This window comes from Neoroseomonas terrae (assembly GCF_018129025.1).
Taxonomy (GTDB): domain Bacteria; phylum Pseudomonadota; class Alphaproteobacteria; order Acetobacterales; family Acetobacteraceae; genus Neoroseomonas; species Neoroseomonas terrae.
Window position 1 is genome coordinate 56,016 of sequence record NZ_JAAEDI010000001.1, and the last position, 55,052, is coordinate 111,067.

The 55,052-nt window shown below is 68.7% G+C and carries 56 protein-coding genes and 1 tRNA gene (2 of these 57 cut by a window edge); 28 read left to right on the forward strand and 29 right to left on the reverse strand.

Translation table 11 applies throughout. The features are described 5' to 3' along the window. The 3 genes from aroB to GXW78_RS00290 all read left to right on the forward strand — a co-directional run. Positions 1–1,518 carry the 3' portion of a 3-dehydroquinate synthase gene (aroB, locus tag GXW78_RS00280; protein ID WP_211864991.1) on the forward strand. 264 nt of this gene lie to the left of the window's left edge, so only the last 1,518 of its 1,782 coding nucleotides appear in the window; the start codon falls outside the window, past its left edge; its stop codon occupies positions 1,516–1,518. 7 nt (positions 1,519–1,525) lie between these two features. Further along, complete coding sequence (locus tag GXW78_RS00285; RefSeq protein WP_211864992.1) at positions 1,526–2,323, forward strand: sulfotransferase family 2 domain-containing protein; 798 nt, start codon at positions 1,526–1,528, stop codon at positions 2,321–2,323. Between the two features lie 74 nt (positions 2,324–2,397). Beyond that, positions 2,398–3,531: a CaiB/BaiF CoA transferase family protein gene (locus GXW78_RS00290; protein ID WP_211864993.1), complete on the forward strand. Its 1,134-nt coding sequence runs from the start codon at positions 2,398–2,400 to the stop codon at positions 3,529–3,531. 183 nt (positions 3,532–3,714) lie between these two features. On the opposite strand, the gene GXW78_RS00295 is transcribed toward GXW78_RS00290, so the two are convergent. Beyond that, positions 3,715–4,107 (reverse strand): metallopeptidase family protein, encoded by a 393-nt coding sequence (locus GXW78_RS00295; RefSeq protein ID WP_211864994.1) that lies wholly within the window; start codon positions 4,105–4,107, stop codon positions 3,715–3,717. Positions 4,108–4,156: 49 nt separating this feature from the next. Between GXW78_RS00295 and GXW78_RS00300 the strand changes: the two genes are divergently transcribed. Then, complete coding sequence (locus GXW78_RS00300) at positions 4,157–4,453, forward strand: 4a-hydroxytetrahydrobiopterin dehydratase (RefSeq protein ID WP_211865376.1); 297 nt, start codon at positions 4,157–4,159, stop codon at positions 4,451–4,453. On the opposite strand, the gene purD is transcribed toward GXW78_RS00300, so the two are convergent. Further along, entirely contained in the window at positions 4,454–5,722 is a 1,269-nt protein-coding gene (gene purD / locus GXW78_RS00305) for a phosphoribosylamine--glycine ligase (protein ID WP_211864995.1), read from the reverse strand. It lies immediately after the preceding gene. Between the two features lie 50 nt (positions 5,723–5,772). On the opposite strand from purD, the gene xseA reads away from it, so the two are divergent. The 3 genes from xseA (at position 5,773) to GXW78_RS00320 (ending at position 8,935) form a co-directional block, all read left to right on the forward strand. After that, positions 5,773–7,224, forward strand: coding sequence for an exodeoxyribonuclease VII large subunit (xseA, locus tag GXW78_RS00310; protein WP_211864996.1), 1,452 nt, complete (start codon positions 5,773–5,775; stop codon positions 7,222–7,224). Positions 7,225–7,499: 275 nt separating this feature from the next. Further along, on the forward strand, positions 7,500–8,330 hold the full coding sequence (locus tag GXW78_RS00315) for a M23 family metallopeptidase (protein ID WP_338147645.1): 831 nt from the start codon (positions 7,500–7,502) through the stop codon (positions 8,328–8,330). Further along, positions 8,327–8,935, forward strand: a complete 609-nt coding sequence (locus GXW78_RS00320) for a class I SAM-dependent methyltransferase (protein ID WP_211864998.1) — start codon at positions 8,327–8,329, stop codon at positions 8,933–8,935. Before GXW78_RS00315 ends, GXW78_RS00320 begins: the two co-directional genes overlap by 4 nt. Here the strand turns inward: GXW78_RS00320 and GXW78_RS00325 are convergent. Beyond that, the gene (locus GXW78_RS00325; protein WP_211864999.1) at positions 8,932–9,276 is read right to left on the reverse strand and encodes a phage holin family protein; all 345 of its coding nucleotides are present in this window, start codon (positions 9,274–9,276) and stop codon (positions 8,932–8,934) included. The two genes, GXW78_RS00320 and GXW78_RS00325, sit on opposite strands and share 4 nt — an antisense overlap. Positions 9,277–9,351: 75 nt before the next feature. Here GXW78_RS00325 and yddG point away from each other — a divergent pair, with 75 nt between their 5' ends. The 4 genes from yddG (at position 9,352) to GXW78_RS00345 (ending at position 12,703) form a co-directional block, all read left to right on the forward strand. Further along, positions 9,352–10,194 (forward strand): aromatic amino acid exporter YddG, encoded by an 843-nt coding sequence (gene yddG, locus GXW78_RS00330; protein WP_211865001.1) that lies wholly within the window; start codon positions 9,352–9,354, stop codon positions 10,192–10,194. An 86-nt stretch (positions 10,195–10,280) separates the two neighbouring features. Then, positions 10,281–11,252, forward strand: coding sequence for a Bug family tripartite tricarboxylate transporter substrate binding protein (locus tag GXW78_RS00335; protein WP_211865003.1), 972 nt, complete (start codon positions 10,281–10,283; stop codon positions 11,250–11,252). A gap of 3 nt (positions 11,253–11,255) precedes the next feature. Further along, on the forward strand, positions 11,256–11,930 hold the full coding sequence (locus tag GXW78_RS00340; protein WP_211865005.1) for a cyclase family protein: 675 nt from the start codon (positions 11,256–11,258) through the stop codon (positions 11,928–11,930). Then, positions 11,927–12,703 carry an SDR family NAD(P)-dependent oxidoreductase gene (locus GXW78_RS00345; protein ID WP_211865007.1) on the forward strand — a complete coding sequence of 259 codons (777 nt, stop codon included), beginning with the start codon at positions 11,927–11,929 and terminating at the stop codon, positions 12,701–12,703. Before GXW78_RS00340 ends, GXW78_RS00345 begins: the two co-directional genes overlap by 4 nt. 135 nt (positions 12,704–12,838) lie before the next feature. Here the strand turns inward: GXW78_RS00345 and GXW78_RS00350 are convergent, their stop codons facing one another. The 3 genes from GXW78_RS00350 to GXW78_RS00360 are packed head-to-tail and all read right to left on the reverse strand — an operon-like array spanning position 12,839 to position 15,758. Continuing rightward, on the reverse strand, positions 12,839–13,528 hold the full coding sequence (locus tag GXW78_RS00350) for an ABC transporter ATP-binding protein (RefSeq protein ID WP_211865011.1): 690 nt from the start codon (positions 13,526–13,528) through the stop codon (positions 12,839–12,841). Further along, positions 13,525–14,769, reverse strand: a complete 1,245-nt coding sequence (locus tag GXW78_RS00355) for an ABC transporter permease (RefSeq protein ID WP_211865014.1) — start codon at positions 14,767–14,769, stop codon at positions 13,525–13,527. The genes GXW78_RS00350 and GXW78_RS00355 overlap by 4 nt, the downstream gene beginning before the upstream one ends. After that, positions 14,766–15,758 carry an efflux RND transporter periplasmic adaptor subunit gene (locus GXW78_RS00360; protein WP_211865017.1) on the reverse strand — a complete coding sequence of 331 codons (993 nt, stop codon included), beginning with the start codon at positions 15,756–15,758 and terminating at the stop codon, positions 14,766–14,768. Before GXW78_RS00360 ends, GXW78_RS00355 begins: the two co-directional genes overlap by 4 nt. 124 nt (positions 15,759–15,882) lie before the next feature. Here GXW78_RS00360 and GXW78_RS00365 point away from each other — a divergent pair. After that, positions 15,883–15,957, forward strand: a tRNA-Thr gene (locus tag GXW78_RS00365). Between the two features lie 11 nt (positions 15,958–15,968). On the opposite strand, the gene GXW78_RS00370 is transcribed toward GXW78_RS00365, so the two are convergent. From GXW78_RS00370 to GXW78_RS00390, 5 genes are all read right to left on the reverse strand, one after another. After that, positions 15,969–17,084, reverse strand: coding sequence for a tyrosine-type recombinase/integrase (locus tag GXW78_RS00370; RefSeq protein ID WP_211865019.1), 1,116 nt, complete (start codon positions 17,082–17,084; stop codon positions 15,969–15,971). A 6-nt stretch (positions 17,085–17,090) separates the two neighbouring features. Beyond that, on the reverse strand, positions 17,091–17,351 hold the full coding sequence (locus tag GXW78_RS00375; RefSeq protein WP_211865021.1) for a hypothetical protein: 261 nt from the start codon (positions 17,349–17,351) through the stop codon (positions 17,091–17,093). Continuing rightward, on the reverse strand, positions 17,344–17,532 hold the full coding sequence (locus GXW78_RS00380) for a hypothetical protein (RefSeq protein ID WP_211865023.1): 189 nt from the start codon (positions 17,530–17,532) through the stop codon (positions 17,344–17,346). The genes GXW78_RS00375 and GXW78_RS00380 overlap by 8 nt, the downstream gene beginning before the upstream one ends. After that, positions 17,529–17,822 carry a hypothetical protein gene (locus GXW78_RS00385; protein WP_211865025.1) on the reverse strand — a complete coding sequence of 98 codons (294 nt, stop codon included), beginning with the start codon at positions 17,820–17,822 and terminating at the stop codon, positions 17,529–17,531. The genes GXW78_RS00380 and GXW78_RS00385 overlap by 4 nt, the downstream gene beginning before the upstream one ends. A 330-nt stretch (positions 17,823–18,152) precedes the next feature. Next, positions 18,153–18,593 (reverse strand): hypothetical protein, encoded by a 441-nt coding sequence (locus tag GXW78_RS00390; RefSeq protein ID WP_211865028.1) that lies wholly within the window; start codon positions 18,591–18,593, stop codon positions 18,153–18,155. A gap of 1,281 nt (positions 18,594–19,874) precedes the next feature. On the opposite strand from GXW78_RS00390, the gene GXW78_RS00395 reads away from it, so the two are divergent. After that, on the forward strand, positions 19,875–20,099 hold the full coding sequence (locus tag GXW78_RS00395; protein ID WP_211865030.1) for a hypothetical protein: 225 nt from the start codon (positions 19,875–19,877) through the stop codon (positions 20,097–20,099). A gap of 401 nt (positions 20,100–20,500) precedes the next feature. On the opposite strand, the gene GXW78_RS00400 is transcribed toward GXW78_RS00395, so the two are convergent. The 5 genes from GXW78_RS00400 to GXW78_RS00420 are packed head-to-tail and all read right to left on the reverse strand — an operon-like array spanning position 20,501 to position 26,634. Beyond that, positions 20,501–22,531, reverse strand: a complete 2,031-nt coding sequence (locus tag GXW78_RS00400) for an ABC transporter substrate-binding protein (RefSeq protein WP_211865032.1) — start codon at positions 22,529–22,531, stop codon at positions 20,501–20,503. Positions 22,532–22,552: 21 nt separating this feature from the next. Next, complete coding sequence (locus GXW78_RS00405) at positions 22,553–23,548, reverse strand: ABC transporter ATP-binding protein (protein ID WP_211865035.1); 996 nt, start codon at positions 23,546–23,548, stop codon at positions 22,553–22,555. After that, the gene (locus GXW78_RS00410) at positions 23,545–24,543 is read right to left on the reverse strand and encodes an ABC transporter ATP-binding protein (RefSeq protein ID WP_211865037.1); all 999 of its coding nucleotides are present in this window, start codon (positions 24,541–24,543) and stop codon (positions 23,545–23,547) included. The genes GXW78_RS00405 and GXW78_RS00410 overlap by 4 nt, the downstream gene beginning before the upstream one ends. Continuing rightward, positions 24,536–25,645, reverse strand: coding sequence for an ABC transporter permease (locus tag GXW78_RS00415; protein WP_211865039.1), 1,110 nt, complete (start codon positions 25,643–25,645; stop codon positions 24,536–24,538). Before GXW78_RS00415 ends, GXW78_RS00410 begins: the two co-directional genes overlap by 8 nt. Beyond that, positions 25,642–26,634, reverse strand: coding sequence for an ABC transporter permease (locus GXW78_RS00420; RefSeq protein ID WP_211865041.1), 993 nt, complete (start codon positions 26,632–26,634; stop codon positions 25,642–25,644). Before GXW78_RS00420 ends, GXW78_RS00415 begins: the two co-directional genes overlap by 4 nt. 205 nt (positions 26,635–26,839) lie before the next feature. On the opposite strand from GXW78_RS00420, the gene GXW78_RS00425 reads away from it, so the two are divergent. Continuing rightward, entirely contained in the window at positions 26,840–27,268 is a 429-nt protein-coding gene (locus tag GXW78_RS00425) for an SOS response-associated peptidase family protein (protein WP_211865043.1), read from the forward strand. Positions 27,269–27,350: 82 nt separating this feature from the next. Here the strand turns inward: GXW78_RS00425 and GXW78_RS00430 are convergent, their stop codons facing one another. The 4 genes from GXW78_RS00430 to GXW78_RS00445 all read right to left on the reverse strand — a co-directional run bounded on the left by GXW78_RS00430 (position 27,351) and on the right by GXW78_RS00445 (position 32,913). Continuing rightward, the gene (locus GXW78_RS00430; protein ID WP_211865045.1) at positions 27,351–27,572 is read right to left on the reverse strand and encodes a site-specific integrase; all 222 of its coding nucleotides are present in this window, start codon (positions 27,570–27,572) and stop codon (positions 27,351–27,353) included. A gap of 96 nt (positions 27,573–27,668) precedes the next feature. After that, a complete protein-coding gene (locus tag GXW78_RS00435; RefSeq protein ID WP_211865047.1) occupies positions 27,669–28,283 on the reverse strand; it encodes a hypothetical protein in 615 nt (204 codons plus the stop codon). A 179-nt stretch (positions 28,284–28,462) separates the two neighbouring features. Further along, on the reverse strand, positions 28,463–29,683 hold the full coding sequence (locus GXW78_RS00440; protein ID WP_211865049.1) for a Gfo/Idh/MocA family protein: 1,221 nt from the start codon (positions 29,681–29,683) through the stop codon (positions 28,463–28,465). A gap of 380 nt (positions 29,684–30,063) precedes the next feature. Beyond that, entirely contained in the window at positions 30,064–32,913 is a 2,850-nt protein-coding gene (locus GXW78_RS00445) for an ATP-binding protein (protein ID WP_211865051.1), read from the reverse strand. A 120-nt stretch (positions 32,914–33,033) separates the two neighbouring features. Here GXW78_RS00445 and GXW78_RS00450 point away from each other — a divergent pair, with 120 nt between their 5' ends. From GXW78_RS00450 to GXW78_RS00465, 4 genes are read left to right on the forward strand one after another with little or no spacing between them, the layout of a single operon-like run. Beyond that, entirely contained in the window at positions 33,034–33,606 is a 573-nt protein-coding gene (locus GXW78_RS00450) for an ester cyclase (protein ID WP_211865053.1), read from the forward strand. A gap of 46 nt (positions 33,607–33,652) precedes the next feature. Beyond that, positions 33,653–36,244: a S8 family serine peptidase gene (locus GXW78_RS00455; protein ID WP_211865054.1), complete on the forward strand. Its 2,592-nt coding sequence runs from the start codon at positions 33,653–33,655 to the stop codon at positions 36,242–36,244. 41 nt (positions 36,245–36,285) lie between these two features. Further along, positions 36,286–36,654 (forward strand): hypothetical protein, encoded by a 369-nt coding sequence (locus GXW78_RS00460; RefSeq protein ID WP_211865057.1) that lies wholly within the window; start codon positions 36,286–36,288, stop codon positions 36,652–36,654. A gap of 5 nt (positions 36,655–36,659) precedes the next feature. Further along, positions 36,660–37,415, forward strand: a complete 756-nt coding sequence (locus tag GXW78_RS00465) for a Crp/Fnr family transcriptional regulator (protein ID WP_211865059.1) — start codon at positions 36,660–36,662, stop codon at positions 37,413–37,415. 117 nt (positions 37,416–37,532) lie between these two features. Here GXW78_RS00465 and GXW78_RS00470 read toward each other — a convergent pair whose 3' ends face one another. Together GXW78_RS00470 and nikR are read right to left on the reverse strand one after the other, a co-directional pair. After that, entirely contained in the window at positions 37,533–37,898 is a 366-nt protein-coding gene (locus tag GXW78_RS00470; RefSeq protein ID WP_211865061.1) for a hypothetical protein, read from the reverse strand. Between the two features lie 193 nt (positions 37,899–38,091). After that, on the reverse strand, positions 38,092–38,568 hold the full coding sequence (gene nikR, locus GXW78_RS00475; protein ID WP_211865063.1) for a nickel-responsive transcriptional regulator NikR: 477 nt from the start codon (positions 38,566–38,568) through the stop codon (positions 38,092–38,094). Positions 38,569–38,727: 159 nt separating this feature from the next. On the opposite strand from nikR, the gene nikA reads away from it, so the two are divergent. The 5 genes from nikA to GXW78_RS00500 are packed head-to-tail and all read left to right on the forward strand — an operon-like array spanning position 38,728 to position 43,596. After that, positions 38,728–40,287, forward strand: a complete 1,560-nt coding sequence (nikA, locus tag GXW78_RS00480; RefSeq protein WP_211865065.1) for a nickel ABC transporter substrate-binding protein — start codon at positions 38,728–38,730, stop codon at positions 40,285–40,287. Positions 40,288–40,293: 6 nt separating this feature from the next. After that, positions 40,294–41,232 (forward strand): nickel ABC transporter permease, encoded by a 939-nt coding sequence (gene nikB, locus GXW78_RS00485; RefSeq protein ID WP_211865066.1) that lies wholly within the window; start codon positions 40,294–40,296, stop codon positions 41,230–41,232. Beyond that, positions 41,229–42,044, forward strand: a complete 816-nt coding sequence (gene nikC, locus GXW78_RS00490) for a nickel ABC transporter permease subunit NikC (protein WP_211865067.1) — start codon at positions 41,229–41,231, stop codon at positions 42,042–42,044. The genes nikB and nikC overlap by 4 nt, the downstream gene beginning before the upstream one ends. Then, a complete protein-coding gene (locus tag GXW78_RS00495; protein WP_211865068.1) occupies positions 42,041–42,811 on the forward strand; it encodes an ATP-binding cassette domain-containing protein in 771 nt (256 codons plus the stop codon). The genes nikC and GXW78_RS00495 overlap by 4 nt, the downstream gene beginning before the upstream one ends. Next, the gene (locus GXW78_RS00500; protein ID WP_211865069.1) at positions 42,808–43,596 is read left to right on the forward strand and encodes an ABC transporter ATP-binding protein; all 789 of its coding nucleotides are present in this window, start codon (positions 42,808–42,810) and stop codon (positions 43,594–43,596) included. The genes GXW78_RS00495 and GXW78_RS00500 overlap by 4 nt, the downstream gene beginning before the upstream one ends. Here the strand turns inward: GXW78_RS00500 and GXW78_RS00505 are convergent. After that, positions 43,589–44,764: a threonine synthase gene (locus GXW78_RS00505; RefSeq protein WP_211865070.1), complete on the reverse strand. Its 1,176-nt coding sequence runs from the start codon at positions 44,762–44,764 to the stop codon at positions 43,589–43,591. The two genes, GXW78_RS00500 and GXW78_RS00505, sit on opposite strands and share 8 nt — an antisense overlap. 59 nt (positions 44,765–44,823) lie before the next feature. Continuing rightward, positions 44,824–45,480 carry a GntR family transcriptional regulator gene (locus GXW78_RS00510; protein ID WP_211865071.1) on the reverse strand — a complete coding sequence of 219 codons (657 nt, stop codon included), beginning with the start codon at positions 45,478–45,480 and terminating at the stop codon, positions 44,824–44,826. Between the two features lie 162 nt (positions 45,481–45,642). Here GXW78_RS00510 and GXW78_RS00515 point away from each other — a divergent pair, with 162 nt between their 5' ends. From GXW78_RS00515 to GXW78_RS00535, 5 genes are read left to right on the forward strand one after another with little or no spacing between them, the layout of a single operon-like run. Further along, on the forward strand, positions 45,643–46,797 hold the full coding sequence (locus tag GXW78_RS00515; RefSeq protein ID WP_211865072.1) for an ABC transporter substrate-binding protein: 1,155 nt from the start codon (positions 45,643–45,645) through the stop codon (positions 46,795–46,797). Between the two features lie 4 nt (positions 46,798–46,801). Then, on the forward strand, positions 46,802–48,526 hold the full coding sequence (locus tag GXW78_RS00520) for an ABC transporter permease (protein WP_211865073.1): 1,725 nt from the start codon (positions 46,802–46,804) through the stop codon (positions 48,524–48,526). Beyond that, positions 48,519–49,616, forward strand: coding sequence for an ABC transporter ATP-binding protein (locus GXW78_RS00525; RefSeq protein ID WP_211865074.1), 1,098 nt, complete (start codon positions 48,519–48,521; stop codon positions 49,614–49,616). The genes GXW78_RS00520 and GXW78_RS00525 overlap by 8 nt, the downstream gene beginning before the upstream one ends. Next, on the forward strand, positions 49,603–50,844 hold the full coding sequence (locus GXW78_RS00530; RefSeq protein WP_246521728.1) for a CaiB/BaiF CoA transferase family protein: 1,242 nt from the start codon (positions 49,603–49,605) through the stop codon (positions 50,842–50,844). The genes GXW78_RS00525 and GXW78_RS00530 overlap by 14 nt, the downstream gene beginning before the upstream one ends. Further along, on the forward strand, positions 50,844–51,755 hold the full coding sequence (locus GXW78_RS00535) for an HpcH/HpaI aldolase/citrate lyase family protein (protein ID WP_211865076.1): 912 nt from the start codon (positions 50,844–50,846) through the stop codon (positions 51,753–51,755). The genes GXW78_RS00530 and GXW78_RS00535 overlap by 1 nt, the downstream gene beginning before the upstream one ends. A gap of 62 nt (positions 51,756–51,817) precedes the next feature. On the opposite strand, the gene GXW78_RS00540 is transcribed toward GXW78_RS00535, so the two are convergent. From GXW78_RS00540 to GXW78_RS00560, 5 genes are all read right to left on the reverse strand, one after another. Continuing rightward, the gene (locus GXW78_RS00540) at positions 51,818–52,009 is read right to left on the reverse strand and encodes a hypothetical protein (protein WP_211865078.1); all 192 of its coding nucleotides are present in this window, start codon (positions 52,007–52,009) and stop codon (positions 51,818–51,820) included. Between the two features lie 62 nt (positions 52,010–52,071). Further along, positions 52,072–53,823: a sensor histidine kinase gene (locus GXW78_RS28395; RefSeq protein WP_211865086.1), complete on the reverse strand. Its 1,752-nt coding sequence runs from the start codon at positions 53,821–53,823 to the stop codon at positions 52,072–52,074. Next, positions 53,820–54,023, reverse strand: a complete 204-nt coding sequence (locus GXW78_RS00550; protein WP_211865401.1) for a hypothetical protein — start codon at positions 54,021–54,023, stop codon at positions 53,820–53,822. Before GXW78_RS00550 ends, GXW78_RS28395 begins: the two co-directional genes overlap by 4 nt. After that, the gene (locus GXW78_RS00555; protein WP_211865088.1) at positions 54,023–54,673 is read right to left on the reverse strand and encodes a sigma-70 family RNA polymerase sigma factor; all 651 of its coding nucleotides are present in this window, start codon (positions 54,671–54,673) and stop codon (positions 54,023–54,025) included. The genes GXW78_RS00550 and GXW78_RS00555 overlap by 1 nt, the downstream gene beginning before the upstream one ends. 187 nt (positions 54,674–54,860) lie before the next feature. Next, positions 54,861–55,052 carry the 3' portion of a sigma-70 family RNA polymerase sigma factor gene (locus GXW78_RS00560; RefSeq protein WP_211865089.1) on the reverse strand. It continues 303 nt past the right edge of the window, so 192 of the gene's 495 nt are visible here — the last part of the coding sequence; its start codon lies beyond the right edge, outside the window — the gene reads right to left on this strand; it ends in the stop codon at positions 54,861–54,863.

The following is a 55,052-nucleotide window of genomic DNA, read 5'->3' on the forward strand; positions in this document are numbered from 1 at the left end:
TCGGCCGCGGGGATGCCGATCACGGAAATTTTCGCCCGCTATGGCGAGCCGCATTTCCGGGATGGCGAGCGCCGCGTCATCACCCGCCTGCTCGCCGGCCCGCCGCTGGTGCTGGCGACCGGCGGCGGCGCCTTCGCCGACGCCGCGACGCGCGATGCGATCAAGCGGTCAGGCGCCGTCACTCTGTGGTTGCGGTGCGAGCTGGCGACCCTCCTGCGCCGCGTCGCCGGGCGCGAGCACCGGCCGATGTTCCTCAACGCCGATCCTGCCGAGGTGCTGCAGCGCCTGATGGCGGCGCGCCACCCGTTCTATGCCGAGGCCGATGTGACCGTTCAGTGCACTGACGAAAGCCCCGAAGTGACCACACGACGCGTGCAGGAGGCGGTGGAGCACGCGACGACGCCGCGCCGGCTGCCCGTCAGCTTAGGCGAGCACGGCTATGATGTCGTGGTCGGGCGCGGGCTGCTCGGCCGAGCTGGCGGCCTGATCGCGCCGGTACTGCCGGCGCGGCGCGTGGTGGTGGTCAGCGATGCCGCTGTGGCGGCGTTGCACCTGCCGGCGCTGCGGGCGGGGCTGGAAGCCGCCGAGATCAAGGTGCTGGCGGAGATCGCCGTTCCGCCTGGCGAGAGTTCCAAGGACTTCGCCCGCCTGCAGGATGTGCTGGAGCGCATGCTCGCCGCGGGCCTCGACCGTCGCACGACGGTCGTCGCCCTGGGCGGCGGCGTGGTCGGCGATCTGGCTGGCTTCGCGGCGGCAGTCGCCATGCGCGGCGTGCCTTTCGTGCAGGTGCCGACGACATTGCTCGCCCAGGTGGATTCCTCGGTCGGCGGCAAGACCGGCGTGAACCTCAAGGCCGGCAAGAACCTTGCGGGCGCGTTCCACCAGCCGCGCATCGTCCTGGCCGATACCGACACGCTGGCGACGCTGCCACCGCGTGAACTCCGCGCCGGCTATGCCGAGGTCGCCAAGCACGGGCTGTTGCAGGGCGCGCTGTGGGATTGGTGCGAGGCGCATGGCGGCGCCGCGGTCGCGGGTGACGGGGACGCGCTGACCCATGCCGTGCTGGAATCCTGCCGCCTGAAGGCGGCGGTGGTCGCGGCGGATGAGCGTGAGGAAAGTGCCGAGGGTGGCCGCGCGCTGCTGAACCTCGGCCACACCTTCGGCCATGCGCTGGAGGCCGAATGCGGCTTCGACGGCACGCTCCTGCATGGAGAGGCGGTGGCGGTCGGCCTTGGTCTCGCCGCGTCGCTTTCTGCGCGGCTCGGTCATTGCAGCCAGGAATGGCCGTCGCGGGTGATCGCGCATCTGGCGGCTTGCGGCCTGCCGGCGCGCATCGGCGATCTGCCGCACCGCTTCACGGTGGATGCGCTGATGGGCCGCATGGCGAAGGATAAGAAGAATCGCGACGGGCAGATGCGCTTCGTGCTGCTGCGCGGCCCCGGCGACGTCTTCACCAGCAGCGAGGTTCCGCGCGAGGCTGTGACGGCGCTGCTGCGGGACGAGGGCGCGGCGAGCTAGCGATCCGATGAACGAACCGGCATTCCCGCCCGCGGCTGGCCGCAAGCTGGTCTTCCTGCATCTGCCGAAGACCGGGGGCACGACGCTGCACCATCATTTCTCCGAGGCGTTCGCGCCGGAGGAGATCTGCCCCGTGCGCTTTTCCCAGCTCAACCAGATCCCCACGGCGACGCTGGCGACCTATCGCTTCTTCTCCGGACACTACACGTTCGAGCAGATCCGCCTGATCCCCGGCCGCAGCTTCGTCGTGACCGTGCTGCGCGATCCCGTCGAGCGCATCCTCTCGACCTACTACTTCTGGAAAAGGCATCGTGCCGCGGTGGTCGAGGAGCATAATCTGGCTGGCCCCGCTGCGGCGCGGTCCAACGACCTGCTCGGCTTTCTGCGCAGCCCGATCCCCGAGGTGCGCGATTCGATCGAGAACACCATGGTGCGCTACCTGGCGGGCGGCGTGAACATCGATGGCGAGGGCAAGTACATCTTCCGCAATTGCGGCATTCCGACCCGCCTCAGCGAAATGCAGCTGCTGCACCGCGCCACCGGCAACCTGCTGGCGACGGACGTTTTCGGCTTCACCTCGAATCTCGGCGAGGTCTACGCGAAGGTCAGCCTGGCCTTCGACATGAAGCGGCTGCAGCGGCTCGAGCGACTGAACACGCGCACCAGCGAGCGCGACATCCTCGAGCCGGCCGTCGAGGAGGAGATTACGCCGCCGATCCGTGCGGAGCTCAACCGGCTCACCTCATTGGACCGCGTTCTGTACCGGGTGGCGCGATCCCATCGGCAGGAGGAGCGGGAGCGGTAAAACCCGCCGCCCCTGGCCCTGTGACGACAAGCCCCTATGCTGGCGCCAATGCGCGTTGAGGGAGCGAAGCGCCGATGATCCTGCCGCTTGACGGTGTCCGCGTGATCGAGGTGGGGCAGGCTCTGGCCGGCCCGCTCGCAGGGGCGGTCATGGCCGATATGGGCGCTGACGTGATCAAGGTGGAGAAGCCCGATGGCGGCGACGATGCGCGTCTCTGGGGCCCGCCCTTCGGGCCGGACGGCGTCACCTCGCTGTACTTCCACGGACAGAACCGCAACAAGCGCTCGATCACGCTCGACCTCAAGGCGGCGGATGATGTCGAGGCGCTGCATCGCCTCTGTGAGACCGCCGATATCCTGATCCAGAATCTCCGCCCCGGCGTGGTGGAGGAGATCGGCATCGGGCCGGCGGCGATGCTCGAACGCCATCCGCGGTTGATCTACTGCTCGATCTGGGCGTTCGGCGCGACCGGTCCGATGAAGATGCGGCCTGGCTTCGACCCTCTGCTGCAGGCCTATGGCGGCATGATGAGCGTGACCGGGCGGCCGCAGGATCCGCCGACCTTCTGCGGCGCCTCGATCAACGACAAGGCGACCGGCATGTTCACCGTGATCGGTGCGCTGGGCGCGCTGCGGCGGCGCGACATCACGGGCAAGGGCTGCGTCGTCGATACCTCGCTGTTCGAGACGGCGGTGCACTGGGTGGAAGGGCAGGTGAACAACCACCTCGCGACCGGCGACGTGCCGCAGCGCCACGGCACGGGCGCCGCGGTGATCGTGCCGTACCAGGTGTTCGACTGCGCGGATCGGCCGATGTGCCTGGCTGCCGGGAACGACCGGCTGTGGGCGCGTTGTGCGCAGGTGCTGGGCCACCCCGAATGGGCGACCGACGAGCGCTTCGCCAGGAGCCGCGCGCGCGTGCACAACAAGCCAACGCTGGTGGCGCTGATCGCCGAAGTACTGAAGACCCGCCCGCGCGATGAATGGATTGCGGCGCTGGAAGCGGCCGGCGTGCCTTGCGCTGCGGTGAACGATATCGGCGAGGTCGCGGCCAGCGCGCAGTTCGCCGCGGTGGACATCGCGCAGGATTTGCCGGGCGGGCCGCGGGTGGTGGGGCTGCCGATCTCCTTCGACGGGGAGCGGCCGCGCTCCGCCCGCGGCGCGCCGGCGCTAGGCGAGCATAATGCGGAGGTGCTGGGTCGGCGCTAAGCCCAGGGCGCTACCGCTGCCCTTCGGCACGATGCCCTGCATCGGGCCTGGAGCCGGCGGCGCGACAGCGCCGGGACCGACAGTCGCGCCTAACGCGGCGATGCATGGCGCACGAGCGAAGGCGGCGCCCGGCGCTTGAGGGCAAACGGAGCACAGGGTGGCCGAGGGGATCGGCCGCCTTCATCAGTCGTCCTCTTCCAGCCGGTCGATATCGTCGTCCGACAGACCGAAATGGTGGCCGATCTCGTGGATCAGCACGTTGCGGACGAGGCTAAACAGGTCCTCGCCAGTCTCGATCCATTCCAGAAGGATGGGCTCGCGGTACAGCAGGATGCGGTCAGGTTCCCGCGGGACGTCGCCACCCGATTTCAGCGTGAGCGGCACGCCCTGGTACAGGCCGGTCAGTTCCCACGGGCTTTCAAGGCCCATTTCCCGCAAGGTGTCGTCATCCGGCACGTCCTCGACAAGGATTGCCGTGCCGCGCACGAGATCGCGCAGCGGCTCGGGGATGGCGGCGAGGGCGTGCTCCGCCATCTCTACCAGATCGTCGAGGCCGGGCGGGGTGGTGAAACGCATGGCGCGCGTCATGCGGGCCGCGCAGGGCTCGCGTCAAGCAATTGAGGAGATGGCCGTGGTCGAGAAGCTGGATCCCGAGAGCCGGGCCGCGCTGGGTCGGGAGGTCCCGCAGTGGCGCATGGCGGATGGCCGGGATGCCATCAGCCGGACGTTCAAATTTGCGGACTTCAACGAGGCGTGGGGCTTCATGGCCCGCGTCGCAATGCTGGCGGAAAAACAGGATCACCACCCGGAATGGACCAATGTGTGGAACAAGGTGGAGATTACCTTGTCCACGCATGACGCAGGGGGGCTGAGCGAACGGGATGTGGCGCTGGCGAAGGCGATCGACTCGCTGCTGAAGTGACTACAGCGCCCGCCACCCGATGTCCCGCCGGCAGAATCCCTCCGGCCAGTCGATCGCATCCACCGCGGCGTAGGCGGCCGCCTGCGCTTCGGCCAGTGTCGCACCCGTCGCCGTCACGCCGAGCACCCGCCCGCCCGTCGCGATGAGGGCGCCATCCCCCCGCCGCGCGGTGCCGGCGTGGAAGATCTGTACGCCGGGCATCTGGGCTGCCCGTTCCAGGCTGCGGATCTCCGTTCCCTTGGCGTAGCTGCCCGGATAGCCCCGCGCGGCCATGACGACGACGAGGGAGTGCAGTGGTTCCCAACGCAGGTCGAAGCGTGCCAACTCGCCATCGCAGGCGGCGAGCAGCGCGGGCAGCAGGTCGCTCCGCAGCCGTACCATCAGCGCCTGGCATTCGGGGTCGCCGAAGCGGACGTTGAACTCGATCAGGCGCGGGCCGTCGGCGGTGATCATCAGGCCGACGAAGAGGATGCCGCGGAAGGGCGTGCCGCGTTTCGTCATCTCGGCCAGGACCGGGTTCACGATGCGGGCCATGACGTCATCGCGCAGCGCATCGGTGAAGACGGGCGGTGGAGAATACGCGCCCATGCCCCCGGTGTTCGGCCCGGTATCGCCATCCCCGACGCGCTTGTGGTCCTGCGCGGCGCCGAGCGGCAGTGCCGTGGCGCCGTCGCACAGCGCGAAGAAGGAAACCTCCTGGCCGACCAGGCATTCCTCGATCAGCACGGTCGCGCCGGAGTCGCCATGCACGCGCGCTTCCATGATGTCGGCGATGGCCGCCTCGGCTTCCTCTACCGTCGCGGCGACGACCACGCCTTTGCCGGCGGCAAGGCCATCCGCCTTGACGACGATCGGCGCGCCTTGCTGCCGCACATAGGCCTTCGCCGCCGCCGGGTCGGTGAAGCGCTGCCACTGCGCACCGGGCGCACCGGCGGCGTCCGCGATCTCGCGCGTGAAGACCTTGCTGCCTTCAAGCTGCGCGGCCGCCCGGGATGGCCCGAAGCACCTGATCCCGGCCGCCTGGCAGGCATCGGCAAGCCCCGCGACCAGCGGCGGCTCGCCGCCCACCACGACGAGGTCGACGGCCCTGTCCTTCGCGAATGCCACCAGCCCCGGAATGTCGAGCGAATCGATCGGAACGCAGTCCGCGACCTCGGCGATGCCCGCGTTGCCCGGGGCGCACCACAATGTGTCGAGCAGCGGCGATGCCGCGATCGCCCAGCACAGCGCGTGTTCCCGCCCGCCGCCGCCGACCACCAGGACCTTCATCGCGACCACCCCCGCTTTGGACCGGCCGCGCCTTAGCATAGGGTGGCCCCATGGACACCCCGGCGGCCTCCAACATCCCGGAATATGCGGTCTCGGACCTCGCCGGCGCCATCCGCCGCACGCTGGAGGGTACCTTCGGCCGTGTGCGGGTGCGCGGCGAGATCACGGAGCTCAAGCGCTACCCCTCGGGCCATATCTATCTCTCGCTGAAGGACGCCGACGCGAAGATCGAGGCGGTGATCTGGAAATCCGCCGTCCGCAACCTCGGCACCATGCCCGAGAACGGCGTCGAGATGATCGCGACGGGCCGCATCTCCACCTACGTGGACCGGTCCAAGTACCAGCTTGTCATCGACCGGCTGGAATATGCCGGGGAGGGCGCGCTGCTCGCGCGCATCGAGGCGCTGCGCAAGCGGCTGCTGGAAGAAGGCCTGTTCGACGACGCGCGCAAGAAGCGCATCCCGCGCCTGCCGCAGGTGATCGGTGTCGTGACGTCCGAGAAGGGCGCCGTCATCCAGGACATCCGCACCACCATCGCGCGGCGCTTCCCGCGGCGGATCCTGCTCTGGCCGGTGGTGGTGCAGGGTCAGGGCGCGGCCGAGCAGGTCGCCGCCGCCATCCGCGGCTTCGATGCCATCGCGCCGGGCGGGCGCGTCCCGCGCCCCGACGTGCTGATCGTCGCCCGCGGCGGCGGATCGCTCGAGGACCTGATGGCGTTCAACGAGGAGATCGTCATCCGCGCCGTCGCTGCCTGCTCCATCCCGCTCATCAGCGCGGTGGGGCATGAGACGGATACGACGCTGATCGACTTCGCTTCCGACCGCCGCGCGCCGACACCGACGGCGGCGGCGGAACTCGCGGTGCCCGCGCGGGCCGAGATGGCGGCGGCGCTGGCGCAGACCGGTGCACGGCTGGCGCAGGCCGCGGCCGGGCTGCTGAACGCCGTGCGGCTGCGCCTGCTGCGCGCCGAGCGCCGCCTGCCGGACGTCCCGGCGCGGCTTGCTCAGTCCCGCCAGCGGGTGGACGATATCGGCGAACGCCTGCCGCGCGCGCTGGTGTCGCTGCTGGAACGGCGCCGGCAGTCGCTTGCCACCCTGCGCGTGCCGCATCCGCGGGAAGGAATTCTCGCCCGCCGCGCAGCCGTGCAGGGCCTTGCGCTGCGCCTGTCGGCCGCCTGGGCGCGCCAGCGCGACGCCCGCGCGACGGCCCGTGCCCTGACCCGGCTTTCACCGGCACCCGTGCAGGCACTGATCCGCCAACGGCGCACGGTGCTCGAAGGGCTGTCCGCACGCCTTGAAAGCGCGTCCTACCAATCCGTCCTCGCACGCGGCTTCGCGCTGGTGCGGGATGCGGAAGGCCATGCGGTCACGGCGGCGAAGCGCGTGACGGCCGGGCAGGCGCTACGACTGACCTTCGCGGACGGCGAAGTGCGCGCGCAGGCGGAAGGCGGGGCACCGCGGGGCCGGAAGGGCCAGGCACCGGAACAAGGGTCGTTGCTGTGAGTTCGGCACGCGACCGGAGTGGTGCGGAGGGCTCCCCGGAAAGGGGCTTTGTCCTTCTCCGGACCTCACCCCAGCAAAGGCCGAAGGGCCTTTGCAAACCTCAACCTGGTGCCGGGCCCGACGGGACGGTTTCACGGCAGAGCGGCCCTCGCGCGCCCCGTTTGGGAGAATCCTCGGCGATGAGCACAGGCATGGCCGCTACTCTGCCGTTGCAGCCGCTGCGCCCGACACCAGCTCGAGGTTTCCAAAGGCCTTTCGGCCTTTGGCGGAGTGGCGTGGAGGGGCAGAGCCCCTCCACCTGCACCCGTCGCGCCCTGCTCGCCCTCCCCGCACTGCTGCTCGCCCGTCCCGCCGCAGCCGCCTTCACGCTTTCCGACCGCGGCCTCACCCAGGGCGGCTTCGTCGTCGGCCATGCTCCGCCGGGGTCGCGCGCGGCGCTTGATGGCCGGGCGCTGCGCGTCACGGCGGACGGCACCTTCGCCTTTGGCTTCGGGCGCGACCACGGCACGGCGGCGGTGCTCACCGTCATCGGACCGGACAACCGGCGGGAGGAACGCCGCCTCCCCATCGCGCGGCGACGCTGGCAGGAACAACGGATCAACGGCCTGCCGCCCGCGCAGGTGACCCCCGATGAGGAAACGCTCCAGCGCATCTTGCGGGAGCGCGAGAAGCTTGCCGCTGCCCGCGCGGTCGACAGCCCGCTGACGGGGTTTTCGCAGGGGTTCATCGCGCCGGCGACCGGGCGCATTTCGGGCGTCTACGGCAGCCGGCGCATTCTGAACGGGCAGCCGCGGCAGCCGCATTACGGGCTGGATTTCGCGGTGCCGACAGGCACGCCGCTGAAGGCCGTGGCGGCGGGTCGGGTCACGCTGGCCGACAGCTTCCATTTTTTCGGCAACCTGGTCGTCATCGACCACGGGCACGGGGTGAACTCGCTCTATGCCCATCTCTCGGCGATCGAGGTGCGGGAAGGGCAAATGGTCGGCCAGGGCGAGCGCATCGCGCAGTCGGGCGCGACGGGGCGGGTGACCGGGCCGCATCTGCATTTCTCCTTCTCCTGGTTCCACACCTTCCTGGACCCGCAGCCGGTGGTCCTGCCGGGATGAGTACCTCGCTCGCCTGGGATGAACGCTATGGCGGCGGCGCCTTCCAGTTCGGGGAGGCGCCGAATCTGTTCCTGCTGGAGCAGGCGCATCGGCTGAGACGCGGCATGCGTGCGCTGTCGGTGGGTGACGGGGAGGGGCGCAACGGCGTCTGGCTCGCGGAACAGGGGCTGGAGGCGACGGCGCTGGACTGGTCCAGCGTCGGGCTTGCGAAGGCACAGGCACTGGCCAACCGGCGGGGCGCAGGAATCACGACCGTCGTCGCCGATCTGTCGCGCTGGGACTGGCCGGAGAAGCGCTTCGACCTGATCGCGTGGATCTATGTCCACCTGCCGCCGGAGGACCGCGCGGCCGCCTGCGCCGGGGTGCTGCGCGCGCTGGCGCCCGGCGGGTTGTTGGTCATGGAATGCTTTACCCCGGCGCAGGAGGGTCGGCGCAGCGGCGGGCCGAAGGACCCGTCGCTGTTGTGGTCCCGCGCACTGGTGGAACAGCACTTCGCGGGGCTGGAGGTGCTGGCGCTGCTCGAGGGCGCTGTGTGGCTGGACGAAGGCCCGCGCCACCAGGGCCTGGCGGAGGTCGTGCGCGCGGTGCTGCGCCGGCCGGGCTAATCCTTCACCATCACGGCGTTCATCACGGCCGAGACGATCGACACCACGATCGCGCCGAACAGCGCGGACCAGAAGCCGGACACGGTGAAGCCCGGCACCAGCCAGCCGACCAGACCCAGCATCGCCGCATTCACCACCAGCAGGAACAGCCCCAGCGTCAGAATGGTGGCCGGTAGCGAAAGCAGCACCACCAGGGGCCGAAGGATCGCATTGACGATGCCGAGCACGAGGGCGGCAAGGATCAGCGTGGATGCATCCGGTGCCGACAGCCCCGGCACGATCGACACGGCGACCCAGAGGGCAACGGCAGCAACCGCCGTCCTGACGAGGAAACCAACCATTTCGTGCTCATCGATCCTGCATGGTAGAGGGCACCGGCGGCGACGCGCCGACCTTTCCAACCTGCCCCGGAACGCATGTCCTCCGCCACCCTCGCCGGCTGTGCCGCCCTTGTTCTCTGGGCATTCCTCGCCTTGCTCGCGCGCATGGCGGGCGGGCTGCCGCCGCTCGAACTGACCGCGCTTGCCTTCGCCGCCGGCGGGCTGCTGGCGCTGGCGGTGGTCGCGGCGCGCGGGCGTGTCGCGCTGCTGCGGCAGGGGCCACTCGCCTGGATGCACGGCGTCGGCGGGCTGTTCGGCTATCACGCGCTGTACTTCGCCGCGCTCGCCCTGGCGCCGGCCGTTGAGGCGAACCTGCTCAACTATCTCTGGCCGCTGCTGATCGTGCTGCTGTCGGGGCCGATCCTCGGGCTGCGGCTCGGGCCGCGTCGGCTGGCGGGCGTGGCGCTCGGCTTTGCCGGCTGCGTGCTGCTGGTGGGCGCCGGCGCATCCTTTCCGCCCGGCGCCGCCCCGGGCTTCGCGGCGGCAGTGGGCTGCGCGGTGGTCTGGTCGGTCTACTCGGTCACGTCGAAGCGGATGGCCGCCGTGCCGACCGAGGCGCTGGCCGGCTTCTGCCTGGCGACCGCGCTGCTGGCCGGTGCGACGCATCTGGCATTCGAGACGACGGTGATGCCGGACGCGCGGCAGTGGCTCGCGGTGCTGCTGCTGGGCGCAGGGCCGCTCGGCGCGGCCTTCTTCCTGTGGGACGCGGGGATGAAGCGGGGCGATCCGCGGTTGCTCGGCACGCTGGCCTATGCGGTGCCGGTGGCCTCGACGTTGCTGCTGGTGGTGGCGGGGGAAGGCACGTTGACGTGGCGCGCCGCGCTTGCGGCGATGCTGGTGGCCGGGGGCGGGCTGCTCGCGGCTACAGCCCGAGGATAGGGGGGTAGGTTTTCGTCTTCGCGAAAAACCATCTAGCCTTGTCCGATCGGGCGCCATGAACGAGCGCCGCACGGGAGAGACGACAGATGACACTATCGCGTCGCGGCTTGATGGCCGCAGGGCTGGCCGTCACCGCGCCGGCGGCCGGCTGGGCGCAGGGCGCCTGGCCAGGCGAACGGCCTATCCAGATCATCGTTCCCTTCCCGCCGGGCGGCGGTACCGACATCAACATCCGCGCCATGGTGCCCTTCTTCGAGAAGCACCTGCCCGGCGCGCGCTTCATCATCGTGAACCGCCCCGGCGCAGGGGCAGAGATCGGCTACACGGCGATGGCGCAGGCGGCGCCCGACGGATACACCATCGGCGTCGTCATCACCCCCAGCCTGCAGACCAACACGATCGAGCGGACGACGCGCTACTCGCTGCGCGACTTCGCCTATCTGGGGTCGGTGGTCGAGGATCCCGGCGGCTTCTTCGTCGCGCCGAACAGCCCGTGGCGGACGGTGGCGGATCTGGTCCAGGCGGCGAAGGCCGCGCCCGGTGCCATCGCGGTCGGTACCGCCGGCATCGGGTCCGACGATCATCTCCTGATGATCGAGTTCGAGAATGCGGCCGGGGTACGACTGAACCACGTGCCCTTTGCCGGGCAGGCACCGGCGGTGACCGCGCTGATCGGCGGGCACATCCAGATCGCCTCGATGAACATGGGCGAGAGCGTGGGCATGATGCGCGAGGGGCGGGTGCGCGCGCTCGCCGCGGCCGGCCCGGCGCGCTTCCCGATGACGCCGGACGTGCCCACCTTCGCGGAAGCCGGTTATCCCATCGACACCGGCGTCGTGCGCAGCCTCGTCGCGCCAGTCGCGACGCCCGCGCCGATCCTGGAGCGGCTGCAGGGCATGCTGGCGGCGACGATGCGCGACCCTGCCTGGATCGCGGAGGCGGAGCGCCTGTTCATCCCGCTGAAGTACCGCACGCCCCAGGAGACGTATCAGGTCGTTTGGAGTGCCGATGAAGCGCTGCGCGCCTTGTGGGCGCGGCGCCCCTGGAAGGATGGCTGACACGTGTCACGACTGATCGACCTTTCGACGCCGGTCCGCACCGGGCATTTCCGCTGGGCGGTGGACCGGCGCTTCGCGAAGACGCATGACACCGGTGGCGGTCAGGCGACCTGGGCCGGCTGGAATGTGCACGCCTTCACCCATATGGACAGCCCGCGCCATGTGGACCCGCAGGGGTTCACGACCGATGCCATCACGCTCGACATGACGGTCGGGCCGGGGGCGGTGGTGGATGTGTCGGACGTGCCGGCGAATACGGCGATCCCAGGCGAGCATCTGGCCGCTGCCGGCGCCCATGTGCGGCCCGGCGATTTCGTGCTGGTCCGGACGCGCTGGGATGAACGCGCGAGCCTCGATACCGAGGATTTCTGGCGCCAGGCGCCGTGGATGACGGCGGAAGGGTCGATCTGGCTGCGCGAGCGCGGCATCAAGGCAGTGGGGTTCGACTTCCCGCAGGACCATTGCATCCGCAACTTCCTGACCGGCGAGCCGCGCCCGCCGCTGCCCGAGCATGTGACGCATTTCCACCTGCTGGCGCGGGGCATCATCATGTTCGAGTACCTGTGCAACATGGGCGCGCTGACGCTGCCGCGGAACCAGGTGATTGGCCTGCCGGTTAAGATCCCGGACAGCGACGGCGCCCCGGCCCGCGTCATTGCTATCGAGGACGCGGCATGAGCCTCGCGGGACAGGCGGCGCTGGTAACGGGCGGTGGCTCGGGCATCGGCGAGGGGATCGCGAAGCGGCTGGGGCGCGACGGTGCGGCGGTGCTGGTCGCGGACATCAATGCCGAGGCCGCCGAACGCGTGGCGGCGGAGATTGCCGCGGCCGGCGGGACTGCCGTGCCATGCCGCACGGATGTGACGGACGAGGCATCGGTGGATGCCGCGGTGGCCGAAGCGGAGCGCCGGCTGGGACGGCTGCGCATCGCCGTCTGCAACGCAGGCATCACCGATCGTGTGCCCGTGCTGGAAATGTCGCTCAGCGCCTTCGAGCGTGTACTGCGCGTCAACCTGATCGGCTGCTTCCTGACGGCGCGCGCAGCGGGCCGCGCCATGGCGAAGGCGCCAGGGGAGGGTGGGCGGATCGTGACGATCTCGTCCGTGTCCGGCCAGTTCGGGGGCACCGGGCGGGCGGCCTATGGCGCCAGCAAGGGCGGGATCGAGATGTTGACGCGCGTGCTGGCGGTCGAACTCGCCCCGCACGGTATCCTGGTCAATGGCGTGGCACCCGGGCCGACGCAGGTGGCGCGCACTGCCCATGGGCCGCGCCAACGGGCGGCTTTCCTCGATCGGATGGCGGTGAAGCGCTACGGGACGCCGGAAGATGTCGGCGCCGCGGTTGCCTTCCTGTGCAGCGGCGACAACGCCTTCATCGCCGGGCAGATCCTGAATGTGGATGGCGGGTTCGCGTCATCCGGGGTGATGTACGATCCAGCGGAAGGGGCGTGAGAGTCCGTCGGAAAGGCGTCTGAAGGCGCGTTTCCGTGTCCAGTCCTCGCCCCCCGCCCGGCCACCCGCGTCATGGCCCAGGACGGCGGGCTGGTGGCGGACTTTCCAAGCGGCTTCTGAGACGGGCGGTGCTCGTCACTGCCGTTCATCGCTGACGATCCGTCCGTCTACCAGATGCACGCGCCGGGTGGCCCGTTGCGCGAGCTCCGCATCGTGCGTCACTACCAGGATCGCGCGGCCTTCGTCCCGTGCCAGCCGGGCGAAGATGTCGAAGACGGCGGCGGCGTTCTTCGTGTCGAGATTGCCGGTGGGCTCGTCGGCCAGCACAAGGGCCGGGTCGTTGGCCAGGGCGCGCGCGATGGCGACGCGCTGACGCATGCCGCCGGAGAGCTGTTCCGGCAGCTTGTCGGCGGCGTCGGCGAGGCCGAGTGCATCGAGCAGCTCCAGCGAGCGCGCCTGTCCCGCGTCGGGCGTCAGGCTGCCCTTGCGGCGGATCGGGATCAGCACGTTCTCCCGCGCGGTGAACTCCGGCAACAGGAAGTGGAACTGGAAGACGAAGCCGAGCCGCGACAGGCGCAGCGCGGCGAGGTCGGCCGCCGACAATGCTGCGGTGTCGCGGCCTTCCAGCAGGACGCGTCCCGTGCTCGGTCGGTCGAGCAGGCCGAGAAGGTAGAGCAGCGAGGACTTGCCGGAGCCCGAAGGCCCGGTGATGGCGACGAACTCGCCGGCTTCGACGCGCAGGCTGATGTCGGTGACGAGGGTGACGCCTTCGGGCAGCGTGCGCGTCACGGCCTCGGCCGCCAGCAGCGGCTCGGCGGTGCTCATGCAGCGCCGCGCACGATCTGCACCGGGTCGAGCCGCGCGGCGCGGCGTGCCGGAATCAGCGCCGCCAACGCAGCCGAGGCGATGGCGAAGAAGGAGGCGATGACGTAGATGCGCCAGTCGCGCGCCAGCAGGAAGCGGTCGTTGCCCGCGGGCGTTGCGGTCTGGAAGCGCACCTGGGCGAGGCCCTCGATCATCAGCTGGCCGATCAGGCAGCCGAGCACAGCGCCGAGGAAGCCCGCGATCAGCCCCTGCACCAGGAACAGCCGCTGCACGTCGCCCTCGGTGAAGCCGAGCGACTTCAGGATGGCGATGTCGCGCGTCTTCTCGAACACCACGGTCGAGATGATGTTGTAGATGCCGAAAGAGGCCACCAGCAGGATGGCGCCGGTGACGCTGTACATGATGGCGTTCTGGATGACGAAGACGGTGAGGATGTTGCGGTTCTGCTCCTCCCAGCTTTCCGTGCGGTCGCCGAAGCGGGATTCGAGTTCCCGCGCCAGGGGCTCGGCCTGCGTCACGTCGGCGAGGCGAAGCTGGATCTGGTTGATGACGTTGGGCCGGTCCTGCAGCACCTGGTTGACCTTCAGCAGCATGTAGCCGGCGCCCTGGTCGAGGGTCGCGATGCCCGTGTGGAAGATGCCGACGATCTTCATCTGGAGCGAGACGCCGCGGGGCGAGACCGCCACCACCGTGTCGCCCATCTCCACGCCAAGGCGCAGCGCCAGCGCATCGCCGATGATCAGCCCGTTCGCCGTGGAACGCAGGTCGTCGAGGCGGCCGTGCAGCATGTCCTTGCCGATGTTGGCCACGCGCGCATAGCGCACGGGGTCGATGCCGGTGACGCTGACCGACACATCGCGCGAGCCGTAGCGCAGCAGCGCCGTGCCTGTGAGGATGGGTGCCGCCGCCGCGCCCGGGATCGCCTCGATGATCGCCAGCTTGTCGCCGGCGGCGCGGATGCCGCGCACGCGGTCCACCGGCTTGACGCCGTTGATCTGCACGGCGCCGTCCGGCATGGCCATCTGGGCGGCCTGCGGCGTCGGGCTGCGCGTCTCGTCCTTGATGACGATGTGCGGCTGCACGTCGATCACCTGCTGGACGAAGTAGGTCTGGAAGCCGCTCATCATCGCGGCGATGGCAATGAAGAAGGCGACACCGAGGGCGACGCCGAGCACGCTGACCAACGTCTGCCGCCGCCGCCGCGACAGCATGCCGCGCGCGAGGTCGAGGATGAGCTTCATGGCCGGAGCCGGACCGTCTGCCCGTCCACGAGGCGGGCCGGCGGGTTGAGGACTACGGCTTCTCCGCGGGCAAGGCCGTTCAGCACCTCGACGGCGCGGGGTCCCTGCACCCCGATCTCGACCGGGCGGCGTTCCACCGTTTCGCGGCGGACCACGAAGACGCCGCCGTCGCGGACCGCCGCCGGCGGCACGAGCACGGCGTCGTCCGTCTGGCGCAGCACGATGTTCGCCTCGACCGTCATGCCGATCAGCAGCGGCGTATCGTCCGGCAGGGCGAGGCGTACGCGGTAGGCCTTGCGGGTGGCGTCGCCCTTCGGGGTGATCTGCGCGACGGTCGCGGTGAGGACCTGGTTGGGGAAGGCATCGGCTCGCAGCAGCACGTGCTGGCCTTCGAGAACCTGGGCGATGTCCTCCTCATCGACCTCCGCCGTGACGCGCAGGGGGCGGGGTTCGCCGATCCAGAACAGGGAGGCGGGGGTGTCGACAACCTCGCCTGGTTCGGCATCCCGGCGCAGCACCACGCCGTCGGAGGGTGCGCGCACGACGTAGTCGTCGAGCCGGCGGCGCGCGGCGTCGGCGGCGGCGCGCACGGCGCGGGCCTCCGCCTCCGCGCGGTCGAGGGCGGAGCGGGAGGCGATGTCGCGGGTAACCAACGTGCGGGTGCGGGCGAGTTCGTCATCGGCGAAACGGGCGCGGGCCTCGGCTTCCTCGACGCGGTGGCGCGCCTCGCGGTCGTCCAGGCGGGCCATGGGCTCGCCGGCCGAGACGCGGTCGCCCTCCTCGACCATGACGTCGGTGATGCGGGCGCGTACGGCGGGACCGACGCGGGCCCAGTGGACCGGTTCGACGCTGCCGGTGGCATAGACGGCGCGCAGGGCCGGGCCCGTAGTCACGACGGCGATGGCGACAGCCGGCGGCATGGTCCACCAGAACCAGCCGGCGGCAAGGGCGAGGGGGAGGGCGGCCAAGAGCAATAGGCGACGACGCATGGCAGGAACAGGTAGCACGCGGGAGTGGCGGGAGGGTGGCGGCGCCAAACACGGTTGCGCCGTGAGCGCGCGGGGGGTAGAGAGCGCCGCCCAGGGCCGCGTGGAGACACAGTGGCCGACCGGCGCCGGCATAGCTCAGTGGTAGAGCAACTGATTCGTAATCAGTAGGTCCGCGGTTCAAATCCGCGTGCCGGCACCATTATCAAAGACTTAGCTAGGGTCTTTTCCGACGTTCCGACGGGCGTTCCGACGCTTGTCCGTCAGGTGTTCCCGCTCCTCCGCCTCGACCCTGAGCCGCGCCGCGGCCTCGAACTGCTCCGGGGTGCGTCGCGCGTAGCGCCTCGCCATGGCCGTTGTCTCGTGGCCGGTATGAGTGCTGAGGGCGATCACGTCGGCGCCCGCGTCCGACAGCTCGGTAGCGGCCGTCGCGCGCAGGTCGCGCCACTGAAGGTCGGCCGGGATGCCCGCGGCCTCGGCAATCTCCCGGAAGATGTGCCGGAAGTGGTCACCGCCCCATGGAGCCTTTGTCGTCTCGCAGATCAGAACCTGCACGCCGCCCCGCTCAGTGGCGGCCAGAGCGTCTTTCAGGTCGGGGTAGGCGTCGGCTACCAGAGGCACGTCGGCGCCCGTCTTGCCCGTTGTGAGGGTCCGTTGGTCCAGCGCCGTCCATGTCAGCCCGAGAATGTCGGCCTGCCGCAGCCCCAGGCGCCAGCCAAGCCGCAGCGCGAGCGCCTGCGAAGGCCAGTCCATCTCGACCGCCTTGGCGGCGAAGGCGTCAATCTGCGCCCGCGTCCATCGCTGCTTGCGAGCCGCGACGCCGGGAAGCTCCATACCTGCCCACGGGTTGGCTTCGACGTGCTCTTGCCGGCGCGCCCAGTTCCACACACGGCGGGCGTACCGGCAGGCGTAGTGCGCCGCCGCGGCGCCGCGAGCTATGCGCAGGTCGGCGTGTATCTTGTCGGCATGGCGCGGCTTCAGTGCCTTTGCCGGGATAGTGCCGAGTTGCAGGCCGTTCACATCATGGGCCGCCAGGACGCCGGCCAGCCATCGGTAGTCTCGCCGCGTATTGTCGGCCAGCCCTTCGAATTTCGCCGTCGCTTCGAACAAGCTGAACAGCCATCGCACGCTGCCGGGCGCGCCCTTCGCGGCATCCGCTGACAGCGACCGGTTTAGGTTCCGCGCCGTTGCCCATGCCGACGCCTGGTCGGCGCCGAGGGCGACTGTCTTGTGCGAGGGGCCTCGCAGCCGCGGCGGCGGCTCCCAGAACCAACGCCCCTTCCGCAGATAGGTGTAGGGCGGCCGGGTGGTCGGATCGTCTGGCGTCATGCTGCCTCAGCGGAAGCCGAATGCGCGGTCCAAGTGCGCCTCGGCAGCCTCCACGGTAGCCGCAATGCCCCCAGCAGCGTCCAGCGCTCTGTCCACGGCGCGTTGATCCCAGCGGGCGGCGCGGTCGTCCGGCTTCAGCCCCCAGATCGGGGTCGGGATGCGCCCCTGTGCGATCCGCTCCCCCAGCTCCGTCGCCGTGATGCCACCGAGGTAGGCGCGCAGGGCGGCGCGGGATAGCAGGCGGGGACTGCGCGCCGGCTCAGCCATCGGCGGCCTCGCGAATGGCGCGCTCGGCCAGCCGGCGCTTGCGGAACACGCCGATGCGGCGGTCGGGCCGGTCCCATGGCGTATCGGTGAATAGGACCGCGACCACGTCGACCCCGTCATCGAGGCGCTTGGCGAGCCCGATGGCGTCGCCGGCGGCGTTCGTCACCACCTCCCCCATCACCCGCCCCCTTCCCGCGGCGGCGGGGGGAGGGTGGAGACGCTTTCGCGCATCGCCCACACCGCGTCCGCGGCGTGCTTCAATGCGGCGGCCACTGCTTCAGCCCGGCGGCCAGACTCCCCGCGCAAGGGCTTCCTTGGCTCCAGATCCTTGCGGATGGCGTCGATTAAATTGGCGGCATCACCATAAGCGCAACGCAGGGCGGTGGGGTCGTACCCAAGAGCCTCGCGATGCTGCTTCATGATGGTCGCCGCCTGCTTCTCCCGCCACCCCTGCGCGTCCGGGGCGGTCATGCGAAGGCCCATCCGAGAGCGAAGCCGATGAGCAGGGCCACAAGAACGGCGACCAGGCCCACCCGCAGCATCAGCATCGCCACGCCGGTCGCAATGTCTCGTCCCTCCATCAATCCTTCCCCCTCTCGACGGCGGCTGCGGCGAGTGCCCAAGACGTTGGATTGCCTTCGACAACTCGACGCACGAGCCCTTTCCGTTCCAGCGCGAGCAGGGCGCGCCGGGCCTCCGCGGTCGTTGTGCGGGCACCATGAGCCACGTCGCTGGTCCACAGAGCCCCCTCTGCCTGCCACCGACGCAGCACGGACAGCACCGACGCCATTACTGGATCGCTCACGACGCCCCGCCCTCCCCAGCCCCTGCGCGGATGGTCGCGGCCCATTTTCTGAACTGGTCTGCGGCCTCAGGGTCTTTCTCGCGATCGGCCATTGCTTCGAGCATTGAGGCTGTTTGTTCTCGGCCCTCCTTCCGCGCCGCCTCGATCATCGCCGCCAGCGCGGATGCGGATGCGGAGGGGAGGGGGAGGCAACGAATGGCGTGCTCTATGCTTTCAAGATCGTTGTCCCGCTCGCGCGCCCGCGCCTCGAATACGATTTGCACAGCACGCTCCCGCATCGCCGCTGCCGACGCAGCGCGCTCGGCTGCGATCTGGTCGGGGGCGAGCAGTGGCGCCCAGTGCGTTGGCACATTCTTGGCGCCATTGCGGGTTGGCGAGCGCCTCGGCACCGGCAGTGCCGGCCGCAACATCGCCGGCAAGGCCGGCAAACTGATCACCCGTCGGCATGGGTGCGTTCAGAATGGCATCGGTGCCAGCCTGATTGACGCCCCACGACCCGGGCTCAAAGACGCTGTTCCAGTTGCTCCCAAAGCCGCCCAGCGCCGCAGTCGGGATCGACACGCCGCCCGGCCCGAGGAATGAGCCGCCGGGGTCGAACATGTTCTCAACCGCCGAGGTCGGGGCCTTCGTAGGGCGGCGCAGCCGGCTCCAACCAGTCGCTCACCTGGTCGAAATGAAGGGCGCGGCGCCGAGCCCGCCCAGCAGCAGCGACGCCAGCATGTTATTGCCGCCGCCACCCGAGCCGCCACCACCACCGCCGGCTGATGTGCCGGCAACGGGGTGATCTCGGGCGGGCGCACCGCCTGACCGCCGCTGTCTATCGGCGGGAGCCTAGAAGGCGGTTGGAGAATCTCGACGATGCCCGACGTCGTGCCGACCGATGCGCGGTCAGATAACGCCCCGTCTGCATGCCGGGAGCGTAGGGAATGCCGCCAATGTAGCGGGATGCAATTGCCATCTCAGGCGCTCCGGGCGGCGCGAGGAGATGCGGCATGAGGTGAGGGGGAAGCTCCACCGCTGGCAGTCCCGGCGCGGGTTATGACCTGCCAGGCAATAGTGGAGTTACAGCAAATGATCCATCAAATCGATTAAGAGTACCGTCTATAATTGGTTGTTCCGTTGTGTTGGTGCGTTCCGTCAGCCCACCATCGCGTCCGGACCAAAGGGCTTGGGCGGCGCGCCCAACGGGTAGAAGGCTGACTCGCCTCCCGACTCCTGCCAGATTTTCCGCAATGCAGCTTCGAACTGGCGTCTGGCCGAAGCCAGCGCAGACGCGTCGCCTAGTAAGGCGGCGCCGTCCAACGCAACGCGCAACTCCGCCGCGATGGCCCGGAGTGCTTCCAACGGCTGGTCGGCAAACGATAGTTGCTGCCTGATAGCCGCCGCGATCGCGGCTTCAAGAACGCTTTCTCCCACGAGTTCCTCCGAGCGGACGTCGTCTGCCCGGCAGGAATCCGAATCACGGGCGTGTTAGGCGGCGGCAAGTACACCCAATCGGCGGGGTGGGGGACGCAATTCGATGCGAAAAGCGCGTTGCCGATCGTGACGGGATCGGAGAGGGCGTGAATTGTGCGTCAAGCGATTGTCGGCTCGGCTTCTCAATCCAAGTTGAATCAAGCCCTTAGCGGGGAATGCAACTGACGCGGGTGTTTAACGATGTTGAAACACGCATTTCGGGGAATCTAACTCTACATGCGTCGTTGCCGGGGATACATCAGATGGCCAGCACCCAACCGACCTATGCCGCTGCGTTCGAAGCGAGCCGTGGCGCGCCCCAGATGATTGACACCCACTCAGTCGTTGACGTTAGCGGGGAATACTTCGCTGCTGTGACGCCCGCGTTGGAACTGGCGCTTGCGAGTGCCCATGAGGCTGGGCACGAGCGCGCGGTTCGGATCCTCCATGCGGTCATCGCCATTCTCGATGATCCCGGCTTGCGCTGACCGCTCCCCGCATTTCATCGCGACTGCTTTCGGTCAGCGAAAGTCTCTGGTCTGGGGCATCTTCGCGCGCCGGGAGCCGGGCTCCGGGCGTTTCACCTCATCAGCCCGCCCCAGCATCCGCTCCGAGCAGGCGCCGTCGTCCTTACCGTCGATGCGGCCTGAACTGATCAAGGAGGTCCAGTCCGCCGGATACCTCAGCTGCGCGACCAGCACCACCGCGTGCTGCCCACTCGAGCGCGCTCAGCGATCGCGCACCTAGATGTGGGCGCACGACCGCCCCACGCCCTGCGGAGCCAAGCACCGGTTGGCACCGTCACCCATATCGCACGCAGTCCCGCCCGGATCGACCCCGCGCTGCCCACCGCCGGCCAATGCCTGCGGTCGCGACCGCATGCGCGTCATCAGGTCTTGAAGTACCATTGCTCCGGATGACCGCCCCAAGGGGTACGGATGTGCTGGGAGACGCCCGTACGCGCAGGGACGTTCTCCAGCCTTTCACTCACGACGCGCACGCCCATGAAGGCCGGCGACAATCCAACCAATCCGATGCCCCATTGCTGCTCGACGGCGAGCTTCCAGATCTCCTGCGCCGTCTGCGTGCGCTGCTCCTGCCGTTGCCCCGCTGCCGCGCGCATCAGTTCGAAGGCGCGCAGCATCTCCGGCTCGGTCGGTGCGGTGCCGCGTTCCCCGTTCGACGCGAACCACAATGCATGGGCATTGCCCATCACGCCGGCCGTCGGGTCCACCGGCAGGGCGTAGCGTGGATAGAGGTAGAGGCTCTCCGTCCCGTTGTTGGTCCACATCAGGATCTGGTTCTGGTCGTTCAGCGCGCGGGTGATGGCGAGGCCGCGTTCCATTACCTTCACATCGCCCGCGAGCCCGATCTGGCGCCAATGCTGGACGATCATTTCCGCCTGCTGCGGCCAAGTGGGTGACAGCGTCTGCGCCACCGCGATCTCGATGCGCAGGCGCTGGCCGTTGTCGCGGCGCAGGCGGTAGCCCTCGCGGTCCTTGCGCGTCAGGCCGATGGCATCGAGCAGCGCATTGGCCTGGCGCGGGTCGTGGGTGGACCATTTCGCGCGCCATTCCTCACCCGGGCTCTCGGGAATGATGCGATCGGGAATGACGGAGCCCGGCGTGCCGAGGCCAAGCCAGAACGCCTCGTTCAACTGCTCCCGGTCGATGCCGAGCGACATGGCGCGGCGGAAGCGCGCATCGGCGAGCAGCGCGCCGATCTCACGATCCTCGGTGTAGGTCAGGTTGGGGAACAGCACGGAATCCGATCCGTTGAACCCGGGATCGAGGTGCACCCGATATCGGCTGCGCCCGCGGTTCTCGAGCAGGATCGGCAGCTTGCCGAGGTCGATGAAGCGCTCCTGGTAATCATAGTCTCCGGCGACCGCGCGCAGGTTCACGACCTCCGGGTTCTCGGCCAGCGTCATCAACACCCGGTCGATGTAGGGAAGCTGCTGCCCCTCGGTATCGACGGCGTAGTAGTAGGGGTTGCGCTCCAGCACCCATTGCTGGCCCGTGATCGGCTGCGTCATGCGCCAGGCGCACATGGTCGGCAGGTCGCGGTTCAACCGCCAGTCCGACCGTGCACGGAACAGCTGCACCCAATTGCCGAAGCCGGCCTCGCGCGCCTGCGTCGCCAGCGTCTCGGCCGACGTGTATTTCGGATGGAACCTGCTGAGATAGTGCTTCGGCGCATAGACGCTGTAAGCGCGCCCGTCGGATTGCTGTCGCGTCTGCCCGCCACCCACCAGCGTGTCGCCGGCGAGCAGAAAGGGAAACAGGAAGTTGGGCGCCTCGAAGACGAAGGCGACGGTGTGGTCGTCCACCTTCTCGACGCGGCCGGGCTTGCCGCCGGCAAACATCTCGGCCGCCGGCGCGGCGACGAGGTCTCGGTTCCCGTACATGTCCTCGAACCAGAACACCCAGTCGTCGGCGGTGTGCGGCGTGCCATCCGACCAGCGCATCCCGCGGCGCAGGAAGACCGTAGTGCGCTTCCCGTCGTCGCTGACCTCGTAGCCGCGGCAGAGGCAGGGGGCGATCTCGGTGCCCGTCTTGTCGAAGAAGAACGGCTTGTCCGCCGACATGATGCGGTTGCCGTTCTCGCTGTCGCTCGGGCCAATGAAGCCACGGCGCCAGGTGCCGCCATACTTGCCCACGCTGCGCAGCGGCTGGACGACCATGATGTCCTGCGGCAGTCGTTGTTCGACGGGCGGCAGGCGCCCCGCGCGCACCTGCTCAGCGAGCATCGGCGCTTCCTTGAACTGCGTCGGCCGGCGCGCGGGATCGTCGATCAGCGTCGGCCCTTCGAGTTCCCCGACAAGGCCGGATTCCCGGATCTGCCCGGCCGACTGCGCCAGGGCGGCGTGGGCGATCGTCGTGCCAGCCAGCAGGGTCGCCCCGAATTCCCGTCGCTTCATGGTGTCCTCCCTTGTCGTTTGTCAGGCCACGCCGGCGAGTTCGATCTCCCGTGCGCGGTGGCAACTTGTCCATCGTCCCGGGGCCACTTCGGCCAGTTCGGGGCGGTCGGTCCTGCAGCGGTCCTGCACATAGGGGCAGCGCGGATGGAAGGCGCAGCCGGGCGGCGGCTTCGCAGGGTCGGCCACCTCGCCGCTCGCCTTCATCTGGCGGCCGCGGCGCAGCGGGTCCGGCGCCGGGACGGCGGCCAGCAGTGTCTCGGTGTAGGGGTGGCGCGGGCTGCGATACAGCTCGTCGGTCGGCGCGATCTCGACGATCCGGCCGACATACATCACGGCGACGCGGTCGCTGACGTGGCGCACCACCGAAAGATCGTGCGCGACGAACAGCATGGACAGCTTCAGGCGGTCCTGGAGGTCGAGCAGCAGGTTGATGATCTGCGCCTGCACCGAGACGTCGAGCGCCGAGACGGGCTCATCCGCCACCACCAGCCGCGGGTTGAGCGCCAGCGCGCGCGCGATGCCGATGCGCTGGCGCTGGCCGCCCGAGAAGGCGTGCGGGAAGCGCGTGCGCGCCACGGCGGGCATCTGGACGAGGTCGAGCAGCTCGAGCACGCGCGCATTGCGCTCGGCCGCCGGAACGCCATTGACCTTCAGCGGTTCCGCGATGATGTCGCCCACCATCATGCGCGGATTGAGCGACGAATACGGATCCTGGAAGATCATCTGGATGTGCCGGCGCAGCGGGCGCATCGCGCGCTTGGGCATCGTCGCCAGATCGACGGTGCCGTCCCCGGCATCGAAGCGGATCGCGCCGGATGTCGGGGTCAGCGCGCGCAGGATGCAGCGGGAGACGGTGGTCTTGCCGCAGCCGCTCTCGCCCACCAGCGCGAGCGTCTCGCCGGCGGCGATGCTGAAGCTCACGCCGTCGACCGCACGGACGCGTCCGACTTCCCGCCGCAGCATTCCCCCGTGGATCGGGTAATGCTTCTTGAGATCATCGACCTCGAGGACGTTCATGCTGGTACCTCGAGGAAGCAGGAGGCGCCCGCATGGCCGGGCGCGAGCGGCGGCGGCGCCCCGACATCGCAGCGCCCGGGCATGAAATCCGCACAGCGGGGATGAAACGCACAGCCGGCCGGTCGGGCGCCCGGATGCGGCACGGCACCGCCGATGGTCGCGAGGCGCTGGCGCGGCGTGGCCAGGATCGACGGCACGGCGCGCAGCAGGGCGCGCGTGTAGGGGTGGCGCGGCGTCGTGAACAGCTCGAGCACCGGCGCGTATTCCACGACGCGGCCGAGATACATCACCGCCACCTCGTCGCACATCTCGGCGATGACACCCATGTCGTGGGTGATGAGCATCAGCGCGATGCCCTTTTCCTGCTGCAGTCGGCGCAGCAGGTCGAGCACCTGCGCCTGGGTCGTGACGTCGAGCGCCGTGGTGGGTTCGTCGGCGATGAGGATGTCGGGATCACCAGCGAGCGCCATGGCGATGCCGACACGCTGGCGTAGCCCGCCGCTGAGCTGGAACGGATAGGCCTCGACGCGCAGCTCGGGGCGCGGGATGCCGACCTCGCGCAGCAATTCGATGGCGCGGTCGCGAGCGGCGGCCTTGGACAGGTCGGAATGCTGGCGCACCGCCTCGATGATCTGGTTGCCGACCGTGTAGTGGACCGACAGCGCCGTCATCGGTTCCTGGAAGATGAGCCCGATCCGGCCGCCGCGGATGCCGCGCATGCGTTCCGATTCGGCGTTCATTGCGATCAGGTCGGTCTCGCCCGGCGCACCGGGATCGAGCAGGATGCGCCCGCCGACGATGCGCCCCGGCCGGTCGAGGATGCGCAGGATCGACCGCGCCGTGACCGACTTGCCGCAGCCGGATTCGCCGACGATGCCGAGCGTGCGGCCCGCATGCAGGTCGAAGGACACGCCTTCCAGGGCACGCACCGTGCCCTGTTCCATCTCGAAATGCACCGCGAGGTCGCGGACGGCGAGGGATGTGCGTTCAGCCATAGGGATCCGCCGCGTCTCGCAGCCCGTCGCCGAGGAAGTTGAAGGCCAGGATGACCACGATGACCGGCACTGCAGCCGAGAGCAGCCACGGCGCGTTGGCCAGGACCTGGATGTTCTGGGCATCCTGCAATAGGATGCCCCAGGAGATCGCCGGCGGCCGCAGCCCGAGCCCGAGGAAGGACAGTGCCGTCTCGGACACGATCATCGCCGGCAGCGCAAGGCTGACTGCCGCAATGATGTGGGACGCGAAGGAGGGCAGCATGTGGCGGAAGATGATCCGCCCCTGCGAAGCGCCGGCGAGTTCCGCGGCAACGACGAAATCCTCCTCGCGCAACGAGAGGAACCGCCCCCGCACCACGCGCGCCAGATCGGTCCAGCCGATCAGGGAGATGATGACGGTGATGGCGAAATAGACCTGGGTCGTGCTCCAGGTGTTCGGCAAGGCGGCCGCGAGCCCCATCCACAGCGGAATGGTCGGGATCGATCGCAGGACCTCGATGACGCGCTGGATGAAGGTGTCGACCCAGCCGCCATACAGCCCCGAGATGCCACCGAGGATGATGCCGAGCAGCAGCGACAGCGTGACACCGGCAAGGCCGATCAGCAGCGACACCCGCGTCGCGACGATCATGCGGGAGAACAGGTCGCGGCCGAGCTGATCGGTGCCGAGCAGGAAGATGCCGTCGGTGCGCTGCCCGCCCTCGACGCCGAGCAGATGGATGTCGGTCTCGAACAGGCCGAACAGGTTGTAGGTATAGCCGCGCGCGAACAGGCGTACCGGCAGCTTGCGGTTGGGGTCGGGCGTGTAGGTCAGCTGGAAGGTCTGCATGTTCCGCACGCCGCGCAGGCCGTAGACATGCGGGTTGAAGCCGTCCTCGTCGAACAGATGGATCGCCTGCGGCGGGATGAAGGATCGGCGCGCATCCGTCGCATGCGGGTCGTTGATCGCGAGAAAATCCGCGAAGGCGGCGACCATGTAGAACAGGAAGACGATGACCAGGCTGATGACCGCGAGACGATGTTTACGGAAGCGCCACCAGGTCAGCTGAAGCTGGGTCGCCTCCGCCCAGCGATCCTGGGCTGCGGCGGTCGTGGCGCTCATGCCCGCCCCTCCAGCCGGATGCGCGGGTCGATCCACATCAGCAGCAGGTCCGAGATCAGGGTGCCGACCACCGTCATGACGCCCAGCAGCAGCACGATAGCCCCCGCCAGGAACATGTCCTGCGCCACCAGCGCCTGGAGGAGCAGCGGCCCCACGGTCGGCAGGCCGAGCACCAGCGAGACGACGATGCTGCCGGACACCAGATAGGGAAACAGATAGGCTATCGACGACGCGAAGGGATTGAGCGCAGCCCGCACCGGGTACTTCAGGACGACGCGCCGCTCCGAAAGGCCCTTCGCGCGCGCCGTGACCACATAGGGCCGCCGCAATTCATCCAGCAGGTTGGCACGCATGATGCGGATGAGTTGCGCCGTGCCCGCGAGCGCCAGAACGGCCGCTGGCAGCGGCAGGTGCGTCATCAGGTCCCAGACCCGCCCCCAGGACCATTCGGCCTGGACGTATTCCGGGGAGAACAGCCCGCCGACCGACAGGCCAAGGTAGCGGAAGCCCAGGTACATCAGGATCAGCGCGAGCAGGAAATTCGGGATCGCGAGGCCGATGAAGCCGAGCGTGGTGAAGACGTAGTCCCCGATGGAATACTGCCGTACTGCGGAGTAGATCCCGATCGGCAGCGCGATCGCCCAGGTCAGGAACAGCGCGGCGACAGACACCACCATGGTCAGCCAGAGGCGATCGCCGATGACTTCACTGACCGGACGGCGCCAGACCATGGAAACGCCGAAATCCCCTTGCAGGACGCGGCCTATCCAGCGTGCATATTGAACGATGACCGGCTGGTCGAGGCCGTACTCGATCCGCATCGCCGCTGCCTGCTCCTGCGAGACGGAACTACCGCTCGCGACAAGGTTGGCGATGTAGGCATCGACGAAGTCGCCCGGCGGCAGCCGGATGATCATGAAGGTCAGCGCGGAAATGAAGACGCAGGTGATCGCCGCCAGGCCGACGCGCTGCAAGAGATAGCTCAGCATGCAGAAACGCGGCCTTGTTTGGCCCCGGACATACTGTCGTTTCCTCTCCTCCAACCCGGTCGATGCCAGGTCGGTTCACGCGAGTAAAACATCCGTCTGCGTTCTGCGGCAAGGCTCTGCGAGTCGATGATGCAAGATTGGGCAGATCGTCGCAGCGGCCGATGCCATGGCGTCTTGCCGACATCGACGGGGTCTACGCCGATCGATGGCCGACCCATCCGTCGCATCGACTGCAAACAGAGGCCCGTCGGTGATCCCACACCGCAATCCGCGATCGGCCGGGTTCGTCGCGCTGCACGGCCTTGACCGCTACGGTATCCAGGACCTGTTCGCTGCCCGCGCTCGGTCGCGACGGCTGCTCGGATACGACTGGGTCAGCATGTCAGATAGTGAATTAGGCGGGGAACTCGGCGGAGCTGACGGATCGGATGATCTGGTCCTGGTTGTGCTGCGTCATTCGCAAACCGGCGAGCGCACGCCAGCCAAGCTGCGTTGGCGCTTGCTGCGGCACGACGCCGAGAACCCTCATACCCCGCCGCGGCCGATCTTCGCTCGGGCGGAGACGGTGGGGACCAACCCGTTCTTCGCGGACACTTTGCGGGCGCGGCGCTGCCAGCGGCCGAGAGGGTGCTGACCATGCGCCCGATGCGGTAGGCCACGACCCGAAATTAGGGGGATTAGGTACTTTAGGTGGGGGGCACGCGCAAAAGCTGAAATCAGCCAGTGCGCTGCACGGACTGCCGAGCGGGCGGCTTTGTAACATCGTTGGCGCGGCCATCTTCTCCCGTGGCGCAGCGCGCGATGTACTCCGCCCACGCCTTCAACGCTGCCTCGCGCTCCGCGGCGAAGTCGTGGCGCTGATAGACACGGGCGACCGTCGAAAGGCTCGCCGGCTGGTGGGCAAGCAGCAGGTCCGCGACCACCGCATCAAAGCCCATGGCCGCGAGCGCAGAGACACCAGAAGACTGCACGGATGGAACTCGCAAGGAGTCCTAGCGTCATCCTCTGGGGACGGACAAAGCAACGCGGCGCGCTTACCCTCTCAGCAGCGACGTATCGATGCCCCCGGTGAGGCGTCCAACCGCGTCGATGATCTCCGCGAAGTGGTCAAGCATCTCATCACTGCCATCAAGCCCTTGCGTCTGCTCGGCAAGCGACGCGACGTGATTTCGGATGAGGGTAGCACCCGGCCCGGCAGCCTCGCCGCCACTGTGACCGAGGCGCGCCGCCGGCACGGACATAGCATTTCTGCGGGCTCGGCCGCGAACTGGCTCCGGCCTCCGGTTGCGCGACAGGAATCCCGAAAGCGCTCCGCCAAACGCCGACACCATCGTCCTGGCCGCCTCTAGGTCGCCAACTGCCAGCAGTGAAGCTGCAACCTGTTGCGACGTAGCTGCCGACATCGCTTGCGCGTTAGCCGCCGCGATAGCTCCCGCGTCGATGAAATTGAGAGCGTGGTAATTCGTGCTTTGTAGGATTGGACCGAGGCGGCCGAGGCCGCTGAGAATGACCGTATTCGCCATGCGGACTGCCACAGTATCGCCGGCACTGAGGCTCGACGTATCCAAGCTATTGGCGTCCCTCTGCATTGCGTCGGCATAAAGCATCAATAAGGGCGACAGCACATCGCCTTCGACGGATCCACTCATTTGCTCTTAGGTCCTGGTGACGCGGTTGTTATGCTTTGCTGCGCGCACCCGAATCTACGACACGCCGGGGAGCATGAAAAGCGAAGTACTTCGCTGCACGGCTTAGGCCGAACACCTCACCCATCCGCCTTCCTCAGTGGCACCACGTTAAGCGCCGTCCCACCTGAGAATTGTTCCCCTCACCACCTAGGCGGGATCGGATCGAAGCTGGACGTGATGGTTCGGCGGGCCTCGAAGCGCTCCGGATGTTGGAGGGTTTCCACCAATTCGATCATGTGCAGGCCGAGTTGAGGTGAAAGTCGGCAGGTGCGGCCTTCCCGCAGCGACTGGATCATTTCCGAAACTCCCAGCAGGAAGTCCACCGGCTTGCCCACCGCGGACAGGCGCAGCGACGATCGGGGGCCAGTGCGATGCCTCCTGTGGAAACTCCAATTCGCCGAGTATGGGAACCGCAACCACGACTCGATGCGCGACTGCCATCGCCGGAGGTGCGACCCGATGCTCGCGGCGATCCTGCTCGGGGGCGTTTTCCGAACGTACACCGGGGAGAAGTCATCCCGGACATACTTGGTGTAGAGCACGCCCTCGTCGCCGATGATCACGATCGACTTGTCGGCGGGGGCGAGGAGGCTGCAGGTCACGCGCGCAACGATGCCGCCGTCATATTCGATGCAGCCGACCGAGAAGTCCGGCGCCATGGCATCTGTGTCGACGCCCTTGTCGGGCAACTGGCACGACGCGAAGGCCTGGACCCGTCGGGCGGGGCCGAAGAAGAAGGCGAGCCACGACAATACATAGGCGGCGTGCTCGTAGGTGCACCCGGTTTCGTACTCGTCGCGCGCCGGCCAGGGCGCACCGGAAGCGCTGCGCCACCGGTCCGGGCGGAGGCGGTGAACCATGCCATCGTCGAAATTGGCGTACACCAACCGAACCCGCCCAATGGTGCCGTCGCGCAGCGCCTTCCACATCGTCTGCGCCGTGGTGCTGAGGAGGCTGCATGGCGCTGTAACCAGGAGCAGGCCGCGCTCATCGGCCAGCCGCAGTAGCTCTGCGGCCTCCACCGACGTCATGGCGAGCGGCTTCTCGGAATAGACATGCTTGCCCGCATCAAGACATTGTCGGGTCGTCGCGTAATGATACTTGGGATTGGTCAGGTTCAGGACGATATCGACGGAAGCGTCGTGCAGCATCTCGTCGACGCTGGCGAAGCGGCGCAGGGGGTGGTGCCGCGAAAACGCATCGAGCCGTGCCGCGTCGGTGTCGAATGCACCAACAACACGGATCTCGGGATGGTGGGGGAGCGTCGCCATGTAGAAGTCGGCTACGAATCCGCAGCCGAGGATGGCGACTCCAAAGGGGTGATCCTTGGTGCGCTCCCGGTCAGTTGTATTCGTTTGCACAGCGGCGTCACCGTCTTAGCATTGGAGGCATTTTGTACTGCCGAAGTGCCTGATGCACGGATTTTCTGAAAGTCATCCGCCCGCGCCCGGTTCGCGCAGCTGCGTTGGAAGCCGTTGGCAGGCGTTATGGTCGACGCGTGTCGTCCGGTGCTTTCCCGGAACGTTGCTGCAGCGCCGGTCCCGCCAGGCTGGCGGCGTCGGCAAGGGGCTCGGTGTTCCACGCCCGGCAGCCCGCTCGGATCGGTTGAAGTCGACGGTGTGCCCATTGATGGACGCCCGGCACGCCGCTGCGCACGGCCACGGCGGCCTTGCGCTCGGGATGCTCAGGGCAACCCTGTCGGCATCGGCCGGGCGGTGCCGTCGCGTCCTTCGCTCGGCCGTCAGGCGGGCATCGACAAGGCATCCTCGATGGCGTCGGGAGCACTCATCAGGCACCCCTGAGTCCAGACGGCCGTGAACCGCGCCTCGCCCAGAAGATTGCGCGCTTCCGCCAGTTCCGCATCGCGCTGCGCCTGCAGCGCAGGCCAGAAGGCGAAGCGGCTCGCGCGCTGTATCGTCGCCGCGCCGGCCGAAAGCCGGACCGATTGCTCCGTCGCTCCCATCCTCCGGGCCACCAGCGCCAGGTCCTGCAGGCATTCAGCGACCCGGTCCTGCGCACCGACGTCGCGGAAGATCAGAAGGCTTGCCTTAAGCCGTTCCGTTGCCAGCGGAAGGATGCCGCGCGCCATGGAAACGCCGCCAAGCCCGGCCTGCGCAAGCCCTATGCCCCAACGATCCGCCACCTCCTCGCTCAGCTTCAGCGCGCGTTCGCATAGCGGCTCCGCCCCAGCATCGTCGCCCGATCGCAGCAGCACCTTTGCGAGATAACCGAGGACGCGTGCCGAACCCCAATTGTCCCCGATGCGCTGCTGGATCTCGAGCGTGCGCTGGTAGAGTTCGGCGGCCTTGCCGAACCTGCCGCGAAAATCCTCGGCGATGGCCAGGTGGAACAAGGATCTTGCGATACCGCGATCCTCCCCGAGTTCCACGCGCAAGGCGAGGCTCTCCTCCAGGATCTGGACGCCGGCATCCAGCTCTCCGAGCCACTGCTTCGCCAGCCCAAGATGGCTGAGCGCCCAGGCCGTGCCCTCGCGGTCACGCAAGTCGCGCCAGATCGGCGTTGCGGCTTCGAGCAGGTGCGCGGCACGCTCGAAGTCACCGATCATGCGCGCGAAGCTGCCATCCGCGGTCAGGAGCGTAGCACGCGAGACCGGCGATGCCGCGGCCCCGCGCGCCTCATAGACCTGCTCGATCCAGCGGCTGCCTTCGCGCAGATAGGCGCGGCGGAACCAGAAGATCCACAGGGCTGTCGCAAGTCGGATCGCCACGTCCGGATCGGTGCAGGCGCTCGACAAGGACCACGACAGCGCCGCACGGAAGTTCGGGTGATCGTCTTCCAGCCGCACGAGCCACTGGGCCTGGCGGGCGCCGCCCAGCTCCTTCGCCCCCGCTTCCGCCAGAGATGCGTAGTGCCGCGCGTGAGTGAGCCGCGCGGCCGTTCCTTCATCGGCTGCACACAGGCGGTCGAGCGCGTATTCGCGGATCGTCTCCAGCATCGAGAAGCGCGCTTCCGATCCGGCGTGCTCGACGCGCTGCAGCAGGCTGTTCTCGACCAGCGTGCCGATCGAGGCCAGACGGCGAGGACGCCCCTCGGGCGCGTTGTTCGCAGTTGCGGGCGTCCCGATCGCGCCGATGGCGAAGGCTGCCTCCAGGTCGAAGCTGCCCACGAAGGTGGATAGGCGGGCGAACAGGGCGCAAGCCTCCGGCGCAAGAAGGTCGAGACTCCATTGGATCGCGTTGCGCAGCGTCCGGTGCCGCGCGGGCGCATCGCGCGGGCCGTCCGTCAGCAAGGCCATGGAGCCGTATTCACCAGGCCGGTCCAGCTGGGCCAGGATTTCTTGCGGGCTCAGGATGCTGGTGCGGGCGGCGGCCAGTTCGATGGCCAGGGGAAGGCCATCCAGTCGCACGCAGATCCGCGCGATGGCCGCGAGGTTGTCCGCCGTCGCCTCGAAGTGCGGCGTCGCGCGCGTGGCACGTTCCACGAACAGCTCGACGGCAGGATAGCGGAACAGTGCCTCCCCGCCGCCGGAACTGGTGAGATCGGGCAGGCCGAGAGGCGGCACGGCATAGTCGTGCTCGCCGCTCAGCCTGAGCGGCGCCCGGCTGGTGGTGAGCACCGTGATGGCAGGACAGCCCGACAGGAGATCTGCCACCAGGGAAGCCGCCGGCAGGATGTGCTCGAAATTGTCGAAGACCAGCAACATGCGCCTCTGGCGCAGATGACCGAGGATAAGATCCTCGGGCGGCGTCGGGCCGGCTTCCTGCAGCCCCAGGCATCGCACCACCAGGGAGGCGACGAGGTGCGGATCGGCCACCGGCGCCAGCGCGACGTAGCAGGCGCCGTCGCGGAACATGCCGGCGGCAGCGCGCGCCACGGCAATGGCAAGGCGCGTCTTTCCGGTCCCGCCCGGACCGGTCAGCGTCACCAGCCTGGCCTCGGGATCGGCGAGCAGGTGCAGGATGTCGCCGGTCTCCCGGTCCCGGCCGAAGAAGGCGGTCCGTGGTACCGGGAGGCTCGCCTGCAGCGTCTGGGGCGCGCGCAGCGGTGGGAAGCTGGACGCGAGGTCCGGCGCCAGGATCTGGAAAATCAGCTCCGGCGCCGCAAGGTCGCGGAGCTGGTGCTCGCCAAGCGCCGCCAGACCGATGCCCTCTGGCAAATGGGACCTTACCAGCGCCTCCGTCACGGCGGAGATCAGCACCTGACCGCCATGCGCGGCCTCGCAGAGCCGCGCCGCGCGATGGACGTCGATACCGACGTAGCTGTCGTTCCCCGGCGGCCCGCCGCGGCGCGGCAGGCCCGTGTGGATCGCCATACGGATCCGTACGTCGATGCCGTCCGGCCAGACCTGGTGAGACAGCCACCGCTGGCACTCCAGCGCCGCGGCAATCGCATCAAGCGGGCCGCGGGCAAAGGCGACGAAGAAGGAATCGCCCTGTGTGTCGAGCACGCGGCCCCGATGCCGGCGGAACACCCGCCGCAGCCCATCCGATAGCGTCGCCTGGATACCGCGATACGCCTCATCGCCGATCTGGCCGATCAGGCGAGTGGAACCCTGGATATCGGTGAAGAGCAGGGTGACCGGATGAGGATCATCAAGGTTCATGCCGGCCACCCGGATAGGATCGTTCATGAAACAAATGTCGTGACAGCTTTCGCATGCGGCGCCACGATAGCAGTCCGATGATATTCGAGCGTCGGATTGCCGACGTTTCGGCTCGCATGACCATGAATTGCATATCAGGAGGCGATCATGGGTGGCTGCGGCGCACTTGATGACCCCTGCGGCGAAGAACCAGAAGGTGATTCTTCGGGAGAGGTGCGAGAGGACTGGTTGATTCTCGTAAGAAATTTCATAGATTCTGTGTGGAATCATGAATGGTCCGAAGAAGAAAACCTGAAATTCAATCAGCAGGTCGGCGCCGGGGATCGCTTCTACGTTCCTGCCGGTATCAAGACTGCCCTCGCGGAGTTCTGCACGCCGACCGTCGTCCGGCATCGACGCGACGCTTCAGGTAAGGCGATCCGCGCCGATGGCCCCGACGACTATCCCAACTGCGTCAATCGAGTGCATGAGGTCGTGCAGGATCTCCGTCTTCTCGTCGACGATCTGACGGTCTGCGACGAGGATGTGATCGCCCTCATCACCATGACCGGCAGAGACCGGCGCGCCGATGGCAGGCTCGATATGCCCGGAGCATTCGGCAAGCCAACGCCGACGGAGCTGCGATTCACGGTGCCGATCACGACCGCCTACCGGATCGTCGATGGCCGCATCGCGGAGGATTGGCTGATCACCAGGGGCACGCCGACCTACACGCGGTAGAGCCCGCCCGGGGACCCGGCCGCGCGACGGGCGGAGGGAGGAGCCGATGCCGCCTTCCGGAGGAGAGACCGATCACCGCGCGGCCTTCACCGTGCGCGCGGCCCACCCGAAGCTGGATCCGCGCCTGGCCTACCTCGCGGGGCTGCCGGACGCGGCGCTGCATCGCCTCGTGAACAGCGAGCGCGCGATGGCGGTGACGCCTCCACCTGCCGCACCGGATGATGCTGGCGCTGCGCTGTCCTACGCGCCACTGACGGCCGGCCTTCTGTTGCCTGGCGACCCGGATGGCCGATCCCCGGTGGCCGGGCTCCCCGATCGGCTGGGTGAGCCGGTCTTCTCCGTCTTCATCACCGGTGACTGCAGCGCGCGGGATCTCGCCGACCAAGGTGTGGTGCCTCGATGCCGCAGTGGCGACGTTCACACCGCCTTCGTGCCGCGATCGCGCCTGCGGTCGCTGGAGGCCATGCGCTCGGTGAGCTTCATCGAAAAGGCCCGGGGCTGGTCCCTCGACCTCGGCAGTGCCGTGCCACATGCGGGCATGAGCCAGTTGCACGCAGCGGTGCCGCCGATCGACGGCCGGAACGTGATCATCGGGGTCGTCGACAACTTCATCGATATCTACCATCCGGCGTTCAGCGACGATGCCGGCGAGACGCGGCTGCTTCATATCTGGGACCAGACCCTTCTGCCGGCGGACGGCGAAGCAAGTCCACCCATCGCCCCTGAGCTTCCGGATTTCATCCCGATCATCGGCCAGAGCTATGGCGTCGACTACTCGGCGACGCAGATCGCGGAGGAGCTCGCCGCCTTCAATCCACCAGCAGTTCCCCCATACGGCATTGTGCGGCACGCGCCGCCCGATCCGATCGCCATGCCGGCGGCGAAATCCATGCGGCATCACGGTACGCTGGTGGCCGGATGCGCCGCCGGGAACGGGGGCGGGGGCAGTCAGCCCGGCGCGGCGCCAGGCAGCGCCATCATCTTCGTCAGCCCGCTCGACTACGACAACGGCTTGAAGCGCAGCGTCGACAACACCGGCGTGCTCGATGGCTGCGCCTACATCTTCGCGCGGGCGCAGCAGTTGGGGCTTCCCTGCGTCGTGAACATCAGCATGGGTGACAATCTGGGACCCCACGACGGCACGACACCGGGCGAGCGGTTCCTCGACAATCTTCTCGATGTGTCGGGCCGCGTCATCACCCTCTCGGCGGGCAATGGGACGGGGCGCGGCGAGCACGCCGAAGGCAGCGTGGTCCAAGGTGGCACGACGACGCTCGTGCTCAACTACGTGATGGCGGGTGGCCGCCCGCCTCGCGGCAGCGATGCGATCGATATCTGGTATGGCGGTGACGACCGCTTCGATGTCACCGTCACGGTGCCCACATCGCCGCCGACGGTCATCGGGCCGGTCAGCCCGGGAACCAGCACCAGCGAAGTGCCGGTCGCGGGCGTCGGCGTCCAGATCACCTCCCTGCTGCACGACCCCGGTAACGGCGAGAACACCATCTGCATTCTCATCATCGTGCCGGCTGGCGAGGCGGTGCCGACCGGCGGCTGGACCATCGCCCTGACCGGCACGGCAGTGACGGACGGTGCATTCCATGCCTGGGTCGATCGCAATAACCGGGGCCAAGTGAGCTGGGCACAACCGGCGGATCACCGATTGACGCTCGGGGCACCGGCAACGGCGCGCCGGCCCATCACCGTCGCGGCGCACAGCAACATCACCGCCGGGTCGCCGACGATCTATTCCTTCAGCGGGCGCGGGCCGACGCGTGACGGGCGCATCAAGCCGGAAATCACCGCGGCGGGCCTGGGCGTGACGGGCCCCGTGCCGGGCAATCCGCGGACGAACCTCCCCCAGCCGCCGGGCCATGCCTCAGGCACTGGAACCAGCTTCTCCGCCCCCCTCGTCGCCGGTGCGGCGGCACTCCTGTTCCAGTGCCGCGGGGCAGGGGCGCATTGCGCCGATATCAAGCAACGGCTGATCGCGGCAGCCGGCACCAACGGTGTTGTCCTGCCGGATGACGGCTTCGGCTTCGGATATCTCAGCATGGATGGCGCCTGCACCGCGCTGCCACCCAGCGTCGATGTCTGGATCCGCAAGACGCTGGCCGATACCGGCGCCGGGCCGTGGGCCGATGAGACCCTCCATGCGTCGCCGGATATCGAGATCCTGGATCTGAACGGCGATCCGACGGATGCGCCGGTGCCGGCAGCGGGCGGTGGCGTCACCAGGATCGTCCGGGTCACGGTCCGCAATCGCGGGGGGCAGACGGCCCGAAATATCGACGTCTTCGTGCATTGGGCGGGGCCCTTCACGGATATCGCTTCCCCCATGGCCTGGATGGCGGACGGGTTCCGCACCGCCAATCCGGTCGGGCCGCCCGGCGAAGCACCTTTCGCGAGACTGTCGAACCACTTTGTACTCGCCGAACTGCCGGCGGGTGAAGCGGCGACGGTCGAGTTCGGCTGGTCCCCGCCGGCATTCGCCGGGGACGGCGCGGGCAGTGATCGGTTCCGTCTTCTCGCGCGGCTGGAACACGAGCTCGACGCGTCCGGCATGGCGCCGGGTGCGGGGCTGCCGGGCAGCAACAATCTGGCGCAGCGCGACGTGCGCTTCGCGCTCATCGGGTGAATCAGGGCTGCCACCGCGGCGGGCCATAAAAGGATCACGGAATGAAGCGCCGCGCGGTCATGGCGATGTTGATGCTGTCCCTTGCCGCGTGCGGAGGTGAGAGCGAGGTAGCCGGCCTCCGCCACCGATCGCTGGGCGTGTCCGAAAGCATGACCGCGCAGGAAGTCAGGCGCCTGCTGGGCGAGCCCGGGCTGCGCAGCATCCGGCCAAACCGCGAAGCCTGGCAGTACTGTGAATCCGCCATCTCCTCCCACACCTACCTCCTCGTCATGCTCGAGGGCGGGAGGGTTGATTCCATGACGCTGCGCACCTCGGCGCCGTCGTCCATCTTCTGTGGTCACGCCTATCCCGTCGTGGAGTGGGGGCCAGCGCCGCCGACCCACTACATCCTCGAGCAAAGGGTGAGGTAGCCTGCATGGCGACGCTGCCCCCCTCGCCGGGCGGCTCTCCGGCGGACGCCGCGGACACTGACCGGCTGCGCCGGCTGCCCATCCTGAGCCATGCAGCGGAGGACGTCTTGCAGCGCGCCGCGAGGAGCGTGGCGTGGCGGACCTATGCAGCCGGCGAGCTGATCATCGACCTGCAGGACACGTCGCACGATGTCTGGTTCGTCGTAGACGGCTCCGTGCGCGTCCAAGTGCGGACGCCGTCGGGGCGCGAGCTGATCCTGACGGATATCGGCGCGGGCGGCATGTTCGGCGAGATCGCGGCGATCGACGGCAAATCACGCACGGCCAGCGCGACGGCGCTTCTGCGTTCCCGGCTCTGTGCCATCCCGGCCGCTGTCTTTCTGGAGGTTTCCTGCAGCGCCCCGGCCACCTGCCACGCCGTGCTGACACATATGGCGGCGATCCTGCGCCGTCAGTCGAAGCGGTTGCTCGAGCGCGACGCGCTGCCGGTGCGCCTGCGCCTGCAGGCCGAGCTTCTGCGGCTGTCGCGGCCGCGCAGCGGCAGCGCGCGATCGGCCGAGGAAAGGGTAGTCAGTCCACCGCCGCGCCAGCACGTCCTGGCCGGCTTGGTCGGCACGCGGCGCGAGGCCATTTCCCGCGAGCTTGCCGAACTTGTCCGCCAGGGCACTATCCTGCGCGAACGCGGTGCCATCGTCATACGTCGGCCGGGGGCGATGCGTGCGGCGCTGGAAGCGGAGCTCGACGCCGAGCTGGGGTTCTGAGGGGACGGCGCGTCGGGGCGATCCCGTCCCCGGATGTTCGTGCTGGGCGGCAGCGTCCGGCCGCCCACCGGCAGCCGGACGTCCGGAGCATCGGCATCGCCGGACAGCATATCCGGCTTACTCGCCCGTGCCCCAAGCCTCGTCGCCGCGCCGCGACAGTCCCGCCTGCCCGTCGGTCCTCATGGAGAGCGGGACGCTCCGGAAGGCGTTGGGCGCGAGGTTGGCGGGCGAGGCTGTCGTCGCGAAGTAGTTCACGCTCACGCCATCGGCGTTGTCGGTCAGCACGGCGATCAGCGGGCTCTTGATATCCGGGGCCGTGCGCTGAGCGGTGCGGGCGCGCGGATCGTTCGGGCTGACATACACGACCTCGGCACTCTCGCCGCTGCCGATGAAGACGGCCATGCGATCCTGCGCCAGGGCCGGGACCGTCAGGAGCGCGTTCGCGAGCACGATGCCGCGCGCCAGGTGATGATTGAGGCTCATCTCGATGTCTCCGTTTCGTCGTCCGGCGCCCATTCGCCGGTGCGACGAGAGGGAGGAAGTGTCCACGGGCGCGCAAAATCGGTGCGAATGCGCACGTCGGTCCGGCGCTGCCGGCGCGCATGTGCGAATCCACAACATTGGTCGAGCTGGCCTTCCCGTCGGCGCTGGCGGCACGGCGCGCCGGGCTGGGCTGTCACCCGCGGCGTCTTGTCCCCTTTTCAACGACTACTGCCGCTGTGGCATCGGGATGATCATGTGCCGCCGGTGATCGGGGCGCCGGCAACAGGTTCGCGCCGCCGAAGCGAACGCCGCGTTCGCGGACGAGGGCCTGGGCGAAATCCTGCACCTCCGCCACTGCACCGCGGAGCACGGCGACTTCCAGGCACAAATCATGATCCAAATGCGTGTGCAGCGTCGCGACGCCGAGGCCATGGTGTTCGTGCTGCGCGTGGACCAGCCGGCGCCCGAGATCGCGCTCGCGATGGTCGTAGATGTAGGAGACGACCGCCATGCAAGGCATGGACGGTTCCCGCGCCGCCTCGGCATCTCGCAGCGGGCCGCGCAACAGGTCGCGGATCGCCTCCGAACGGTTGGAATAACCCCGCGCTGTCATGAAGGCGTCCAGCGCCAGGGCCGTCTCGTCGTCGAGCGTGATGGTCAGTCGCTGCATCGCGATCCTCCTTCACGCGCAGCCTAGCGGGAATCGGCGGGGCAAAGAATCGGCCGCATCGACGACTGTGGATTGGCGCCGGCGCGTGCCAAGCGGGGTGGACACCCTCCATCCCGATGTGAGACGAATTAGACGATTCATCATACAGCCGAGGTTCCAATGCGTCGCCGCCCCCTGCTGGCCGCCCTGTCAGGTGTACCGTTCCTGGCCCCGGCGGCGGCGAAGGCGAGCCAGGGCGGCACCCTGACCTTCTCATGGCCGGTGAGTGCGGGTCCGCTCAATCCGCATCTGTACAATCCGAACCAGATGTACGCCCAGGCGATGCTTTACGAGCCACTCGTCCGCTACGTCGAGGGTGGCACGCTGGAACCCGCCCTCGCGACGGCGTGGGAAGCGGAGCGCGGCGGCCGCAGCTTCGTCTTCCAACTTCGGCAAGGCGTCCGCTTCTCCGACGGCACGCCCTTCGACGCCGCAGCCGTCGTTTCCAATGTGGAGGCGGTGTTGCGGAATCGGCCGCGCCACGCGTGGCTGGAACTGATTGCCCAGATCGACGGCGCAGAGGCGCTGGACGGGGGTACGGTGCGCCTGCGGCTCAAGGGGCCGTACTATCCGGCGCTGCTGGAACTCGCGCTGATCCGCCCGATGCGCTTTGCATCACCGGCCGTGCTGCGGCCAGACGGCAGCCTCTCCGCTCCTGTCGGCACGGGACCGTGGCGGCTCGCCGAGACCGTGCGCGGCGCGCACGATCTGTTCGTCCGAAACGAAGACTACTGGGGCGATAAGCCCGCCGCAAATCGCCTGCTTGTCCGCGTCCTTGCGGACAGCAACAGCCGTGCGCTGGCGCTCGAGACCGGGGAGATCGACCTCATCTACGGCACCGACCAGATCGATGCCGACACATTCCGCCGCTTCGCCACCGACCGTCGCTTCACGGCCACCCTCTCGCCGCCGCTCGCGACGCGGATGCTGGCCGTCAACTCCGCCCGCTTCCCGACCGACGACTCGGCCGTGCGTCAGGCGATCGCCGGCGGGATCGACCGCGCCGCCCTGGTGCGTCACGTGCTGCAGGGAACCGAGCCAGCAGCGGAGACGCTCTTCGCCGAGAATTTTCCTTATTGCCGCCTGGGTCTGCGTGCCCCTGCCTTCGACCGCGCAGCGGCGGCGGCGCGGCTGGACGCCGCCGGATGGCGCCTGCCGGCCGGCGGCCGCGTTCGCGCGCGCGATGGCCGGCCGCTTTCCGTCGACCTCTGCTTCGTCGGCGCCGATGCCTTGCAGAAGGCGTTGGCCGAGGCGGTGCAGGGCGACCTGGCCCGGATAGGCATCGGCGCACGGCTGATCGGCGAGGATGCCGGCACGTCCGACGGCCGACAGCGCAGCGGTGATTTCGGGTTGATCTTCGGCAACACCTGGGGCGCGCCCTACGATCCGCATGCCTTTATGGGCTCGATGCGCGCGCCGTCCCATGCCGACTTCCAAGCCCAGCGCGGCCTGACCGAAAAGGCAGAGATCGACCGCCGCATCGGCGCCGTGCTGACCACCACCGACGAGGCCGAGCGCGTCGAGACCTATCGTTGGCTGCTGACGACGTTGCATGCATCGGGCGTGTACTTCCCGATCTCCTACCTCACGAACAAGGCGGTGCAGCGCGCCGATCTGGCCCCGGTGCCGTTCGGGGCGACGCGCTACGAGATCCCGTTCGACCGCATGCGCCGGGCCTGACGACCGATGCTGTACTTCCTGGCCCGGCGCATCGCCGGGCTGCTTCTCCTGCTGCTCGTCGTCTCCTTCGTGTTCTTCGCCATGCTGCGACTGGGGCGCGGCGATCCGGCGCTCGACTACCTGCGCCTTGCGCAGATCCCGCCGACGGAAGCCGCGCTTGCCGCAGCGCGCGAGTCGCTGGGGCTCGACCGGCCGCTCGTCGAACAGTACCTGACCTGGCTGGATCATGCGCTGCGGTTCGATCTGGGACGGAGCTGGTACACGAGCCGGCCCGTGACTCAGGAGATCGCGCATTATCTGCCGGCGACGCTGCAATTGGCCGCCGCGGCGGTGCTGGTGATGCTTCTGGTGGGCGTACCTTTTGGCATCTGGGCAGCGCTGCGGCGCGACCGATGGCCCGACAACGCGACGCGCATCCTGGCCTTCATCGGCGTATCGGTGCCGAACTTCTGGCTCGCCTTCCTGCTCGTGCTGCTGTTCTCGGTGACGCTGGGCTGGTTGCCGGCCATCGGCCGGGACGGGCCCACCAGCATCATCCTGCCAGCCATCGCGACGGCCGCGATGTCGGCCTGCGTCATGCTCCGGCTCGTTCGGACCTCGGTGCTCGGCGCGCTGGGTGAGCCGCATCTGCGCTTCGCCCGCGCGCGCGGGCTGGCGCGACGCACAATCCTGGGCCGTCACGTCGTGCTGAACGCGATGGTGCCGCCGATGACCATGCTCGGGCTGCATGTCGGCGAGCTGCTCGGCGGGGCCATGGTGGTCGAGACCGTCTTTGCCTGGCCGGGCATCGGGCGCTGGGCGCTGCTGGCGATCCAGAACCGCGATTATCCGGCCTTGCAGGGCTTCGTGCTGGCGATGACGACGGTCTTCGTGCTGTGCAACCTCGTAATCGATCTTCTCCACGCCTGGCTCGATCCGCGGGTCCGACTGGGATTGCCGGCGTGAACCGCATTCGGATCCCCCTCGCGGTGACGCTGATCGTCGTGCTGGTCCTGGCTGCGATCCTCGCGCCCTGGATCGCGCCGTATGCGCCGGACGAAACCGACCTGGCCAACCGCCTCCAGTCGCCATCCACGACGCATTGGCTCGGCACCGATCACCTCGGCCGGGATCTGCTGTCGCGGCTCATCTGGGGCGCGCGGGCGTCGCTCGCCGCCGTCGCGGCTATTCTCGCCTTGGTGCTCACCATCGGATGCGCGGTGGGCATCACGGCGGGCCTCGTCGGCGGATGGGTCGACGCCTTCCTGATGCGCGTCTGCGAAGGGTTCATGACGGTTCCCACCCTGGTGCTGGCGCTGTTCATGATCGGGGCGCTCGGCACCGGGCTGGTGAATGTCGTCGTCGCGATCACGCTGTCGCATTGGGCCTACTATGCGCGGCTGGTACGCGCGACGACGATTTCCCTCCGCAACATCGACTATGTGGTCGCGGCGCGGCTGGCGGGGCTGACGCGATTCGGCGTGATGCGGCGGCATGTGATGCCGATACTCGCGGGGCAGCTTGCCGTGCTCGCCAGCCTCGATCTGGGCCACTGGATGCTGCATGTGGCGGGGCTCTCCTTCCTCGGGCTCGGACTGGCGCCGCCAGCACCGGAATGGGGCATCATGATCAATGATGCGCGGCCCTTCTTCCGCGTCGCGCCCATGCTCATCCTGCTGCCTGGGGCTGCGATCCTGCTGACGGTCCTCGCCTTCAACCTCCTGGGCGACGCGCTGCGTGACCGGTTCGACCCTGCCATGGCGACGCCGCCGTCGTGAGCCGCGTGCTTACCGTCTCGGGCCTGCATCTCGCCGCGGGGGCGCGGGCACTGGTGCAGGGCGTGTCGCTTTCGCTGCGGCGCGGCCAGGTACTGGCCATGTTGGGCCGCAGCGGCGGCGGCAAGAGCCTGACGACGCTCGCCCTGCTCGACCTGCTGCCTGCCGGCGTGAGCCGCCTCGGCGGCGAGGTGTCGCTGGACGGCATGGTGCTCGACCGCGCAGGGCAGGCGGCGCTGCGCGGCGCGACGCTGGGCTATGTGCAGCAGGCGCCGCGCGCCGGCTTCAACCCGCTGGTCAGCATCGGCCGGCATTTCGAGGAAACACTGGCGCGGGAGGGACTTCGCGGCGGTGCCGCGCGCCGCCGCATGCTGGAGCTTCTGCGCGATGTCGGCTTCGAGGCCCCGGACTCCGTACCGCGGCTTTACCCAAGCCAGCTCAGCGGCGGCATGCTCCAGCGCGCGATGATCGCCCTGACTCTCTGCCGGAACCCGGCCTTCCTGTTGGCGGACGAGCCGACCACTGACCTCGATCTGGTGGTGCAGGCGCAGATCCTCGACCTGCTCGATCGCCTGGTCGCCGAGCGCGGCATCGGCCTGCTGCTGGTGACCCACGACCTTTCCGTCGTCGCGCGCCTGGCGGACGAGGTTGCGGTGATGGAGGACGGCACCATCGTCGAGCAGCAGCCCGTGCGCTCGTTCTTCGACACCCCCCGCCACCCGCGCAGTCGAGCGCTGCTGGCGGCGCACCGGGCGCTGTACGAATCATGACCCTGTTCGAGATGCACGGCGTCTTCCGCAGCTACCGTCAGGGCGGCGTGTTCGGCCGCGTCCGGCGCATCTCGGTGCTCGAGGATGCGGGCCTGCGCATCGAGGCCGGCGAATGTGTCGCCCTGCTCGGCCCCACCGGCTCCGGTAAGAGCACGTTGGGTCGTCTGCTGTTGGGCATCGAGCGGCCGGACGCGGGCAGCATTTGGTTCGATGGCCAGCCGCTTTGCGATTCTGGCGGCCGCGTCGCGCCCTCGGTTAGGCGTGCTGTCCAGGCGGTGTTCCAAGACCCGGTCGGCGCCACGAGTCCACGCTTCACCGCCGCCGAGGTCGTCGCCGAGCCGCTGCGGCTGCCGCGCGCGGCGGCGCGCGACCGCGTGGCCGTGCTGATGGCGGATGTGGGGCTGGAACCGGGACTGATGGATCGCCCGGCGCACCGGCTGAGCGGCGGACAGCTCCAGCGCCTGTGCATCGCCCGCGCGCTGGCTTCCGCACCGCGGCTCGTGCTGCTGGATGAGGCCGTCAGCAGCCTCGACGTCGAGACGCAGACTCAGGTCCTCGACCTCCTGCGCGATCTGCGCAGACGGGCCGGTGTGGCCTACCTGTTCGTCACTCACGACCTGCGGCTGGTGCGGCATTTCGCAGACCGCTGCTACGTCATGCAGGATCGGCGCCCTGTCGAGGTGGCCGACCCGCTGGGCAAGGGGCCGGTCCCGCCGGTTCTGGCCGCCCTGCGTGCGGCCATGCTGCCGGCGGTTCCGGGGCTGCGTCGCGCGCCAGTCACGTGACCGCCAGGGGCGGCAGCGCTGCATCGGTGGGCTCGCGCGCCGAACCTGCGGTCAGGATCACGACTGCCGTCTCGCCCTCGCGCAGCGCGCCTGCCTCGTGCAACGCGCCGATCGCTGCATAGGCACCTCCGGCGCATAGTTCCGCGTCCACGCCGAGTTGCGCCAGCGCGATCTGTCCGCGCTGCGCCGCCTCATCCGTTACGTGGAGGGCTGTGCCGCCGCTGTCCCGGACCGCGCGCAGCGATGCGTCGGTGGCGGTGCCGCCGGCGGTGGAGAACTGCCGGGTGGTGCCGGGAAAGCTGTCGGTGACGGCGGCCTTGCCAGCGAGGATCCGGCTGAGACGAGGGATCGGCTCCACAGCGATCAGTCGCGGGGGCCGCGCGATCACGCCCTCCTCGGCGAGTTCGAGGAATCCCGCGCCGATGCCCCAGATCAGATCGCCTCGCGCCGTCGGTACCAGGACGGCATCCGGGGCTGCGCCGAGATCCTCCGCAATTTCGTAGGCGATGGTCTTGTAGCCCTGGACGCCGAACGGGTTGCTGCCGACTGGCGGCAGCATGTGGTTGGTCAGCGGGAACCAGCCTTCGTCGCGCACCATGCGGGCCGCGATATCCCATCGTGCCAGGCTGTCGCCGCAGACGACGAAGCGCGCACCCGTGCGGACGATGGCGCGGCGATAGGCATCGGTCAGGTCGGGGGTGACGATGACCGAGCAGGGCAGGCCCGCCGCTGCGGCATAGGCCGCGGCCGACAGCGCGGCATTGCCGGATGACGACGCCAGCACGCCGCGAGCACCGACATCGAGCGCCCGCGCGACAGCGAGTGGCGACATGCGGTCCTTGTGACTGCCGGTCGGGTTGGCAAATTCGCGCTTGAGCCAGAGCGCAGCGAGGCCGCATTGCGCCGGCAGCGGCAACAAGGGCGTGGCGCCCTCGCCGAGCGTCGGAAAGGTCTCGTAGGGCAGGCGCGCGCCATATCGTGCGACACCGCGTCCGGATGGCGCGGGCCACGGCGCTCGGCCTCCATAGACAGCGGCAACCGAGGTCGGGACGCCTGCCGCGGCTGCACGCGGACAGCCCTCGAACATATCCTGCACGCCGTAGCGACCGAGGCCATCGAGCGCCGCAAAGCCGGCAAGACGCGGGTTCCGCTTCGGAGACATGGTCATGGCGCGATTTCCCGCCAGGCGGCGTGTCGCGTCAACGGCCGCACGCCGGCGGCCGAGCATCAACCCGCCTGCGACATCTCAAGCGACGGATCGTTGGCGATCGAGTTCCGGATGTGTGCCCGCACCGCATCGGCCAGAGACGGCGCGTCACCATCCTCCAGCGCCGCCATGATCCGGCGATGCCCATCCACGCTCTGCCGCAGCGCGCCAGCCGAGGGCCACAGGGCCGTCGGCCACAGGCGCGCGCGTTCGCGCAGCTCCGTCACCATCTCCGCCAGCGCGCGATTCGGCGTCAGTGCGTAGAGCCCGTCGTGAAAGGCGAGGTTGGTTCGGTTCTGCTCGGCGCGCGTGCCGCTGTCAGCCGCCCGTTCGAACGCCAGCATCTCTATGCGCAACCGTGCCAGCGCTGCGGCGTCCACATAGGGCAGCGCGGCGACCGCGGCCTCGACCTCGAGCAGCACGCGCACCTCGAGCATCTGCCGCAGCCGCACGCGATCGAAGGAGGAGACGCGGAAGCCGCGGTTCGGCACGTGCTGCACCGTGCCACGCAACGCCAGCTCCGCGAGTGCCGTGCGCACGTCGAAGCGGTTGGCGCCGAGCCGGTGCTCGAGGTCGATCTGCCGGAGCCACTCGCCGGCCCGGTAGTCGCCCTGCCGGATCAGCAGGGCGATTTCCATCGCGAGGCCGCGCTTCGGCCGAGGCTGGCGGATGCTCATGGACCCTTCTTCACCAGAAACTGCCTTGCGGCCGTGGGTGGCGCAGCCTAGCATCAATTGGCGCCAATTCTTGCGCCAATCGCTAACGGGCAGCAAGATCCCGGCGCAGCAACACGAAGCAGGTGGCCCCCGCGGCCGCCACGCGGGGAAGGAAACGAGGCCATGACCATCATCCGGCGCCGTATGGCGCTGTCGCTCCCAGTTGCTGCCGCCTTCGCCGCGGCACCGCTGGCACGACCCGCCTTCGCGCAGGGCGCGCGGCCGTCAGGGCAGGGCGCACCTGCCAACTATCCGGCGGGCTATGGCGAGATCGTCGCGGCCGCGCAGCGCGAAGGCTCCCTGCTCATCTACTCAGTGATGTCGCCGGAGAATTGGCGCCCGGTGATCCAGGGCTTCAACGCCCGCTATCCCGGCATCCGCGTCGAGACGCTGGATCTGCCGAACACCCGCGACGTGTTCGAACGCTATCTCGCCGAGCGCGGTACCAATGCCCGCACCGGTGACCTGCTGGCCACACCCGATCCGGCCGGCTGGCTGCAGCTTCAGGCGCGCAGCGAGATCCTCGACTACAAGTCGCCCGAGGACGATGCGTGGCCGGCCTGGGCGAAGCCGATCCCCGGCGTGTACACCTGCTCGGCCGATCCGCTGGTCTTCATCTACAACAAGATGCTGCTGCCTGACGCGCAGGCGCCGAAGACCTTCGCGCAGTTCGTGGAACGCGCGGTCGCCAACAAGGGCCCGTGGCGCAACAAGATCACCAGCTATGGCGCGCATAACAGTGGCCTCGGCTACTCGGGCAACTATGCCTTCGTGCGCAAGCATGGCGATCAGGCCTGGAACTGGTTCCGCCAGCTCGCCGAGCTGCAGCCCCGCTGGGAACGCTCCGGCGGCCCGATGACCGAGAAGGTCACCTCCGGCGAATACGTGATGGGCTGGTTCGTCTCCGCCATCACCTTCTGGCCGCGGCTGAACGATGCGGCGCGCGCGCGGGTGCTGGGCTGGAACTTCATCGGCGACGGCCAGCCGGTGATCGTGCGCGGCATCGGCGTGCCGAAGGGCTCGCGCAACGTGAACGCCGCGAAGCTCATGCTCGACTACGTCGCCTCCGCCGAGGGTCAGCAGGCCTTCGGCCGTGGCGGCCTGACGCCGGCGCGCCCCGATGTCCGGCCCGGTGAGGGCATCCGCCACACCTTCAGCTCGATCTCCGAGGCGATCGGCGGCGAGCAGAACATGGCCTTCATCGACTACGACCCGAAGATGGTGACGGATTACGACAGCTTCCTCGAGCGCTGGCGCACCGCCTACGGCGTGCGCTGAACCGATGAGCAGCACCACCGCCGAGCCCGGGGCGCCCGCCGCCCCGGGCCGCTTCCCCCGTGAGATCCCGATCCAGTACGGCATGGCCGCGCTGGTGGTGGTGCTGGTCGCGGCACCGCTGGTGCCGATCCTCTATCAATCCTTCCTGACCGGCGCGCTGTACGACCGGGATGCGCAGCTGACCCTCGGCAACTTCGCGCGCCTGGCGCAGACGGAAGGCTTCGGCACCGTCCTGTGGAACACCTTCCTGCTGGCGGCGCTGTCCACTGTCGTCGCGCAGTTCTTCGGCACGGCGGCGGCCATCCTGTTCGGCCGCACCGACCTGCCGGGGGCGCGCGTGCTGGGGGAGCTGTTCCTCTGGCCGATCTACCTCTCGGCCCTCGTCCTGTCCTTCGGCTGGTACTCGATCTACGGCCCCGCCGGCTACGTCACGCTGTTCTGGCAGTCGATGTTCGGGGAAGCGCCGTGGAACCTCTATTCCATCGGCGGTATGGCGGTGATCGCGGGCGTGTCGCAGGCGCCGCTTGCCTATCTCTACTGCCTGTCCTCTGCCGGCATGACGGACCCGACACTCGAGGAAGCGGCGCGCGTCTCGGGTTCCGGCACCTTCCGCACGCTGTGGCGGATCACCCTGCCGTTGATGATGCCGGCGATCGCCTACAGCGCCGTGCTGAACTTCACGATCGGCCTGGAATTGCTGTCGGTGCCGCTGATCTTCGGTGAGCCGGCCGGCGTCACGGTGCTGACGACCTTCCTCTACAACATCAGCGCGACCTCACCGCGGCCGGACCATGGGCTGGTGGCGACGGCCGCGGCGCTGATGCTGGTCGTGATCGTGTTCCTGGTCTGGCTGCAGGGAAGGCTGCTCGGCAATACGCGCCGCTTCGTGACGCTGGGCGGCAAGGCGACGCGGCCGCGGCCCTTCCGCCTTGGCGGGCTGCGCTGGCCGTTCTTCGCCATCTGCGTGGCCTATGTCGTAGCAACCGGCGTCGCGCCGGTCAGCATGCTGGTGCTGCGGGCCTTCACCTCCTTCCTCTCGCCGATGATCCCGCTGGCGGATGTCCTGACGCTGGAGAATTTCGAGATCCTGTGGCGGGAACCGGTCTATCTCCGTTCTATCACCAACTCCTTCATCGTGAGCCTGGTCGGCGCGGCCGGCGCGACGGCGCTGATCGGCATGATCGCGCTGATCGTGCACCGCTCGGAATTCCGCTTCCGAAACGCGCTGCACTACACGGCGCTGTTCCCGCGCGCGATACCGGGCGTCGTCGCCGGCATCGGCTTCTTCTACGCCTTCGCGCTGCTGCCGGGGCTGGGTGGCATCCGCAACTCGATCTGGATCCTGGTGATCGCCTTCACCATGCGCTTCATCCCGACCGGCCTCGGCGCCGTCGCCCCGATGCTGTTGCAGGTCAGTCCCGATCTCGATCGCGCCGCGCGTGTCCAGGGGGCGGATTGGTGGACCACCACGCGCCGCATCATGGCGCCGCTCATGCGCCCGGCGCTGGTCGCCTGCTACACGATCCTCTTCATCTCCTTCTTCAAGGAATACTCCACCGCGATCTTCCTCTTCGCCCCGGGCAGCGAGGTGATCGGCACCGCGCTGCTGCAGACCTGGGTGCAGGGGGAAGTGGGCGTGGTCGCCGGTCTTGCGGCCATCCAGGTGGTTGTCATCGCGGTCTGCATCACGACGGCCCGCGCAATCTTCGGGGTGAAACTCCATGGCTGATCTGAAGATCGAAGGGCTGGTGAAGCGCTTCGGCGAGGTGCGCGCGGTGGACGACGTGTCCATCCACGTGGCCGACGGCGAGTTCGTCACCCTGCTCGGCCCCTCGGGCTGCGGCAAATCCACCACGCTCGCCGCCGTGGCGGGCCTCGACCGGCCGGATGAGGGGCGCATCACCGTCGGTGGCAAGGTCTATTTCGACGGCACCCGCGGCACCTATCTGCCGCCGGAATCGCGCGGCTGCGGGTTGGTGTTCCAGTCCTACGCGCTGTGGCCGCACATGACGGTCGCCGACAACGTCGCCTTCCCGCTAACCTTGCGGAAGGTGAAGGCCGCCGAGCGGAAGCGCCGCATCGCGGAGGTGCTCGCGCTGGTCGAGATGGAACCGTACGCCGACCGCTACCCGCACATGCTCTCGGGCGGGCAGCAGCAGCGCGTCGCACTGGCGCGCACGCTGGTGTACCAGCCGTCGATCCTTCTTCTCGATGAGCCGCTGTCGAACCTCGACGCGAAGCTGCGCGACCGTGCGCGGACCTGGCTCGCGGAACTGCGCACGCGGCTCGGCCTGACGACCATCTACGTCACCCACGACCAGATCGAGGCGCTGTCTCTGTCCGACCGCATCGTGGTGATGAACAGCGGGCGCATCGCGCAGCTCGGCACGCCGCAGGATATCTATGAGCGGCCGGCCGATCCCTTCGTCGCGGATTTCATCGGCACCACCAATTTCCTGCCGGCGAAGGTCGCCGGCGTCGCGGGCGGCGTGGCAACACTGGAACTCGCCGACGGGCAGCGCGTGGAGATGGCGGCGGAACGGCCGCCGGAGGCCGGCGCGCGCGTGACCCTCGCCTTCCGCCCCGAGCAGATGCGCGTCGCCGCGGCCGGCGAGGGCTCCGGCCCGGAGGGCTCGGTCATCGCGACGCGCGTGCTGTCTAAATCCTATGTCGGCGGCCGCTGGCAGGTGGCGCTCGACCTCGGCGGCGGCCCGCTGCGGCTCGAGGCCGAGACGCCGCCTTCCGGGGACGAGGTGCGGCTCTGGCTGCCGCGTTCCGGCTGCATCCTCTTCAAGGGAGTCACCGATGTCGCCGCCTGACCTGCCGCCACTGCCGAAGGCGGACTACACCCCCGACGTGCCGGGGCCGCTGTCGGGCCTTAAGGTGGTCGACCTGTCCCGCCTCGTCGCCGGCAATCTGCTGACGCAGCACCTGGTCGATTTCGGCGCGGACGTCATCAAGGTGGAGCCGCGGGAGGGCGACACGCTGCGCCACTGGCGTGTGAAGGGCGTCGAGACCACCTGGAAGATCCATAGCCGCGGCAAGCGCAGCCTGTGCATGGAATTCCGGCATGAGGGCGCGGTGGACCTGATCCGCCGCCTGATCCCCGGCGCGGCGATGTTCGTCGAGAGCTTCCGCACCGGCACGCTGGAATCGATGGGCCTCGGGCCGGAGGAGCTGCTGAAGATCGAGCCGCGCCTCGTCATCGTGCGCATCTCCGGCTGGGGGCAGGATGGGCCATACCGCCGCCGCCCCGGCTTCGGCACTCTCGTCGAGGGCTTCGCCGGTTTCGCCAGTATGAACGGCTTCGCCGATCGCGAACCGGTGCTGCCGCCGATGTACCTCGCCGACAGCATCGCCGGCCTGACCGGCGCCTTCGCCGCCATGGCCGCGCTGCGGGAGGTCGAGATCAATGGTGGCAAGGGCCAGGTGATCGACCTGCCGCTGCTTGATCCGCTTTACAACTCGCTCGGCCCGCAGGCGGCGAATTACCGCCTGACGAACGTCGTGAAGCCGCGCACGGGCAGCCGCAGCACGGGTTCCGCGCCGCGCAACGTCTATCGCACCAAGGACGACCATTGGGTGGCGCTGTCCGCCTCCACCCAGCCGATGGCGATGCGCGTGCTGCGCTCGATCGGCCGGGGCGAGCTGTGCGACGATCCGCGCTTCAAGACCAACGAGCAGCGTGTCGCGCACGGCATCGAGCTGGACGAGATCATCGGCGCCTTCGTCGCCGAGCGCACCCAAGCGGAGAACGTCGCCTTCTTCGAGAAGGAGGAGGTCACGATCGGCCCGGTCTACGACATCACCGGCTTCATGGCCGACCCGCATGTCCATGCCCGGGCGCTCGTCGCGGATTATCCGGACGAGGATATGGGCGAGTTCCCGATGCATGCGGTGCCGGTGCGCCTGTCCGGTACGCCGGGCGCGATCCGCACGCCGGCGCCGCGGCTCGGCCAGCACACCCGCGACATTCTGGCCGAGGCCGGCTTTTCCGAAGTCGAGATCGAGGCGAACCTGGCCAACGGCCTCGCAAGGAGCGAATGATGACCGCCACTGCCGCCGCGCATCCCGTCTGGCGTTCCGGCCTGTTCGTGCCGGTGAATGTCGAGCGCTTCGTCGCCAAGGCCTCGACCCGCGGCGCCGACGTGCTGCAGATCGACCTCGAGGACAGCATCGCGCCCAGCGACAAGGATGAGGGGCGCAAGCTGCTGCCCGGCGTCGTGGAGCGCCTGCACAAGGAAGGCCGCGCCGATATTCTGGTGCGGATCAACCAGCCGCTGGAACTCGCGGTGCGTGACATCGAGGCGGCGGTGCTGCCCGGGGTCAGTGGGCTGATGATCACCAAGGTCGAGGGGCCGGATCATCTGCGGCTGCTGGATGAGCTGGTCTCGCGGCTGGAGGAGAAGCGCGGCATCGCTGACCGCACGCTGCGCTTCATGGTGTTGATCGAGGCGCCGGGACCGCTGACCCGTGCGCACGAGATTGCGCGCGCTACGCCCCGCACCCTGGGCATGTCGCTGGGTGCGGAGGATTTCGCGACCGAACTCGGCGGCGAACCGAACGGCGAGACGATGCTGATGCCGAAGCAGCAGGTGCTGCATGCGGCCCGCGCGCACGGGCTGATGCCGATGGGCACGATCGGGACCGTCGCCGATTACTCGGATCTCGATGCCTACATGAAGGTGGTGCGCCTGTCGGCTTCCTTCGGCTTCGTCGGCGCTTCGGCGATCCACCCGACCCAGGTGCCGGTGCTTAACGCCGGTTTCAGCCCGGCGCCCGAGGCCGTGGCGAAGGCCGAGACGATCGTCCGGATGGACAAGGAGGCCGCCGCCGCGGGCCGGGGCTCCTGGTCGCTCGATGGCAAGATGATTGATATCCCGATCGTGCAGCGCGCTGAGGCCCTTCTCGCCCGCGCTCGCGCCATCGCCGCGCAGGAAGCGCGCAAGGCCGCCTGACGGGGCGGGCATAACCGCTTCCCGGCCGCAGCATGCGGCTCGGGCAGCGGTTATGTGCCTACTTAGTCCGTGGCCCGGTCGACGGCACGCCCCGCGCGCTCCAGCGGCCCGCTGGGCGGATCGACGGCATCGCGCACGCCTTCCGCCGCGCGATCGATCCGCTCCCCGGCGTTCTCGGCCGGGCCGTCATCGCAGGCGACCAGCGGCAGGGCGAGCAGGAAGGCCGCGCAGGCGGCTCGGACGACAGGGGACATCAGGGGCTCCATCAACAGTTGTCGCCTGTGAACGCCCCGCCGCCGGTCGCGGTTTCCAGGCCTCATGCACCGTCGCGTGCTGAGGCCTCGATATCGCGCCGGTGCAATGGGAAGCGGACGGCGATGCGCGTGCCCTGCTCCCCAGTGATCTCCGCCTCGCCGCCCAGATGGCCTGCGAAGCCCTCGATCAGCCGCATGCCCAGCCCGTCGCTGTTGCCGTCGGCGGCATCGTCCAGTCCCACCCCGTCGTCCTCCACGACGAGATGCGCGGTGTCACCCTCGACATGCAGGGATATGAGGATGCGTCCCGCCCGCCCCTCCGGAAAGCCGTGCCGCATGGCGTTGCTGACCGCCTCGGTCAGCAGGAGCGCGAGGGAAATGGCCTGATCCGAGCCCATCTCCAGATCCTCGGTATCGATGTCGATCCGAACGCCGGAATCCGGCCCGGCACCCAGCGCATCCCCGAGCTGCCGCGACAGCTCATCGAGGAACGGACGCATCGAGATCCGCTCGAAGGACTGATGCAGGTAGAGGTGCCGGTGAAGCGTCGCGAGCGCCTGCACGCGGTCGCGCGCCACGGCGAATTCGGCTTGCGCGCTCGGGTTGCGCAGCCGGTCGGCCTGCAGGTTGAGCAGGGAGGCCACGACCTGCAGGTTGTTCTTCACGCGGTGATGGATCTCGGCCATCAGCAGGTCGCGCTGATGCAGCGCATGGGTCAGCGCTGCCTCGCGTTCGCGTAGCGCACGGGCGGCGCCAACCAGCGCCTGATCCAGTTCCCGGACCTCATAGGGGCCCTGTGCCTGAGGATCGGCCTCATAGATCCGGCCGGGGGCCCATTCCCGCACTCGCGCCACCAACCGCCGCAGCGGCCGAGAGACGCCAAGCTCAACCCCGATCAGGATGGCGACAAGGCAGGCCGCCAGGAAGAGGCTCAACTCCAGCAGCCGGCGGGCGAAGGTCAGCCAGGCGCCTTGCTTCGCCTGCGCCAGCGAGACGCCGGCCAGCACCCGCAGTCCCGGGTCAAGCACGGCCATCGACCAGGCATAAGGTGTGCCGCCGCGCGCGGTGCCGACCAGGGACATCTCCTGCGCCGCCAGCATCTGCGGTAGGTCCTCCCGCGGTGGCAGCGCTTCTGCCCGGGCGGAGCCCAGCGGAAGCACCGATCCGTCGGCGTCGAGCAGCCAGACGTCGTTCTGGTCGCCGTTGGGGGTCGCCTGGCCGCCGCGCAAGAAGAAATCGAGGAACAGGCTGCCGCCGACGATTGCCTGAAGCTGGCCCGCCTCGTCGAGAACGGGCGCCGCGGCCGGCAGGACGGCACGGCCACTAACCAGGCCCAGGGTGAACTGCCCGAGGACGAAACGCTTCGACTGCCGGATCTCGCGAACGTAATCGAGCTCGGCAAAATAGTCGCCGCGCCGTGCCGGCAGGCCGCTGCACAGCAGTCGGCCCTCGCCATCGAGCAGCCAGAAGTTCGAATAGCGGTCCGGGGCGAGTTCCCGCAGGTGCCTCAGGTGCTGGTCGCAGGCATCGGCGGGCAGGGCGAGAAGGTATCGTGACCGAGCGAGGTTCGTCAGGATCTCTCGCAGCCCCTCCATGGCGGCCCCATGGCGCGCGGCGGCGACTTCCCGAAGGATGACCGCATCGCGCAGCCCGGCGGCGCCTGCGGCGCGAAAGGCAGACCAGGCATTGTTGACCGCGATGGCCGCGATCGGAATTGTTGCGGCGGCCACCAACGCCAGCAAACGGCCCCTGACCCCGCCCAGAACCTGTGTCCAGAAGCGGCGCGGCCCGGGCGGCGCGCCGCCCGGGCTCACTTCCCGCGATCCCTCTCGATCAGCTGCAACAGTTCGGGGGGTATGGGTTCCCGTGCCACGTCATCGAACATCTGATGCAGCCCTCGGCGCAGCCAGATGTCGAACGCGGCATCGGGAACGGCTTTCTTGGCGGCGCGGCTTCGCGCGCCACCGACCCTGCCGTTCACCTTGCCTTTTCCTTCTTTGTCAGGCTGGTCCATCACATCCCATGCCGCACCGCCGGCGAAGCCGTCCCGGCAACCTTCGCGCCCTTGGTAACATTACGCGGAGCGGAGGCCACTACACCAGTGCCGCGACGCCGCTTGGCGGTGCCGCCCTGCTCTGGCTCGCCCAGCAGACGGGCCTCGAGCGTGCAGCGGGCGCGGAACACGCGGCATTTGGCAGTACCGACGGCGCAGCCCATCGCGGCCGCGACTTCCTCGTAGGACATGCCCTGGACCGTCACCATCACCAGCGCGGTGCGCTGGTCGGCCGGCAGCTTTGCGATCTCCGTCCGGAGCTCGCGCAACGCCAGGCTGTCTTCCTGGCCCGCGGGACGGGCGAAGGCATCTGCCGGCGCGTCGTCCATGTCGATGGTCTCGCGCTGCCGACGACGGTCCGAGATGAAGCGATTGCGCAGGATGCGATACATCCACGCGCCGAAATTCGTGCCCGGCGTGAAGCTGCTCTGCGCTGCCAGCGCGTTGGTGACCGCCGCCTGCACGAGGTCGTCGGCATCGGCCCGATTGCGCGTCAGCGACAATGCCTGCACGCGCAGCTTGGGCAGAAGGGCCACCAGTGCCTCGTGGAACGAACGATCCCCGCCGGTCGCGACGGGGGACTGGATGGGCGTGTCGAGATGCGTGCTCATGCCAGACAAACGGAGGGCTCGCGCCGCCGGTTGCATCGGAGCGTATCAATAATTGCGGATCAGACATGCGGAAAACGCATGTGACGGCTGGCGGCGGGAGTCGTTGCAGTGAGATGGAGATACCCGCAGCGTCTGCGGAGACAGGCCGATCCGTGCCCGCGGGGGCATGGGGCGGCGCATGTCCGGATCACGAAGATCGACCGCCGAAGGTCAGCGCCAGCGCCGCCCGGGCGCGGGATACCCGAGCTTTGACCGTCCCCACCGGTACGCCGGTGATAGCAGCAGCCTCCGCAATATCGAGTTCCATGGCAGCGACGAGGATCAGTGCCTCCCGTTGGGCCGCGGGGAGCGTCGTGATCGCGGCGCCAAGGTCGTGCAG

Bases quoted from the DNA above. Each gene is read 5' to 3' on its own strand.
- GXW78_RS00370 (WP_211865019.1), bottom strand. From the start codon at position 17,084: ATGACGCCAGACGATCCGACCACCCGGCCGCCCTACACCTATCTGCGG.
- GXW78_RS00410 (WP_211865037.1), bottom strand. From the start codon at position 24,543: ATGGCTGAACGCACATCCCTCGCCGTCCGCGACCTCGCGGTGCATTTC.
- GXW78_RS00295 (WP_211864994.1), bottom strand. From the start codon at position 4,107: ATGCGTTTCACCACCCCGCCCGGCCTCGACGATCTGGTAGAGATGGCG.
- GXW78_RS00550 (WP_211865401.1), bottom strand. From the start codon at position 54,023: ATGGACCAGCCTGACAAAGAAGGAAAAGGCAAGGTGAACGGCAGGGTC.
- GXW78_RS00520 (WP_211865073.1), top strand. From the start codon at position 46,802: ATGAGCAGCACCACCGCCGAGCCCGGGGCGCCCGCCGCCCCGGGCCGC.
- nikR (WP_211865063.1), bottom strand. From the start codon at position 38,568: ATGCAGCGACTGACCATCACGCTCGACGACGAGACGGCCCTGGCGCTG.
- GXW78_RS00335 (WP_211865003.1), top strand. From the start codon at position 10,281: ATGACACTATCGCGTCGCGGCTTGATGGCCGCAGGGCTGGCCGTCACC.
- purD (WP_211864995.1), bottom strand. From the start codon at position 5,722: ATGAAGGTCCTGGTGGTCGGCGGCGGCGGGCGGGAACACGCGCTGTGC.
- GXW78_RS00540 (WP_211865078.1), bottom strand. From the start codon at position 52,009: ATGTCCCCTGTCGTCCGAGCCGCCTGCGCGGCCTTCCTGCTCGCCCTG.
- nikA (WP_211865065.1), top strand. From the start codon at position 38,728: ATGCGTCGCCGCCCCCTGCTGGCCGCCCTGTCAGGTGTACCGTTCCTG.
- GXW78_RS00445 (WP_211865051.1), bottom strand. From the start codon at position 32,913: ATGAACGATCCTATCCGGGTGGCCGGCATGAACCTTGATGATCCTCAT.
- yddG (WP_211865001.1), top strand. From the start codon at position 9,352: ATGTCCTCCGCCACCCTCGCCGGCTGTGCCGCCCTTGTTCTCTGGGCA.
- nikB (WP_211865066.1), top strand. From the start codon at position 40,294: ATGCTGTACTTCCTGGCCCGGCGCATCGCCGGGCTGCTTCTCCTGCTG.
- GXW78_RS00530 (WP_246521728.1), top strand. From the start codon at position 49,603: ATGTCGCCGCCTGACCTGCCGCCACTGCCGAAGGCGGACTACACCCCC.
- GXW78_RS00395 (WP_211865030.1), top strand. From the start codon at position 19,875: ATGGCCAGCACCCAACCGACCTATGCCGCTGCGTTCGAAGCGAGCCGT.
- GXW78_RS00470 (WP_211865061.1), bottom strand. From the start codon at position 37,898: ATGAGCCTCAATCATCACCTGGCGCGCGGCATCGTGCTCGCGAACGCG.
- GXW78_RS00500 (WP_211865069.1), top strand. From the start codon at position 42,808: ATGACCCTGTTCGAGATGCACGGCGTCTTCCGCAGCTACCGTCAGGGC.
- GXW78_RS00325 (WP_211864999.1), bottom strand. From the start codon at position 9,276: ATGGTTGGTTTCCTCGTCAGGACGGCGGTTGCTGCCGTTGCCCTCTGG.
- GXW78_RS00415 (WP_211865039.1), bottom strand. From the start codon at position 25,645: ATGAGCGCCACGACCGCCGCAGCCCAGGATCGCTGGGCGGAGGCGACC.
- GXW78_RS00400 (WP_211865032.1), bottom strand. From the start codon at position 22,531: ATGAAGCGACGGGAATTCGGGGCGACCCTGCTGGCTGGCACGACGATC.
- GXW78_RS00300 (WP_211865376.1), top strand. From the start codon at position 4,157: ATGGCCGTGGTCGAGAAGCTGGATCCCGAGAGCCGGGCCGCGCTGGGT.
- GXW78_RS00450 (WP_211865053.1), top strand. From the start codon at position 33,034: ATGGGTGGCTGCGGCGCACTTGATGACCCCTGCGGCGAAGAACCAGAA.
- GXW78_RS00455 (WP_211865054.1), top strand. From the start codon at position 33,653: ATGCCGCCTTCCGGAGGAGAGACCGATCACCGCGCGGCCTTCACCGTG.
- GXW78_RS00515 (WP_211865072.1), top strand. From the start codon at position 45,643: ATGACCATCATCCGGCGCCGTATGGCGCTGTCGCTCCCAGTTGCTGCC.
- GXW78_RS00420 (WP_211865041.1), bottom strand. From the start codon at position 26,634: ATGCTGAGCTATCTCTTGCAGCGCGTCGGCCTGGCGGCGATCACCTGC.
- GXW78_RS00360 (WP_211865017.1), bottom strand. From the start codon at position 15,758: ATGCGTCGTCGCCTATTGCTCTTGGCCGCCCTCCCCCTCGCCCTTGCC.
- GXW78_RS00430 (WP_211865045.1), bottom strand. From the start codon at position 27,572: ATGGGCTTTGATGCGGTGGTCGCGGACCTGCTGCTTGCCCACCAGCCG.
- GXW78_RS00350 (WP_211865011.1), bottom strand. From the start codon at position 13,528: ATGAGCACCGCCGAGCCGCTGCTGGCGGCCGAGGCCGTGACGCGCACG.
- GXW78_RS00525 (WP_211865074.1), top strand. From the start codon at position 48,519: ATGGCTGATCTGAAGATCGAAGGGCTGGTGAAGCGCTTCGGCGAGGTG.
- GXW78_RS00435 (WP_211865047.1), bottom strand. From the start codon at position 28,283: ATGAGTGGATCCGTCGAAGGCGATGTGCTGTCGCCCTTATTGATGCTT.
- GXW78_RS00535 (WP_211865076.1), top strand. From the start codon at position 50,844: ATGACCGCCACTGCCGCCGCGCATCCCGTCTGGCGTTCCGGCCTGTTC.
- GXW78_RS00425 (WP_211865043.1), top strand. From the start codon at position 26,840: ATGGCCGACCCATCCGTCGCATCGACTGCAAACAGAGGCCCGTCGGTG.
- xseA (WP_211864996.1), top strand. From the start codon at position 5,773: ATGGACACCCCGGCGGCCTCCAACATCCCGGAATATGCGGTCTCGGAC.
- GXW78_RS00355 (WP_211865014.1), bottom strand. From the start codon at position 14,769: ATGAAGCTCATCCTCGACCTCGCGCGCGGCATGCTGTCGCGGCGGCGG.
- GXW78_RS00385 (WP_211865025.1), bottom strand. From the start codon at position 17,822: ATGACCGCCCCGGACGCGCAGGGGTGGCGGGAGAAGCAGGCGGCGACC.
- GXW78_RS00320 (WP_211864998.1), top strand. From the start codon at position 8,327: ATGAGTACCTCGCTCGCCTGGGATGAACGCTATGGCGGCGGCGCCTTC.
- GXW78_RS00375 (WP_211865021.1), bottom strand. From the start codon at position 17,351: ATGGCTGAGCCGGCGCGCAGTCCCCGCCTGCTATCCCGCGCCGCCCTG.
- GXW78_RS00405 (WP_211865035.1), bottom strand. From the start codon at position 23,548: ATGAACGTCCTCGAGGTCGATGATCTCAAGAAGCATTACCCGATCCAC.
- GXW78_RS00345 (WP_211865007.1), top strand. From the start codon at position 11,927: ATGAGCCTCGCGGGACAGGCGGCGCTGGTAACGGGCGGTGGCTCGGGC.
- GXW78_RS00505 (WP_211865070.1), bottom strand. From the start codon at position 44,764: ATGACCATGTCTCCGAAGCGGAACCCGCGTCTTGCCGGCTTTGCGGCG.
- GXW78_RS00290 (WP_211864993.1), top strand. From the start codon at position 2,398: ATGATCCTGCCGCTTGACGGTGTCCGCGTGATCGAGGTGGGGCAGGCT.
- GXW78_RS00510 (WP_211865071.1), bottom strand. From the start codon at position 45,480: ATGAGCATCCGCCAGCCTCGGCCGAAGCGCGGCCTCGCGATGGAAATC.
- GXW78_RS00460 (WP_211865057.1), top strand. From the start codon at position 36,286: ATGAAGCGCCGCGCGGTCATGGCGATGTTGATGCTGTCCCTTGCCGCG.
- GXW78_RS00465 (WP_211865059.1), top strand. From the start codon at position 36,660: ATGGCGACGCTGCCCCCCTCGCCGGGCGGCTCTCCGGCGGACGCCGCG.
- GXW78_RS00555 (WP_211865088.1), bottom strand. From the start codon at position 54,673: ATGAGCACGCATCTCGACACGCCCATCCAGTCCCCCGTCGCGACCGGC.
- GXW78_RS00285 (WP_211864992.1), top strand. From the start codon at position 1,526: ATGAACGAACCGGCATTCCCGCCCGCGGCTGGCCGCAAGCTGGTCTTC.